At 67.2% G+C, this 55,505-nt stretch carries 51 protein-coding genes (2 of these 51 running past the window's edge); 28 read left to right on the forward strand and 23 right to left on the reverse strand.

The window, feature by feature from the left end:
• The 3 genes from ACMT1E_RS04685 to ACMT1E_RS04695 all read left to right on the forward strand — a co-directional run.
• Positions 1-689, forward strand: partial view of an ATP-binding cassette domain-containing protein gene (locus ACMT1E_RS04685; RefSeq protein ID WP_414902531.1) — the final stretch only. The gene continues 1,414 nt to the left of window position 1, outside the view; only the last 689 of its 2,103 coding nucleotides appear in the window; the start codon falls outside the window, past its left edge; its stop codon occupies positions 687-689.
• Between the two features lie 3 nt (positions 690-692).
• Positions 693-1,853: an HlyD family efflux transporter periplasmic adaptor subunit gene (locus tag ACMT1E_RS04690; protein ID WP_414902532.1), complete on the forward strand. Its 1,161-nt coding sequence runs from the start codon at positions 693-695 to the stop codon at positions 1,851-1,853.
• A 230-nt stretch (positions 1,854-2,083) separates the two neighbouring features.
• Complete coding sequence (locus tag ACMT1E_RS04695; RefSeq protein WP_414902533.1) at positions 2,084-2,332, forward strand: hypothetical protein; 249 nt, start codon at positions 2,084-2,086, stop codon at positions 2,330-2,332.
• A gap of 230 nt (positions 2,333-2,562) precedes the next feature.
• Here ACMT1E_RS04695 and ACMT1E_RS04700 read toward each other — a convergent pair whose 3' ends face one another.
• The 3 genes from ACMT1E_RS04700 to ACMT1E_RS04710 all read right to left on the reverse strand — a co-directional run bounded on the left by ACMT1E_RS04700 (position 2,563) and on the right by ACMT1E_RS04710 (position 3,883).
• On the reverse strand, positions 2,563-3,267 hold the full coding sequence (locus ACMT1E_RS04700) for a hypothetical protein (RefSeq protein ID WP_414902534.1): 705 nt from the start codon (positions 3,265-3,267) through the stop codon (positions 2,563-2,565).
• A 62-nt stretch (positions 3,268-3,329) separates the two neighbouring features.
• The gene (locus tag ACMT1E_RS04705; protein WP_414902535.1) at positions 3,330-3,530 is read right to left on the reverse strand and encodes a hypothetical protein; all 201 of its coding nucleotides are present in this window, start codon (positions 3,528-3,530) and stop codon (positions 3,330-3,332) included.
• Between the two features lie 74 nt (positions 3,531-3,604).
• Complete coding sequence (locus ACMT1E_RS04710) at positions 3,605-3,883, reverse strand: hypothetical protein (protein ID WP_414902536.1); 279 nt, start codon at positions 3,881-3,883, stop codon at positions 3,605-3,607.
• A gap of 170 nt (positions 3,884-4,053) precedes the next feature.
• On the opposite strand from ACMT1E_RS04710, the gene ACMT1E_RS04715 reads away from it, so the two are divergent.
• The 6 genes from ACMT1E_RS04715 to ACMT1E_RS04740 all read left to right on the forward strand — a co-directional run bounded on the left by ACMT1E_RS04715 (position 4,054) and on the right by ACMT1E_RS04740 (position 12,714).
• Positions 4,054-5,007, forward strand: coding sequence for an ArsR/SmtB family transcription factor (locus ACMT1E_RS04715; protein ID WP_414903274.1), 954 nt, complete (start codon positions 4,054-4,056; stop codon positions 5,005-5,007).
• Positions 5,004-5,945 carry a methylenetetrahydrofolate reductase [NAD(P)H] gene (metF, locus tag ACMT1E_RS04720; protein WP_414902537.1) on the forward strand — a complete coding sequence of 314 codons (942 nt, stop codon included), beginning with the start codon at positions 5,004-5,006 and terminating at the stop codon, positions 5,943-5,945. Before ACMT1E_RS04715 ends, metF begins: the two co-directional genes overlap by 4 nt.
• A 34-nt stretch (positions 5,946-5,979) precedes the next feature.
• The gene (locus ACMT1E_RS04725; RefSeq protein ID WP_414902538.1) at positions 5,980-7,038 is read left to right on the forward strand and encodes a homocysteine S-methyltransferase family protein; all 1,059 of its coding nucleotides are present in this window, start codon (positions 5,980-5,982) and stop codon (positions 7,036-7,038) included.
• A 47-nt stretch (positions 7,039-7,085) separates the two neighbouring features.
• Positions 7,086-9,704: a methionine synthase gene (metH, locus tag ACMT1E_RS04730; RefSeq protein ID WP_414902539.1), complete on the forward strand. Its 2,619-nt coding sequence runs from the start codon at positions 7,086-7,088 to the stop codon at positions 9,702-9,704.
• Positions 9,705-10,033: 329 nt separating this feature from the next.
• The gene (locus ACMT1E_RS04735) at positions 10,034-12,064 is read left to right on the forward strand and encodes a protein-disulfide reductase DsbD family protein (protein WP_414902540.1); all 2,031 of its coding nucleotides are present in this window, start codon (positions 10,034-10,036) and stop codon (positions 12,062-12,064) included.
• A 35-nt stretch (positions 12,065-12,099) separates the two neighbouring features.
• Positions 12,100-12,714, forward strand: coding sequence for a redoxin domain-containing protein (locus ACMT1E_RS04740; protein WP_414902541.1), 615 nt, complete (start codon positions 12,100-12,102; stop codon positions 12,712-12,714).
• 30 nt (positions 12,715-12,744) lie between these two features.
• Here ACMT1E_RS04740 and ACMT1E_RS04745 read toward each other — a convergent pair whose 3' ends face one another.
• The 3 genes from ACMT1E_RS04745 to ACMT1E_RS04755 are packed head-to-tail and all read right to left on the reverse strand — an operon-like array spanning position 12,745 to position 16,107.
• Positions 12,745-13,599 carry a copper resistance protein NlpE N-terminal domain-containing protein gene (locus ACMT1E_RS04745; RefSeq protein WP_414902542.1) on the reverse strand — a complete coding sequence of 285 codons (855 nt, stop codon included), beginning with the start codon at positions 13,597-13,599 and terminating at the stop codon, positions 12,745-12,747.
• Entirely contained in the window at positions 13,580-15,244 is a 1,665-nt protein-coding gene (locus tag ACMT1E_RS04750; RefSeq protein WP_414902543.1) for an amidohydrolase, read from the reverse strand. Before ACMT1E_RS04750 ends, ACMT1E_RS04745 begins: the two co-directional genes overlap by 20 nt.
• The gene (locus ACMT1E_RS04755; protein WP_414902544.1) at positions 15,241-16,107 is read right to left on the reverse strand and encodes an NAD(P)-dependent oxidoreductase; all 867 of its coding nucleotides are present in this window, start codon (positions 16,105-16,107) and stop codon (positions 15,241-15,243) included. Before ACMT1E_RS04755 ends, ACMT1E_RS04750 begins: the two co-directional genes overlap by 4 nt.
• A 54-nt stretch (positions 16,108-16,161) precedes the next feature.
• Here ACMT1E_RS04755 and ACMT1E_RS04760 point away from each other — a divergent pair, with 54 nt between their 5' ends.
• The 4 genes from ACMT1E_RS04760 (at position 16,162) to ACMT1E_RS04775 (ending at position 21,936) form a co-directional block, all read left to right on the forward strand.
• Positions 16,162-17,403 (forward strand): threonine ammonia-lyase, encoded by a 1,242-nt coding sequence (locus ACMT1E_RS04760; protein ID WP_414902545.1) that lies wholly within the window; start codon positions 16,162-16,164, stop codon positions 17,401-17,403.
• Positions 17,404-17,524: 121 nt separating this feature from the next.
• Positions 17,525-18,268 carry an arginyltransferase gene (locus tag ACMT1E_RS04765; protein WP_414902546.1) on the forward strand — a complete coding sequence of 248 codons (744 nt, stop codon included), beginning with the start codon at positions 17,525-17,527 and terminating at the stop codon, positions 18,266-18,268.
• Between the two features lie 72 nt (positions 18,269-18,340).
• Positions 18,341-20,662, forward strand: coding sequence for a glycosyltransferase family 4 protein (locus ACMT1E_RS04770; protein WP_414902547.1), 2,322 nt, complete (start codon positions 18,341-18,343; stop codon positions 20,660-20,662).
• On the forward strand, positions 20,662-21,936 hold the full coding sequence (locus ACMT1E_RS04775; RefSeq protein ID WP_414902548.1) for a glycoside hydrolase family 130 protein: 1,275 nt from the start codon (positions 20,662-20,664) through the stop codon (positions 21,934-21,936). Before ACMT1E_RS04770 ends, ACMT1E_RS04775 begins: the two co-directional genes overlap by 1 nt.
• A 4-nt stretch (positions 21,937-21,940) precedes the next feature.
• Here ACMT1E_RS04775 and mltG read toward each other — a convergent pair whose 3' ends face one another.
• The 5 genes from mltG to fabD form a co-directional block, all read right to left on the reverse strand.
• Positions 21,941-22,903: an endolytic transglycosylase MltG gene (gene mltG / locus ACMT1E_RS04780; protein ID WP_414902549.1), complete on the reverse strand. Its 963-nt coding sequence runs from the start codon at positions 22,901-22,903 to the stop codon at positions 21,941-21,943.
• A 16-nt stretch (positions 22,904-22,919) separates the two neighbouring features.
• Entirely contained in the window at positions 22,920-24,179 is a 1,260-nt protein-coding gene (gene fabF / locus ACMT1E_RS04785; RefSeq protein WP_414902550.1) for a beta-ketoacyl-ACP synthase II, read from the reverse strand.
• Positions 24,180-24,303: 124 nt separating this feature from the next.
• On the reverse strand, positions 24,304-24,540 hold the full coding sequence (locus ACMT1E_RS04790) for an acyl carrier protein (RefSeq protein ID WP_136162638.1): 237 nt from the start codon (positions 24,538-24,540) through the stop codon (positions 24,304-24,306).
• A gap of 94 nt (positions 24,541-24,634) precedes the next feature.
• Positions 24,635-25,375 carry a 3-oxoacyl-[acyl-carrier-protein] reductase gene (gene fabG / locus ACMT1E_RS04795; RefSeq protein ID WP_414902551.1) on the reverse strand — a complete coding sequence of 247 codons (741 nt, stop codon included), beginning with the start codon at positions 25,373-25,375 and terminating at the stop codon, positions 24,635-24,637.
• A 24-nt stretch (positions 25,376-25,399) separates the two neighbouring features.
• Complete coding sequence (gene fabD / locus ACMT1E_RS04800) at positions 25,400-26,338, reverse strand: ACP S-malonyltransferase (protein WP_414902552.1); 939 nt, start codon at positions 26,336-26,338, stop codon at positions 25,400-25,402.
• 124 nt (positions 26,339-26,462) lie between these two features.
• Between fabD and ACMT1E_RS04805 the strand changes: the two genes are divergently transcribed.
• The 6 genes from ACMT1E_RS04805 to cysN all read left to right on the forward strand — a co-directional run bounded on the left by ACMT1E_RS04805 (position 26,463) and on the right by cysN (position 31,659).
• Positions 26,463-27,245 carry an acid phosphatase gene (locus tag ACMT1E_RS04805; protein ID WP_414902553.1) on the forward strand — a complete coding sequence of 261 codons (783 nt, stop codon included), beginning with the start codon at positions 26,463-26,465 and terminating at the stop codon, positions 27,243-27,245.
• A gap of 184 nt (positions 27,246-27,429) precedes the next feature.
• Positions 27,430-27,822 carry a 30S ribosomal protein S6 gene (gene rpsF, locus ACMT1E_RS04810; RefSeq protein ID WP_136162642.1) on the forward strand — a complete coding sequence of 131 codons (393 nt, stop codon included), beginning with the start codon at positions 27,430-27,432 and terminating at the stop codon, positions 27,820-27,822.
• A 14-nt stretch (positions 27,823-27,836) separates the two neighbouring features.
• Positions 27,837-28,061 (forward strand): 30S ribosomal protein S18, encoded by a 225-nt coding sequence (gene rpsR / locus ACMT1E_RS04815; protein ID WP_010125005.1) that lies wholly within the window; start codon positions 27,837-27,839, stop codon positions 28,059-28,061.
• A 12-nt stretch (positions 28,062-28,073) separates the two neighbouring features.
• Positions 28,074-28,694: a 50S ribosomal protein L9 gene (rplI, locus tag ACMT1E_RS04820; protein ID WP_414902554.1), complete on the forward strand. Its 621-nt coding sequence runs from the start codon at positions 28,074-28,076 to the stop codon at positions 28,692-28,694.
• Between the two features lie 149 nt (positions 28,695-28,843).
• Entirely contained in the window at positions 28,844-29,743 is a 900-nt protein-coding gene (gene cysD / locus ACMT1E_RS04825) for a sulfate adenylyltransferase subunit CysD (RefSeq protein ID WP_414902555.1), read from the forward strand.
• Positions 29,743-31,659, forward strand: a complete 1,917-nt coding sequence (cysN, locus tag ACMT1E_RS04830; RefSeq protein WP_414902556.1) for a sulfate adenylyltransferase subunit CysN — start codon at positions 29,743-29,745, stop codon at positions 31,657-31,659. The genes cysD and cysN overlap by 1 nt, the downstream gene beginning before the upstream one ends.
• Positions 31,660-31,699: 40 nt before the next feature.
• On the opposite strand, the gene ACMT1E_RS04835 is transcribed toward cysN, so the two are convergent.
• From ACMT1E_RS04835 to ACMT1E_RS04850, 4 genes are read right to left on the reverse strand one after another with little or no spacing between them, the layout of a single operon-like run.
• Complete coding sequence (locus tag ACMT1E_RS04835) at positions 31,700-32,296, reverse strand: ABC-type transport auxiliary lipoprotein family protein (protein WP_414902557.1); 597 nt, start codon at positions 32,294-32,296, stop codon at positions 31,700-31,702.
• A complete protein-coding gene (locus tag ACMT1E_RS04840) occupies positions 32,293-33,243 on the reverse strand; it encodes an MlaD family protein (RefSeq protein ID WP_414902558.1) in 951 nt (316 codons plus the stop codon). Before ACMT1E_RS04840 ends, ACMT1E_RS04835 begins: the two co-directional genes overlap by 4 nt.
• Positions 33,244-33,250: 7 nt before the next feature.
• Complete coding sequence (locus ACMT1E_RS04845) at positions 33,251-34,063, reverse strand: ABC transporter ATP-binding protein (RefSeq protein WP_414902559.1); 813 nt, start codon at positions 34,061-34,063, stop codon at positions 33,251-33,253.
• Positions 34,060-35,169: an MlaE family lipid ABC transporter permease subunit gene (locus tag ACMT1E_RS04850; RefSeq protein WP_414902560.1), complete on the reverse strand. Its 1,110-nt coding sequence runs from the start codon at positions 35,167-35,169 to the stop codon at positions 34,060-34,062. Before ACMT1E_RS04850 ends, ACMT1E_RS04845 begins: the two co-directional genes overlap by 4 nt.
• Before the next feature lie 113 nt (positions 35,170-35,282).
• Between ACMT1E_RS04850 and ACMT1E_RS04855 the strand changes: the two genes are divergently transcribed.
• The gene (locus ACMT1E_RS04855) at positions 35,283-35,954 is read left to right on the forward strand and encodes an HAD family hydrolase (protein ID WP_414902561.1); all 672 of its coding nucleotides are present in this window, start codon (positions 35,283-35,285) and stop codon (positions 35,952-35,954) included.
• Between the two features lie 110 nt (positions 35,955-36,064).
• Positions 36,065-37,339, forward strand: coding sequence for an MFS transporter (locus ACMT1E_RS04860; protein ID WP_414902562.1), 1,275 nt, complete (start codon positions 36,065-36,067; stop codon positions 37,337-37,339).
• Between the two features lies 1 nt (position 37,340).
• Here the strand turns inward: ACMT1E_RS04860 and ACMT1E_RS04865 are convergent, their stop codons facing one another.
• Positions 37,341-38,654 (reverse strand): spinster family MFS transporter, encoded by a 1,314-nt coding sequence (locus ACMT1E_RS04865; protein WP_414902563.1) that lies wholly within the window; start codon positions 38,652-38,654, stop codon positions 37,341-37,343.
• A 233-nt stretch (positions 38,655-38,887) separates the two neighbouring features.
• On the opposite strand from ACMT1E_RS04865, the gene ACMT1E_RS04870 reads away from it, so the two are divergent.
• Positions 38,888-40,561: a GMC oxidoreductase gene (locus ACMT1E_RS04870; protein ID WP_414903276.1), complete on the forward strand. Its 1,674-nt coding sequence runs from the start codon at positions 38,888-38,890 to the stop codon at positions 40,559-40,561.
• Entirely contained in the window at positions 40,561-41,184 is a 624-nt protein-coding gene (locus ACMT1E_RS04875; protein ID WP_414902564.1) for a gluconate 2-dehydrogenase subunit 3 family protein, read from the forward strand. The genes ACMT1E_RS04870 and ACMT1E_RS04875 overlap by 1 nt, the downstream gene beginning before the upstream one ends.
• 7 nt (positions 41,185-41,191) lie before the next feature.
• Here the strand turns inward: ACMT1E_RS04875 and ACMT1E_RS04880 are convergent, their stop codons facing one another.
• The 7 genes from ACMT1E_RS04880 to ACMT1E_RS04910 are packed head-to-tail and all read right to left on the reverse strand — an operon-like array spanning position 41,192 to position 49,314.
• Entirely contained in the window at positions 41,192-42,112 is a 921-nt protein-coding gene (locus ACMT1E_RS04880; RefSeq protein ID WP_414902565.1) for a sugar phosphate isomerase/epimerase family protein, read from the reverse strand.
• 37 nt (positions 42,113-42,149) lie between these two features.
• The gene (locus ACMT1E_RS04885) at positions 42,150-43,067 is read right to left on the reverse strand and encodes a sugar phosphate isomerase/epimerase family protein (RefSeq protein ID WP_414902566.1); all 918 of its coding nucleotides are present in this window, start codon (positions 43,065-43,067) and stop codon (positions 42,150-42,152) included.
• Positions 43,068-43,102: 35 nt separating this feature from the next.
• Positions 43,103-44,311: a Gfo/Idh/MocA family protein gene (locus ACMT1E_RS04890; protein ID WP_414902567.1), complete on the reverse strand. Its 1,209-nt coding sequence runs from the start codon at positions 44,309-44,311 to the stop codon at positions 43,103-43,105.
• 29 nt (positions 44,312-44,340) lie between these two features.
• Positions 44,341-45,729: an MFS transporter gene (locus tag ACMT1E_RS04895; protein WP_414902568.1), complete on the reverse strand. Its 1,389-nt coding sequence runs from the start codon at positions 45,727-45,729 to the stop codon at positions 44,341-44,343.
• A 28-nt stretch (positions 45,730-45,757) separates the two neighbouring features.
• Complete coding sequence (locus ACMT1E_RS04900) at positions 45,758-47,215, reverse strand: mannitol dehydrogenase family protein (protein WP_414902569.1); 1,458 nt, start codon at positions 47,213-47,215, stop codon at positions 45,758-45,760.
• Entirely contained in the window at positions 47,212-48,615 is a 1,404-nt protein-coding gene (gene uxaC / locus ACMT1E_RS04905; RefSeq protein ID WP_414902570.1) for a glucuronate isomerase, read from the reverse strand. The genes ACMT1E_RS04900 and uxaC overlap by 4 nt, the downstream gene beginning before the upstream one ends.
• The gene (locus ACMT1E_RS04910; RefSeq protein ID WP_414903278.1) at positions 48,616-49,314 is read right to left on the reverse strand and encodes a FadR/GntR family transcriptional regulator; all 699 of its coding nucleotides are present in this window, start codon (positions 49,312-49,314) and stop codon (positions 48,616-48,618) included.
• Between the two features lie 195 nt (positions 49,315-49,509).
• Here ACMT1E_RS04910 and manD point away from each other — a divergent pair, with 195 nt between their 5' ends.
• From manD to ACMT1E_RS04935, 5 genes are all read left to right on the forward strand, one after another.
• A complete protein-coding gene (gene manD, locus ACMT1E_RS04915) occupies positions 49,510-50,718 on the forward strand; it encodes a D-mannonate dehydratase ManD (protein WP_414902571.1) in 1,209 nt (402 codons plus the stop codon).
• Between the two features lie 182 nt (positions 50,719-50,900).
• On the forward strand, positions 50,901-53,093 hold the full coding sequence (locus tag ACMT1E_RS04920; protein ID WP_414902572.1) for a TonB-dependent receptor: 2,193 nt from the start codon (positions 50,901-50,903) through the stop codon (positions 53,091-53,093).
• Positions 53,093-53,995, forward strand: coding sequence for a sugar phosphate isomerase/epimerase family protein (locus tag ACMT1E_RS04925; RefSeq protein ID WP_414902573.1), 903 nt, complete (start codon positions 53,093-53,095; stop codon positions 53,993-53,995). Before ACMT1E_RS04920 ends, ACMT1E_RS04925 begins: the two co-directional genes overlap by 1 nt.
• 3 nt (positions 53,996-53,998) lie before the next feature.
• The gene (locus ACMT1E_RS04930; RefSeq protein WP_414902574.1) at positions 53,999-54,496 is read left to right on the forward strand and encodes an ASCH domain-containing protein; all 498 of its coding nucleotides are present in this window, start codon (positions 53,999-54,001) and stop codon (positions 54,494-54,496) included.
• Between the two features lie 37 nt (positions 54,497-54,533).
• Positions 54,534-55,505, forward strand: the 5' portion of a protein-coding gene (locus tag ACMT1E_RS04935; protein WP_414902575.1) for a sugar phosphate isomerase/epimerase family protein. Its footprint extends 81 nt past the window's final position; only the first 972 of its 1,053 coding nucleotides appear in the window; its start codon is at positions 54,534-54,536; its stop codon lies off the right edge, out of view.

Consider the following 55,505-nt stretch of genomic DNA (forward strand, 5'->3'; position numbering starts at 1 on the left):
TGCCGCGGCTGGAAATCCGCGACGGCGAGAAGCTGGCGATCATCGGCGGCGTGGGGTCCGGCAAGTCGACGCTGCTGCGGCTAATCGCCGGCCTGTATGCGCCGCAGGACGGGCGCGTGCTGATCGGCGGGCTGGACATGGGCCAGATCGCCACCGACGTCGTCCGCCGCCACATCGGCTACCTGCCGCAGGACTTCCGGCTGGTGAACGGCACGCTGCGCGACAACCTGCTGCTCGGCCTGTCCAACCCCGGCGACGACCGGGTGATGGAGGTGGCGCGGCAGAGCGGCTTCGCCCGGATGGTCGCCGCCCACCCGCGCGGGCTGGACCTGCCGATATCGGAAGGAGGCAGGGGGCTTTCCGGCGGCCAGCGGGCGCTGACCGGGCTGACCCGCATGTTGCTCGCCGGACCGCCGATGATGCTGCTCGACGAGCCGAGCGCCAATCTGGACCAGGCGACGGAAAGCGCGGTGTTCGAGGCGATCAAGGAGCAACTGGGCGAGCGCGGCACGATGGTGCTGGTCACCCACAAGCTGCAATTGCTGGCGCTGGTCGACCGGGTGGTGGTGATGGCCGGAGGGCGCATCGTCCTTGACGGCACGACCAGCGACGTCATCGCCCGGCTGGCCCCGCAGGCGCCGGCGCAGGTTGAAGGCGACGGCGCGCCTCAGCTGACGGAGCAGGGCTGAGCCATGGATTACGCGCAGAGCCGCCGGGCTTCCACCTGGATCATCATCCTCGCTGCGCTGGCGGTTGGCGGGTTCATCCTGTGGTCGCTGTGGGCGGAACTGGACCAGATCGCCCGCGCCCGTGGCACCGTGATCCCGACCGGGCGGGTGCAGGTGATCCAGAGCGCCGACGGCGGTGTCATCACCCGCATCCGCGTGCGCGAGGGCGATACCGTTCGCAAGGGGCAGTTGCTCGTCTCGCTCGACAAGGTGAAGCTGGGGGCGTCGGTCGACGAGGCGCGGGCGCGGGTGGCGGCGCTGAAAAGCGCGATGGCGCGCATTCAGGCGGAGCTGTTCGGCCGGCCGCTGGCCTTTCCGGAGGACGTGCAGGCCTATCCCGAATTCGTCGCCAACCAACGCCAGCTTTACGCCCAGCGGCGGGCGTCGCTGGGCGCCGACATCGCCGCGCTGCAATCGCAGGGGCGGCTGATCCGCGAGGAACTGAACCTCAACATGCCGCTGGTGCGCAGCGGCGACGTCGCCCGGTCCGAGATCATCCGCATGCAGCGCAACGCCGCCGACGTCGACGGGCAGGTCGCCAGCCGCCGCGCCCGTTACCTGCAGGACCTGCAGGCCGAATATGCGAGGACGCAGGAAGACCTGGTCACCGCCGAGCAACTGCTGACCCAGCGCGCCGACGCGCTGGGCAACGCCGACCTGCTGTCGCCGGTCGACGGCGTGGTCAAGAATGTGCGGGTGACGACGGTCGGCGGGGTGCTGCGCCCCGGTGACGAGATGCTGACGATCGTGCCGACCGGCGACGCGCTGATCGTCGAGGCGAAGGTGGCGCCGGCCGATATCGCCTTCGTCCGCGTCGGCCAGACGGCGTCGGTCAAGTTCGATGCCTATGACAGTTCGGTCTATGGCACGGGCAGGGGGCGGGTGACCTTCATTTCGCCCGACACGCTGGTCGAAGAGCGACCGGGCGCGCCGGCCGACACCTATTACCGCGTCCACCTGGCCGTCGACACGGCGATGATGCGGGCGCGGCGTGCCGGTGAGACGATCGCGATCCAGCCGGGCATGACCGCTATTGTCGAGATAAAGACTGGTGAGAGCACGGTTTTCCGTTACCTGACCAAGCCGATCACCAAGACGACGGCGGAGGCGTTGGGCGAACGCTGAGTCGCCGGCGGCGCGGGCGGCGGGGCGTCAATCATTCGTTCATGATTTTCGGTGCATGGAAAGGCACCGCATTTTCCAAGTGTCGCATCGGGGATACAGTTCGTCCCTAAACAGCGGCGCGGATACCATGCCGGTGGCAGAATGGGCTCTTAAGGGGGTTGAATCGACGAGGATTCAATGCCAGAGGCGGCCCGAAGTATTTTGGATCGGGCCAAAAAGGGAGTTGTGTGATGATCAAGAAGACTGTGATGGCCACCGCGGCCATTCTGTCGATGGCGGTGATGCCGGCGTCGGCGATCGCCCAGTCGGCCTCGGCCGCTCGGCTTTCGGTTTCCAACGCGCGCGTCGCGGCGGCCACCGAGAACAAGAGCGATCTGGCTGGCGGCGGCATTCTGATCGCTGCCATCGCGGCTGCTGCCGTGATCGCCGCGATCGTGATCGCTGCGGACGACAAGGACGACAAGCCCGCGAGCGCCTGAGCGCCCGGCTTCTCGTTTCAAACGAGATCAGGGAGTCGCCCATGCGGGCGGCTCCCTTTTCTTTTGGCTCTCGCAGATAACGGATGCGCCCAACAGGGTGCCATCCTTCGCAATCGGTACCCGCGTCAGATCACCCAGCCGCAATGTGAAGCATTGGGCATGACACGGCCACGATTGCGGCTCGAAAACCTGATCGTCCAGCTTCTCGGCCTATGGATTGTTCGCTCTTTCTAGGCGCCGGGGCGACGGTGGAACCACGTGACTATCAATCCCGCAACCCAAACGGCAAAGACGAGAGGGGTTCCTGTAAAGAACGGCAAGAAGCCTACAGACAGGGCCGCGGCGGTCCATCTCTGCTGAAGCAACGCGTGCTGAGCGGCTTGGAACCCGTTAAAATATGAATAGATGAGGACTGCGAGGGCGATACAGAAAATCAAGATCGCGCTTAGTGCCCCTGCGCGTTTGTTGACGCTCGCGCAAATGAGGGCGCTGGCTGCAAACGGACAAAAAAGGACCAGCAGGCCTATATTTCCTATCCATTCAACTCGCAAATGTTCTGAAAAGGCGACGCCAAATGGCTGCCCTGCTATCGTCATTCTCGCGAAGAGGTCGGAGCCCGTAACCGCGACCAAAAATGCCAGAAACGCAATGAATAGATAAATCTTCCAAGATATCCCCTTGTGGCCCGCTTCATCGACGGCCGCCGTCGCGTAGCGGATCTTTCGAGATTCATCCAAAAGCGCTTGAAGCTGCGCGCGGCCTTCATCGTCCAACGGAAGTTCGACGGCCAGCGCCCGTCGCCGGATGCCATCAAGCCTAGAATCAGGAAGCGAACAGGACGTGAAGTCGTCCCAATCATGGTCGTTACCCGAGCCGTTCAGAAATGAGCTGATCGTCTCAGTCACATACTCGGCGTTCTGATGGCGGTTCATCACCAGCCTATCATTGTCCGATGCGTAAACCTTAGCAATCAAAAGATAATCGTGGCCATCCCTATTCAGCGTGCTTCCGCTGCGGTGCTTGCATTGCTCTGGTTTGTGGGCGCGGCCTGTGCGTCCGGGGTGGCGGCGGCTTCGTCGATGGCGGGGGCTTTGCCGACGGTGACGCCGCCGGGGCCGGGGGCGTTGTCCGGCTGTCCTCCGCAGGCGGCGAGGCAGAGGGGCACGAAGATGGCGAGCGGCAGTGTGTGTTGGATCATCGCCGGTATTCTGCAAAGAAAAGGGCCGCGATCCCGGTGGATCGCGGCCCTTCCTGAAATAAGGCGTCTGGCGCTTACTTCTTCAGCGCTTCGCCGGCATTGACCAGCGCGTTGCCGGCCGCATCGGCGGTCGCGTCGGCGGCGGCGCCGGCGTTCTCGGCCGCGTTGTCGATCGCCGAAAGGGCGTTGTCGGTCGCGTTGTCGATGCTGCCCAGCGCGGCGTCGGTGGTGTTGGCGACATCGCTCGCGATGGCGTTGGCGGCTTCGGCGCTTTCGTTCTGCGCGCTGTTGGTGCAGGCGGCGAGGCCGAAGGTGGCGGCGGCGATCAGCGACGCGATAGCAATCTTCTTCATGGGTGAGTTCCCTCCCTGTTCAAAATCCTGCCCCTCGGAAGGCTCCCCGAGATAGCCCCATTTCTCTAGCGTCGTGGTTGTGCATTCGCAATCCCCCAGATTCATTGCCTCCCTGACCGAAAATCAGCTTCGTTGACGACATATAAAGATTTCTTTATATGATGGGCGCAATGGTTCCGCTGCTCGACATATTCCGCGCGATCGCCGATCCGACCCGCCTGCGTATCTTCGCGCTGTTGCGGGCGATGGACCTTTCGGTCGGCGAGCTGGCGCAGGTGCTGGACCAGAGCCAGCCACGCGTGTCGCGCCACGTCCGCATCCTGGCGGATGCTGGGCTGATCGTGCGGCGCAAGGAAGGCAGCTGGGTGTTTCTGAGCCTGGGCGAAGGCGCGGTGATGGCGCCGCTTTCCGTTCTGCTCGACATCGACGGCGGGCGCGCGGGTGACGCGGTTGCGGCGCGGGACGCCGAGCGGCTGGCGGCGGTCAAGGCCGACCGGGCGGCTGCGGCGGAGCGGTATTTCGCCGCCCATGCCGACGACTGGGATGCGATTCGATCGTTGCATGTCGCCGAAAGCGCGGTCGAGGCGGCGATGGTCGCGCTGATCGGCCACCGGCCGATCGGCCGGCTGGTCGACGTCGGCACCGGCACCGGACGGATGCTGGAGCTGTTCGCCGGGCAGGCGAGTCGGGCGCTGGGCGTCGACCGCAGCCCGGAGATGTTGCGGCTGGCGCGCGCCAAGCTGAGCGAACGCGCGATCGCCGGCGCCGAATTGCGACAGGGCGACATGTACGCGCTGCCGCTGGACGACGGCAGCGCCGATACCGTCATTTTGCATCAGGTCCTGCATTATGCCCATCAGCCGGGGGTAGCGATTGCCGAGGCGGCGCGGCTGCTGGCGGCGGGTGGGCGCGTGCTGATCGTCGATTTCGCCAGCCATGACCGCGAGGAGTTGCGCGCCCGCGACGCCCATGTCCGGCTGGGTTTTGACGATGCGCAGGTCGGCGGCTGGTTTGCCGCCGCCGGGCTGGAGCCGGTGCGGACGGAAACGCTGGAGGGCGGCGAGTTGACGGTGAAATTGTGGCTGGGCGAGCGCCCCGGCCGGGTAAAGGAGAAGGCGGCGTGACCCTGTCGATCGAGCAGCTTGCGGAGGCCCGGCGCGCGCTGGACGGCCCGCTCTTCGCCGATCTTTCCGGCGACGCGCAGGTGTCGTTCGAGTTCTTTCCGCCCAAGAGCGAGAAGATGGAAGCGCAGCTGTGGGACGCGATCGAGACGCTGGCGCCGCTGGAGCCGCGCTTCGTCTCCGTCACCTATGGCGCGGGCGGGTCGACGCGCGAGCGCACCCACGCGACGGTCGCGCGGATCGCGCGGGAGACCGGGCTGTCGGCGGCCGCGCACCTGACCTGCGTCGAGGCGTCGAAGGCAGAGATCGCCGAGGTGGCGGAGGCGTATTGGGCGGCGGGCGTGCGCCATATCGTCGCGCTGCGCGGCGACCCGCCGGTGATGGGCAGCCGCTTTGTCCCGCACCCGGAAGGCTATGAAAGCGCGGCGGCGCTGGTTGCGGGGCTGCGCCGGATTCATCCGTTCGAGATTTCGGTCGCCGCCTATCCGGAATGCCACCCGGAAGCAGTGAATGCGGCGAGCGATATCGATAATCTGAAGCGTAAGCTGGACGCCGGCGCCGTTCGCGCGATCAGCCAGTTCTTCTTTTCCGCTGACGCCTTTTTCCGTTTCCGCGACGCGGCGGCGGCGGCGGGGATCGACGCTGAGATCGTGCCGGGCATCCTGCCGGTGTCCAACGTCGCCCAGACCCGCAAGTTTGCGGCGATGTGCGGCGCCAGCATCCCGCCGTGGATGGACCGGTTGTTCGAGGGGCTGGACGATCGCCCGGCCGCGCGCCAGCTGGTCGCGGCGACGCTGGCGGCGGAACTGGCGCGGAGGCTTTATGCCGGCGGGGTCAGGCATTTCCATTTCTACACGCTCAATCGCGCCGAACTCGGCTATGCGATCTGCCACCTGCTCGGGTTGCGGCCGAAACCGGCGGCGCGGGTCAAGGCGGCGTGAGGCCGCGATACAGTCAGTTACCGGAGAATAAAGCATGACCGAGACATCCGCCGCAGCCGCCCGGCTGCGCGCCGAAGCCGCCAAGCGCGTGCTGGTCACCGATGGCGCATTCGGGACGATGATTCAGGGCTATCGCCTGACCGAGGCCGATTATCGCGGCGGGCTTGATCTGAGCCGCGACCAGAAGGGCAATAACGACCTGCTGGCGATCAGCCGGCCGCATGTGATTACCGAGATCACCGAAGGCTATCTGGCGGCGGGGGCCGACATCGTGTCGACCAACACCTTCAACGCCAACACGGTCAGCCAGGCGGATTACGGCGCCGAGCATCTGGTGCGTGACATCAATCTGGCGGCGGCGCAGATCGCCCGCAACGCGGCGCGCAATGCCGAGGCGGCGGACGGCCGGCCGCGCTTCGTCGCCGGGGCGATCGGCCCGACCAACAAGACGCTGTCGCTGTCGCCCGACGTCAACGACCCCGGCTATCGCGCGATAAGCTTCGACGAGCTGCGCGATGTCTATCGCGACCAGATGGACGCGCTGCTCGACGGCGGTGTCGACTTCATCCTGATCGAGACGATCTTCGACACGCTCAACTGCAAGGCCGGGATCATGGCGGCGATCGAGGCGGGAGAGGCGCGCGGGGTCGAAGTGCCGCTGATGATCAGCTTCACCGTCACCGACATGTCCGGGCGCAACCTGTCCGGCCATACCGTCGACAGTTTCTGGGCGAGCATCCGCCATGCCAAGCCGCTGACCGTCGGGCTGAACTGTTCGTTCGGCGCGCCGCAGCTTCGCCCGCATGTCGTGTCGCTCGCGGCGATCGCCGACACGCTGATCATGGTCTACCCCAATGCCGGCCTGCCCAACGAGCTGGGCCAGTATGACGAGGCGCCGGAGACGACCGGCGGTTTCCTTGGCCAGTGGGCTGACCAGGGACTGGTCAATGTCGTCGGCGGCTGCTGCGGCACGACACCGGATCATATCCGCGAGATCGCCCGGGCGGTGGGCGGCAAGCCGCCGCGCGCGGTGCCGAAACCGCCGGTCCGCACCCTGCTGTCCGGGCTGGACCCGATGATCATCGCCGCCTGACCCGTAACGTCACCACTTCACAATGCGTCGCCCATAAGAAAGCCCAAATGACCCAGTCGACCGCCTCCTTCGTCAATATCGGTGAACGCACCAACGTGACCGGTTCCGCCGCGTTCAAGAAACTGATCATGGCCGGCGATTACACCAGGGCGGTGGAGGTCGCGCGCCAGCAGGTGGAGAACGGCGCCCAGATCATCGACGTCAACATGGACGAAGGGCTGCTCGATTCCGAGCTGACGATGACCACCTTCCTGAAGCTGATCGCCGCCGAGCCGGACATCGCCCGCGTTCCGGTGATGATCGACAGTTCGAAATGGAGTGTGATCGAGGCCGGGCTGAAATGCGTGTCGGGCAAGCCGATCGTCAATTCGATCAGCATGAAGGAGGGTGAGGACGCCTTTCTGGAGCAGGCGCGCAAGGTAATGGCCTATGGCGCCGCCGTCGTCGTCATGGCATTCGACACCGTCGGCCAGGCGGACACCAAGGCGCGCAAGCTTGAGATCTGCGCGCGGGCCTACGACCTGCTGACCGGCATCGGCTTTCCGCCCGAAGACATCATCTTCGACCCCAATATCTTCGCGATCGCCACCGGTATCGACGAGCACCGCCGCTACGCGATCGACTTCATCGAGGCGGTGAGCGCGATCAAGGCGCGCTGCCCGCATTGCCACATTTCCGGTGGCGTATCGAACCTGTCCTTCTCGTTCCGCGGCAACGAGCCGGTGCGCCGGGCGATGCACAGCGTGTTCCTGTACCACGCGATTGCCGCCGGCATGGACATGGGCATCGTCAACGCCGGCCAGCTGGATGTTTACGACACGATCGACGCCGAACTGCGCGAGGCGTGCGAGGACGTGATCTGGGACAAGCGCGAGGACGCGACCGAGCGGATGATCGCGCTTGCCGAGCGGTATCGCGGCACCGACGCGGCGGCCGAGAAGCAGGCCGAGGAATGGCGCGGCTGGGAAGTGGCCAAGCGGTTGGAATATGCGCTGGTCAAGGGGCTGGACCAGCATGTCGTCGCCGATACCGAGGAGGCGCGGCAGAACTACGCCCGGCCGATCGAGGTGATCGAAGGGCCGCTGATGGACGGGATGAACGTCGTCGGCGACCTGTTCGGGTCCGGCAAGATGTTCCTGCCGCAGGTCGTCAAATCGGCGCGGGTGATGAAGAAGGCTGTCGCCCACCTGCTGCCGTTCATCGAGGCGGAGAAGGACGAGAACCAGCGCGCCAAGGGCCGGATCGTGATGGCGACGGTCAAGGGTGACGTTCACGATATCGGCAAGAACATCGTCGGCGTCGTGTTGCAGTGCAACGGTTTCGAGGTGATCGACCTGGGCGTGATGGTGCCGTGGAACGACATCCTGAAGACCGCCAACGAGAATGACGCCGACATGATCGGTCTGAGCGGCCTGATCACCCCATCGCTGGACGAGATGGTGACGGTGGCCGAGGAGATGAAGCAGGCCGGTTTCACCATGCCGTTGCTGATCGGCGGGGCGACGACATCGCGGGTCCACACCGCGCTGCGCATCGCGCCGGCCTATGACGGGCCTGTGATCCATGTGCTTGATGCCAGCCGCGCTGTCGGCGTCGCGTCGACGCTGGTTAGCACCACCAACAAGGCGAAATTCGTCGCGGACACCGCCGCCGACTATGAAGCGATCCGTATAGCGCGCGAGAATAAGGGCCAGAACGCGCTGATGCCGCTGGAGGACGCGCGCGCCAACCGCTTCCTTGCCGATTTCGCGCTGAAGCCGCCGGCGCCGAAGCAGCCGGGCACCCATGTTTTCGACGACTGGGACCTGACCGACCTGCGCGACTATATCGACTGGACGCCGTTCTTCCGCGCCTGGGAACTGGCCGGCACCTATCCGGCGATCCTCGACGACGAAATTGTCGGCGAAAGCGCGCGCAACCTGTTTGCCGACGCGCAGGCGATGCTCGACACGATCATCGCCGAGAAATGGTTGACTGCGCGCGGCATCGCGGCGCTGTGGCCGTGCCGGGCGGAAGGCGACGACGTGCTGATCCGCACCGGGCCGGATGGCGAAAGGCCGGAAGTGCGCATGCCGTTCCTGCGCCAGCAGGTCGCGAAGCGGGAAGGCCGCCCGTCGATGTGCCTGACCGACTTCATCGACCCGGCGGGCGACTGGATTGGCGGCTTCGCCGTTGCCGCCGGCCACGGGATCGAGCCGCATCTGGAACGGTTCAAGGCGGATAATGACGATTATTCGGCGATCTTGCTCAAGGCGCTGGCCGATCGTTTCGCCGAGGCGTTCGCCGAGCGGCTGCACGCCCATGTCCGCACCGAATTGTGGGGCTATGCGGCGGGCGAACAGCTGACCAACGAGGCGCTGATCCGCGAGCAGTATCGCGGCATCCGCCCGGCGCCCGGCTATCCCGCCTGCCCGGACCACAGCCAGAAGGCGCTGCTGTTCCCGATGCTGGGCGGCACCGAGCGCGGCGGCCCGGCCGGGATCACCGTGACCGACCATTTCGCGATGGTGCCGACCGCCGCCGTTTCCGGCTTCTATTTCGGGCATGAGCAATGCGCCTATTTCGGCGTCGCCCGGATCGGCCAGGACCAGCTGGAGGATTATGCCCCCCGGCGCGGCGTCAGCCTGGAGCAGGCGGAGAAATGGTTGCGGCCGAACCTGCGCTGAGCGCGCGGCGGCGTGTTAACCCCGATTGTCCGGGGCGTTAGCCATGCTGGCGCTCGACCGGTGACCGAGCCGGGCGCAGAGCGGGGCATTCACCGTCGTCGAGAGTGGGCAGGGTCTTGCGCGGCGGACCAGCTTCGTCGTCCACCGGAACCATGAGGCGCTGCGGATCGCCGACAACCGGCTGGGTGTGGGGGGTGGCTGCGCCATGGTCGGGAAGAGCGCGAAAGGGCGGATGTGCGGCCTTTCATCCGGTTTGCGGGATTGACCTGACGGCGGATTCGCGACAGGCCGGTCCAATGCGGACAGGTTGCCCCCCCGGACCGTTGGCGATGCTGCTCGCCCTGCTTTTCGCGCTTATGCCGGCGGCGCTTCCCGCGCAGGCCGACAGCCCGCACATCGCCGCGTCGCTGATCGCAGAGAGCGATACGCCCGCCGCCGGACGGACGGTGACGCTGGCGCTGGCGATGAAGCCGGAGCCGGGCTGGCACGGCTATTGGAAGAACCCCGGCGATGCGGGGGTTGAGACCAAGCTGGACTGGACGCTGCCTGCCGGGGTGACGGCGGGAGAATTGCGTTATCCCGTGCCGGGGCAACTGCTGCTCGCCGGGCTGATGCAGTATGTCTACGAGGCGGATTATGCCCAACTCGTCGACCTGACCATTCCGGCCGGGCTGGCGGCGGGGACCAGATTGCCGGTCAAGGTTGCGGTCGACTGGCTGGAATGCACCAACGAGGTGTGCGTGCCGGCCAGCGCCGAGCTGGCGCTGACCCTGACCGTTGGCGACGGGCGGGTCGATCCGGCGCGCCAGACGCAGTTCGACGGCTGGCGCGCCAGAATGCCCCGCCCGCTGGGCGCCGAGGCGTATTTTGCCCGTGCCGGCGACCGGGTGCGGATCGCCGTGCCGCTGCCGGCGGCGGCGGGGGTCGACAAGCCCTATTTTTACCCGCTGACCGCCGACGCGATCGATTACGCCGCGCCGCAGACGGTGACGCGATCGGGCGACATGCTGATCATCGAGGCGAAGGCCGCGCCGGGTGCCACCCATCCGGACCGGATCGCCGGAGTGCTGGCGATCGGCGACGGGCAGGGACTGGCGCTGGAGGCGACGCCGGGGACGGTGCCGGCGGCGGGCGAGGCAATTGGTGAGACGCAGGCGGCGCCGGGCGGGCTGGCGACGATTCTGCTCGCGCTGGGCGGCGCGCTGCTCGGCGGGTTGCTGCTCAACATCATGCCATGCGTGTTCCCGATCCTGAGCCTGAAGGCGCTGTCGCTGGCCAAGGCCGGGGTCGACGAGGGCGCGGCGAAGCGTGAGGGGCTGGCCTACACCGCCGGGGTCATCCTCGTCTGTCTGGCGCTTGGCGGGATATTGCTGGGGCTGCGCGCCGGCGGGGTTGCCGCCGGCTGGGCGTTCCAGCTGCAGGACCCCCGCGTCATCACCCTGTTGCTGCTGCTGGTCGCGGCGATCGCGTTCAACCTTGCCGGGCTGTTCGAACTGGGGACAATCGGCGTCGGCGGCGGGTTGGCCGAGAAGGGCGGGACCGCCGGGGCGTTCTGGACCGGGGCGTTGGCCGCGTTCATCGCGACGCCGTGCACCGGGCCGTTCATGGGCGCCGCGCTGGGCGCCGCGCTGGTGCTGCCTACGGCGGCGGCGCTGGCGATCTTCGCCGGACTGGGCCTTGGCCTCGCACTGCCGTTTCTGCTGCTTGGCTTCGTGCCGGCGCTGCGCCGGATGCTGCCGAAGCCGGGGGCGTGGATGGGCACGTTCCGCCACATACTGGCGGTGCCGATGTTCCTGACCGCGCTTGGCCTGGCGTGGATATTGGGGCGGCAGGCTGGGGTGAACGCGATGACCGTCGGGCTGCTCGCGGTACTGGTCGCCGGGCTGGGCCTGTGGGCGGCCGGGCGGCGGCAGGCGCGGGGCAGGGCGGTGTGGCCGGTGCTCGCGCCGGCGCTGGCGATCGGCGTCGCGATCGCGGTTTTGGTGCCGCGCGACGCGCCGGCGGCGGCGCAGACCGCCCAGGTTGAGGGCGTTGAGCCGTTCAGCGAGGCGCGGCTTGCGGCGCTGACCGGCGAGGGGAGGCCCGTGTTCGTCTATTTCACCGCCGACTGGTGCCTGACCTGCAAGGTCAACGAAAAGGCGGCGATCGAGCGGGACGAGGTGCGCCGTGCCTTCGCCGACGGCAAGGTGGCGGTGCTGGTCGGTGACTGGACCGACGGCAACCCGGCGATCAGCCGGTTCCTGGCACAGCATGGCCGATCCGGCGTGCCGCTTTATCTGTTCTACCGGCCGGGCACGGCGGCGCCGGAAGTGCTGCCGCAGGTGCTCACGCCGGAACGCCTGACCGCGTTGATCGGTTAGGCTATGGTTTCATGTCCCCAGCGGAGGAGAGGACTATGCGGATTGGTATGAGCCTGGCGGCGGTGGCCGCAATCATGATGGCGGCGCCGGTGGCGGCGCAGCAGACCACGGGCGCAACCGCGCGCGATTTCAAGCTGACCAATGCCAACGGGCAGGTCGTGCAACTGTCCAACTATCGCGGCAAGACGGTGGTGCTGGAATGGCACAACGCCGGCTGCCCGTTCGTGCAGAAGCATTATGACAGCGGCAACATGCAGAAAACGCAGGCGGCAGCCCGTCGCGACGGGGCGGTGTGGCTGACGATCAATTCGGGCGCGCCGGGCAAGCAGGGCCATATGACCGGCGCCGAGGCGAAGGCGCTGGTCGCCAAGGAGAAGGCGCAGCCGAACGAGTATCTGCTCGACGTCCACGGCGTGGTCGGCAAGACCTATGCCGCCAAAACGACGCCGCACATGTACATCATCGATCCGGACGGCAAGCTGGTCTATCAGGGCGCGATCGACGACAAGCCGACGACCGACAAGGCGGATATTGCCCCCGCCCGCAACCATGTGCTCGCGGCGCTGGCTGAAATGAAGGCCGGCAAGGCGGTCTCCGTTCCGGAAACCCGCGCCTATGGCTGCGCGGTCAAATATTCCGACGCCGACTGAGGCACCGGCCGGTGGGGGCGGGGTGGCCCTCTATGGCTGGCGGGACAGCGGGTAGCCGCGTAGCGGCTCGCTGGGCTTGTTGTCGCCGGTTCGGAATGCCCATTCGTCGGCGCCGATCTGTTCGATGTAGAGCACCTGCGCGTCGGCGGCGTCGGGTTGAAGGCGCAGAACGCGCCCGGTAGCGTCGGTCACCGTCGCCAGCCCGTCCGTCGTCGACGAGCCGCCGCCACGATAGGCCTGGGTCAGCCGGTAGCGGCCGGGGCCCGGCTCTGCCGCGAAGGTCAGGGTGACGTCGACCGCCTCGCAGTCGGGGCAAGGGGTGCTGCCGGCGAAGGTCGCGCCGGTTGGCACGGGCGCCTGCGGCCCGCGGCAGGCGTCGAGCACCCGGCGGATCGCGTGGCCGCCCGGCGCCTCGACCGCGTCGCCGCCGGCGGAGACGGTGACGCGCGCACCGGGCGCCGCGATCCGGTCGAGCAGCGGATCGCCGAGCGGGATGCGTGCTTCTGCCCGCCCGTCGGCGTTGCGCCCGGCATAGGTCTGTCCGCCGCCGCCGCTGTCGATGCGAATGGCGTTGCCCGGCCCCGGCCGCAGGATGACGAGCGTGCCGCCGCGCGCGTCGCAGCGGACGGCGAGCGCGATATCTTTGTCGGACGCGCCATAGAGCGCGGCGGCGCTGGTGCCGTCTATTCGCGTCGTCCACGCCATTGGCGCCGCTGTTGGTTCGGCCGCGTTGCCATAGTCGATCTCGACGACGGCATTGCCGCCGATCGTCTTGACCGCGCCGGCCCGCGCCTCCGGTGCGTCCCTGGGTTCGCTGTCGCAGCCGGCGAGCAGGGCGAGCGGGACGGCGGCAAGTGCCGCCAGCCTATTTGCGGACAAAGACACGCTGTCCTCCGATCCAGGTTTCGTCGACGCGCATCGCCCGCAGCTTCGCCGGCGGCAGGTCGAGCGGATTGGCGTCGAGCAGCAGGAAGTCGGCGCGCTTGCCCGGTTCCAGGCTGCCAAGGCGATCGTCGGCGAAACCGGCATAGGCGGCCTCGGTGGTGAAGCCGGCGAGCGCCGTTTCGCGGCTGACCCGTTCCAGCGGTTGCCAGCCGCCCATCGGTTCTCCGTTCGCGTCCTCGCGGGTGATCGCCACTGCCAGCGCGGGGAACGGGTTGGCCGATTCCACGGGCGTGTCCGATCCGAAGGCGAGGTGCGCCCCGGTTTTGCGGATAGACGCCCAGGCATAAGCGCCGGAGAGCCGTGCCGGGCCAAGCCGCGCTTCCGCCATCAGCCGGTCGGAAGTCTGGTGGACAGGCTGCATTGACGCGATGATGCCGTGGCGGCCGAAACGGGCGATGTCTGCGGGGTCCGCGATCTGGGCATGTTCGATCCGCCAGCGCCGGTCGCCCTTGTAGGTTTCGGACAGTTCGTCGATCGCGTCGAGCAACTGGGCGTTGGCGGCGTCACCGATCGCGTGAACGGCGACCTGGAAATGATCCATCGCCGCCCGGCTCATCAGGTTGCGCAGTCGCACATCGTCGAGGAAGCCGAGACCGCGTTCGTTGGCGGCATCGGCATAGGGCTGTTTCAGCCAGGCGCCGCGCGAACCGAGCGCGCCGTCCGAGTAGAGCTTCACCCCGACCATCCGCAGCCGGTCGTCGTAAAGCCATGGTGTCGGTTCCGGCCCGGCGATGGTCTGCATCGCGTCGATGCCGTGGGCGTAGGAGATGATCCTGATTTTCAGCCGCCCGGCGTCGCCGGCGCGGCGATAGGTCATCCAGTCGTCGAGGGTGGTGCCCATGTCGGCGATGCCGGTGACGCCGAAACCGAGCAGAATCTCCTGCGCCCGGACCAGCGCGAGATCGCGGTCGCGCGGGTTGGGCGGCGGGACCACCTTGTCGATCAGCGCGCGCGCCGCGTCGACGAATACGCCGGAGGGCGCGGCGCCGGTCTTTTCAATGCGGCCGCCGGCGGGCGACGCGGTTTTGGCGGTGATGCCGGCGGCTTTCATCGCCGCGCTGTTCGCCCAGCCGGCATGGCCGTCGACCCGCGCGAGCCAGACTGGCCTGTCGGCGACGACCGCGTCGATGTCGGCAGCGGTCGGGAAGCGGCCGAGACCCCATTTCTCCTGATTCCAGCCGGTGCCGAGAATCCATGGCCGGGCGGGGTTGGCGGCGGCATAGGCGGCGATCCGGGCCTGCGCCTCGTCGAGCGAGCGGGTATCGGACAGGTCGAGCGTCAGCGCGCTGAACCCCAGCTCCATGACATGGCCGTGGGCGTCGATCAGGCCGGGGATCAGCGCCTTGCCCTTGGCGTCAAGGCGGAAATCAGGCTTTTCCGGCCGCTTATCATAACGGTTGAGCAGCTTTGCTACCTTGCCGTCGGTGGTGATGAGCAGGCCGTTGAAGCGGATCAGCTTGCCGTCGCCGGTTAACGTCATGCCGTCGACATTGTCGATCAGCCCGTCGGCCAGCGCCGGGGCGGCAAGCGTCGCCAGCGCCAGCAGCAGCGCCGCCTTCACCCCCGTTTTTGCGCTGCGCCTCACTGGTCGAGCCGCCGGACGATGGCGCTGGTATCCTGCCGCCCGCCGCCCATTTTCTGTACCTCCGCATAGAACTGATCGACCAGCGCGGCGACGGGGAGGGCGGCGCCGTTGGCCCGTGCCTCTTCCAACGCGAGGCCCAGGTCCTTGCGCATCCAGTCGATCGCGAAACCGAAGTCGAAGCGGTCTTCGGCCATGGTTCCCCAGCGGTTGACCATCTGCCAGCTTGACGCGGCGCCCCCGGAAACCGCCTCGAACACCTTGTCGAGCGCGAGGTTGGACGCTTGCGCAAAGCGCAGGGCCTCTGCCAGCCCCTGGATTGTCCCTGCGATGGCGATCTGGTTGACCATCTTCGTGGTCTGGCCGGCGCCGGCGGGGCCGACATGGACGAACCGGGCGGCGTAGGCGGCGATCAGCGGGCGGGCGGCGGCGAGCGCGGCGTCGCTGCCGCCGCACATCACCGACAGTGCGCCCTTTTCGGCGCCGGCCTGCCCGCCGGACACCGGCGCGTCGACGCAGAGCAGGCCCCGTGCCGCGCCTTCCGTCGCCAGCCGCCGGGCGATGGCGGCGGAAACGGTGGTATGATCGACGAACAGCGCGCCGGCCCGCATCGCGCCGAATGCGCCGTCCGGCCCAAGCGTCACCGCGGCTAGATCGTCGTCATTGCCGACGCAGGTGAAGACTGCCGCCGCCCCTTCCGCCGCCGTCGCCGGGGTCGGCGCCATACGGCCGCCATAGCGGGCGATCCATGCCGCCGCTTTTTCGGTCGTGCGGTTGTAGACGGTGACGGAATGGCCGGCGGCGGCCAGATGCCCGGCCATGGGCGCGCCCATGACGCCAAGGCCGATGAATGCGATGTCGGTCATGAAAGGCGATTAACCCGTGTTTCCCCGGAGCGCCAGATGCGCTACGCGCGCGCCATGGCTACTGCATTAGAAACCCGCGAAACCCTTCCCGTGACCATCGACGACGTGCGTGGTGCGGCGGAGCGGATTATGGGCGCGGTGGTCCGTACCCCGACATTGCGCAGCCAGACCCTGTCGCAGCTGACCGGCGCCGAAGTGTGGGTCAAGTTCGAAAACCACCAGTTTACCGCCGCCTACAAGGAACGCGGCGCACTCAACACACTGTTGCAGATGCCGGTGGAGCGGCGCGCGCAGGGCGTCATTGCCGCATCGGCCGGCAACCACGCGCAGGGTCTTGCCTATCATGGCAGCCGGCTGGGCATTCCGGTGACCATCGTCATGCCGCGGCCGACTCCGACGGTGAAGGTCACCCAGACCGAGGGGCATGGCGCGACCGTCATCCTTCACGGCGAGACATTCGACGCGGCCAACGCCCATGCCAGCGAGCTGGAGGTGGAGCGCGGCCTGACTTTCGTGCCGCCGTTCGACCACCCGCATATCATTGCCGGGCAGGGGACCGTGGCGCTGGAGATGATGGCGGATGCGCCGGACCTCGACACGCTGATCATCCCGATCGGCGGCGGCGGCCTGTTTTCCGGCATGGGCACGGCGGCGCGCGGGCTGAACCCCGCGATCAGCCTGATCGGTGTGCAGGCGGAGCTTTATCCGTCGATGTACGCGCGGGTGAAGCAGGTCGACCTGCCGTGCGAGGGCGATACGCTGGCCGAGGGGATTGCCGTCAAGCAGCCGGGGGCGCTGACATCGCGCTTTGTCGAGCAACTGGCCGACGACATCGTGCTGGTCGGCGAGCGCCATCTGGAAAAGGCGGTGGCGTTGCTGCTCCAGATCGAGAAGACGGTGGTGGAGGGGGCCGGGGCCGCCGGGCTGGCGGCGCTGCTCGCCTATCCCGACCGCTTTGCCGGTCGCAAGATCGGCATCGTGCTGTGCGGCGGCAATATCGATACCCGGCTGCTGGCCAACGTGCTGTTGCGTGACCTTGCCCGGTCCGGCCGGCTGGCGCGGCTGCGGGTGCGGTTGCAGGACCGGCCCGGCGCGCTGTTCCACGTCGCCCGCATCTTCGACGAACAGCAGGTCAACATCATCGAAATCTATCACCAGCGGGTGTTCACCACCCTGCCGGCGAAGGGGCTGATCACCGACATCGAATGCGAGACGCGCGACCGGGCGCATCTGGGGCGGTTGATGGCGGCGCTGGGCGCCGCCGGTTACGAGGTGAGCCAGGTCGAGCTGGCGTGAGCGGCGGACGCCGGTTCTTAACCGTCTTTGATGGTAAACCGGCTTTTCAACTTTACGGGTGATAAGGCATAGCGCAGCCAGATAGAGCGCGCAGCACATTGCCCAGGGGTCGATACGTCCGGTGACCGCACCGTTCCGCTTTCCACGGTTCTTCGTAACCAGTCCGGCGCCGTGCCCGTATCTGCCGGGGCGTAACGAGCGCAAGGTGTTCACCGAACTGAGCGGCCCGCACGCGGCCGAGATGAACGACGCACTGAGCCGCATCGGTTTCCGTCGCAGCCAGGGTGTCGCCTATCGACCGAGCTGCGTCGACTGCCAGGCCTGCGTGTCGGTAAGGGTCGTCGTCGAAGAATTCCGGCCGAATGCGTCCCAGCGCAAACTGCTGCGCCGCGACGCCGACCTTGAGGTGACCGCCTGCCGCCCCTGGTCGACCGAGGAGCAGTTCGCCCTGCTTCGCCGTTACCTGACCGCGCGCCACCCCGGTGGCGGCATGGCGGGGATGGACGAGGCGGATTACGCCGACATGGTCGAGCAGACGCCGGTCGATTCCTATGTGATGGAGTATCGCGCGCCGGGGGCGGACGGGAAGCCGGGCCGGCTGGTCGGCGCCTGCCTGACCGACTACCAGGCTGACGGGCTGTCGATGGTCTACAGCTTCTTCGAGCCGGATGACGCCGATTACCCCGGCCTCGGCAACCTGATCATCATGGACCATATCTTTCGCGCCCGCCGCGCCGGGCTACCCTATGTCTACCTTGGCTACTGGGTCGCCGGGGCGCGGCAGATGCGGTACAAGACGCGGTTCCAGCCGATCGAGCGGCTTGGCCCGGCCGGCTGGGAGCGTTTCACCCCGCCGCAGGACTGAGCGGGCGGCGGAACTTTCCGCCTGATCCGGCACTTACCCCTGCGGGGGGTCTGTGATCTGGGATCGGACCCTATGAAGATGGATTGGACCCACGACCAGCCGGTTGTGGTCGTGCAGCGCGCGATTGCGCGTGTCGCGCTCATCGGCAATTTCCCGCCGCGCCAGTGCGGGATCGCGACGTTTACCGAAGGGGTATACGCCGCGCTGACCACGGCATTCCCGGATTGTGCGGTGGATGTGGTGGCGATGGTCGATCCGGGTGCGGCCCATGCCTTTCCTGCCGCCGTTGGCATGACGATCGCCCAGGACGACCCCGATGCCTATCGCCGCGCCGCGACGTTGCTGAACGCGCGCGGGCCGGACGTCGTCTGCGTCCAGCATGAATTCGGCATCTATGGCGGTCCGGCCGGCGCCTGGCTGATCGACCTGCTCGACCGGCTGGACGCGCCGGTCGTCACCACCCTTCATACCGTGCTGACCGATCCGAACCCGGACCAGCGGCGGGTGATGATGGCGCTGGCCCGCCGATCCGCCCGGCTGGTGGTGATGGCGGAGCGCGGGCTGGCGATCCTGCGCGACGTCTACGACATTCCGATCCACAAGATCATGGTCGTGCCGCACGGCGTGCCCGACATGCCGCTGAGCCCGCCCGATGCGTTCAAGGCCGAGTTCGGGCTGGAGGGCAGGGAGGTGCTGTTTACCTTCGGCCTGCTGTCGCCCAACAAGGGCATCGAGCAGATGATCGAGGCGATGCCGCGCATCGCCGCCGCGCGCCCGGCCGTCACCTATGTCGTGCTGGGCGCGACCCACCCGCACCTCGTTGCCCGCGAGGGCGAGGCGTATCGTGAGCGGCTGGCCGCGCTGGCCGCGGCGCGGGGCGTCGGCGACCGGGTGGTGCTGATCAACCGCTATGCCGACGACGCGGCGCTGTTGCGCCACCTGGCGGCCGCCGACATCTATGTGACGCCGTACCTGAACATCGCGCAGATCACGTCCGGCACGCTCAGCTACGCCGTGGCGCTGGGCAAGCCGGTGGTATCGACGCCCTACTGGCACGCGGAGGAGCTGCTCGGCGACGGTTGCGGCGTGCTGGTGCCGGTGGGCGATGCCGACGCGCTGGCCGACGCGGCGATCACGCTGCTGTCCGACGACGCGCGGCGCGCCGCGATCGGCCGCCGCGCCTATGCCGCCGGGCGGACGATGCTGTGGAGCCGCTTTGCCCAGCGCTACATGCGGATTTTCCGGATGGTCGCGCGCAAGCGGGACGCGCTGGTCAAGCTGCGGCACGTGCCCGCGCCGGAACTGCCCCGCCCGGCGCTGGGCGGGCTGCTGCGGCTGACCGACGATTGCGGCATCGCCCAGCATGGCATCTTCGCGCTGCCCGACCGCAACCACGGCTATTGCCTGGATGACAATGCCCGCGCGCTGATGGCGGTTGCCGACCTGTGCGCGCTGCCGGGGCCGGACGAGCGGCTGCCGACGCTGGCGCGCACCTACGCGGCCTTCGTCCATCATGCGTGGGATGACGGTGCCGGCACCTACCGCAATTTCATGGGCTACGACCGGCGCTGGCTGGAGGCGGAAGGGTCTGAGGATTCGATCTGCCGCGGCTTCTGGGCGGTAGCGACGGCGGCGGAGGCGCGGTTGCCGTCCGACATAAAGCTGTGGGCGAAATGGCAGGCGCAGCGCGCGCTGCCGCGCGTCGCCCGGCTTACGCCGCTGCGGTCGCGGGCCTTTGCCCTGCTTGGCCTGAGCGCGATGATCGCCGGCGGCTGCGCCGATCCGGCCGTGCTTTCGCTGGCCCGCGCGCAAGCCGACGCGCTGGCGGGCCTGCTGCCGGGCGAAGGCGCGCAATGGCGGTGGTTCGAGGACTGCCTGAGCTATGACAACGCCCGGCTGCCCGAGGCGCTGATCCGCGCCGGGCTGGCGCTGGGGACGCCTGGCCATGTCGAGGCGGGGCTGGGCGCGCTCCGCTGGCTGTGCGGGGTCCAGACCGGGCGCGACGGCGTGTTCCGCCCGGTCGGGTCGGAGGGTTTCGGCCGCAAGCGGGCGATGCCGTTGCCGTTCGACCAGCAGCCGATCGAGGCTTCGGCGACGATCGACGCCTGCACCGCGGCGTTCGCGGCCAGCGGCGCCTGGCATTGGGTGATGGAGGCGCGGCGGGCTTATGCCTGGTTCCTGGGCGCCAACGACCACGGCGCGGCGGTGGCGATCCCGCCGGACGGCGATTGCCACGACGGGCTGACCCCGGATGGCGTCAACCTGAACCAGGGCGCGGAATCGGTGATCGCCTTTGTCCGCGCGACCTGCGCGATGCACGGCCTCCGCCACGTCGAGCGGCCGGCGGAGCCAGCCAACGCCAATGAGGAAAGAGAGCGGCTGGGGGTCGCCTGATGCCAAGACTGCGGCACCTGCCGCTGCGTTTGCAGCCGGACGCGGCCCGCGTCGTCATCCGCCCGTTTCACGTCGCGGTCGAGCCGCGCGGCCTGAACCCGTCGCAGCGCGGCCGGGCGCGGCGGATCGTCGACAGCGTGCTGGCGATGGATGCGCGGAGTTGCCTGGCCGAACTGGGGCTGGTCTACCAGGATTTCGGCGACCGGCACCGCGACATTACCGAGATATTCGAGCGGCGATACCGCCAGATGGCGGCGGAACTGGACATGCCGATGGCATTGCATGCGCCGTGCCGGGCGCTGATCGGTGCCTATTTCTGTCACGAATATTCCTATGCCGCCGCCGCGCTGATGAACCCGAGCATCGTGCCCCACCCCAACCAGTCCGGGCTGGCGGAGGGGACGATGCGATTCGTGCTGTCGCTGCGCGCGGTGGGGGAGGGGCATATATCCTCTGTCGAGTTCCGCGAGGGCGTTGTCGACGCCGACGGCAATTTCGAACTGCTGCCGCTGCCGCTGGTTGCGATGGCGGTGGAGGGGCAGGTGGAGCAGGATGTGGCGATGCTGATGCGGGAACGCCGGACCGCCTTGTCGGGCACGGTGCTGTTCCCGGTGACCGCCGCCCAGCGCAACGGGCTGGAGGATCTGCGGCTGGTCCGCTTTGTCGAGGATGACGGGCAGGTGATCTATTACGGCACCTATACCGCCTATTCCGGCACGGCGATCGCTTCTGAACTGTTGACCACGGCCGATTTCAACATGTTGTCGTTGCGTCCGCTGGACGGCGACGCGGCGCGCAACAAGGGCATGGCGCTGTTCCCGCGCCGGATTGACGGGCGCTATGCGATGATCGGCCGGCAGGACGGCGAAAGCCTGTACTTCCTCCAGTCCGACGACCTGCTGCGCTGGGACGGTGGCGACTGGTTCGCCGGGCCGCTGCACCCGTGGGAACTGGTCCAGATCGGCAATTGCGGGTCGCCGATCGAGCTGGACGAAGGCTGGCTGCTGCTGACCCACGGCGTCGGCCCGGTCCGCAAATATGCGATCGGCGCGATGCTGCTGGCCAAGGACGACCCGCGCAAGGTGCTGGGGCGCAGCGCGGTGCCGATCCTGTCACCCGCCGACGACGACCGCGAGGGGTATGTGCCCAATGTCGTCTATACCTGCGGGGCGATGGCGCTGGGGCGGCGGTTGTTCCTGCCCTACGGCATCGCCGATTCGATGGTCGGCTTTTGCTGGCTCGACATCGACGACCTGCTCGCCGAGCTGGTCTGAGCGGTTACATCTCGCCGCGGGCGCGGCGCAGTGCGTACCATTTGCGGACATTCGCCTCGTGCTGGGCAAGGGTGTCGGCGAAGACATGGCCGCCGCTGCCGTCGGCGACGAAGAAGAGCGCCGAGGTCGGTTCCGGGTCGAGCACCGCCGCGATCGAGGCGCGGCCGGGGTTGGCGATCGGCCCTTTCGGCAAGCCTGGTTCGGCGTATGTGTTGTAACCGTTCTTCGCCGCCAGTTCCGAGCGCAGGATGCGCCGACCGAGCGGGCGGCCGAGGGTCACCGGGTAGATGACCGTCGGGTCGGCCTGCAGCGGCATGCCGCGTTTCAGCCGGTTGGTGTAGACGCCGGCGACCATCCGCCGTTCCGACGGCTTGCCGGTTTCCTTTTCGACGATCGAGGCGAGGATGACGGCTTCTTCCGGCGTTGCCACGGCGATGCCGGGTTTGCGTGTGGCCCATAATTCCTTCAGCGACCGGTCCATCGCCGCCTGCATCCGCTTCATGACCGCAGCGCGGGGCTCACCGCGCTGGAAGGCGTAGCTGTCGGGCAGGATCGAGCCTTCCGCCGGAATTTCGACCGCGCCGGTCAGCAGTGTCTGGTCGCGCAACCGTTCAGCGACAAGGATCGACGGCATGCCTTCGGGGATGGTGATCAACCGCAGCACCGGCTTGCCGTGCTGAAGGATGTCGAGCGCGCCGGCGCCGCTGACCCCGGCGGGGAAGGCGAAATCGCCGGCCTGAATCGGGTCATTGGAGCCGAGCAGCCGTGCCATCCGGTAGAAGCCGTCGGCGGAGCGGATGACGCCGGCCTTTTCCAGCGCGGCGGCGGCGGTGCGAAGCCGCGCGCCCTCGACAACTGTCACCTCCGCCGGTGTGACGGACGGACCGGGGCCGAGCCAGCCGCGCCAGACGATGCCGCCGCCCGCCAGCAACGCCAGCAGGCCGGCGATCAGGATCAGGCGGCGCATGGCACCCGGATGATCGCTAGAGCGCCTTCAGCACCAGGCTGGCATTGGTGCCGCCGAAGCCGAAGCTGTTGTTGAGGATTGCCTTGACCGGCCGCTGCTTGGCGACGTGCGGCACCAGATCGACGCCGGCGACGCCCTCGCTTGGATTGTCGAGGTTCAGCGTCGGCGGGACGATCTGATCGCGCATCGCCAGGATGCAGAAGATCGTTTCGACCGCGCCGGCGCCGCCGAGCAGATGGCCGATCGCCGATTTGGTCGACGACATCGACAGGCCGCCGATCGCATCGCCGAACAGGCGGCGGACCGCGCCCAGTTCCAGCTCGTCGCCGAGCGGGGTCGAGGTGCCGTGGGCGTTGATATAGTCGATGTCGGACAGGGCGAGGCCGGACTTGCGCATCGCCATTTCCATCGACCGGTAGGCGCCGGAACCCTCCGGGTGCGGAGCGGTGACGTGATAGGCGTCGCCCGACAGACCGTAGCCGATCACCTCCGCATAGATCTTCGCGCCGCGCGCCTTGGCCCGCTCATATTCCTCAAGCACGACGACGCCGGCGCCTTCGCCCATGACGAAGCCGTCGCGGTCGCGGTCATAAGGGCGGCTGCCCTTTTCGGGCGTGTCGTTGAAGGCGGTGGACAGGGCGCGCGCCTGGGCGAAGCCGGCGATGCCGATCGGGCAGATCGCCCCTTCCGCGCCGCCGGCGAGCATGACGTCGGCATCGTCGAGCGCGATCATCCGCGCTGCGTCGCCGATCGAGTGGGCGCCGGTCGAGCAGGCGGTGACGACCGCGTGATTCGGCCCCATCAGCCCGTATTTGATGCTGACCTGACCGGAGATCAGGTTGATCAGCCGGCCGTGGACGAAGTGGGGCGAGACACGGCGCGGCCCTTTTTCGGCGAGGACGAGCGATTCGCTCTCTATCCCTGGCAGGCCGCCGATACCGGCACCGATCGAGCAGCCGGCGCGCAGGCGGTCCGCCTCCGCCATGTCGGTCAGCCCGGCATCTTCGATCGCCTGCCCGGCGGCGTCGATGCCATAGATGATGAACGGATCAACCTGCCGCTGGACCTTGTGGTCGACTCGCAGATTCGGGTCGAATCCATAAGGGTGGTCGGCGGGCTTCACCTCGCAGGCGATGCGGCAGGCATAGTCGCTGGCATCGAAACGAGTGATGGTGCCCGCGCCTGATTTCGACGCGAGGATGTTCTTCCACGCGGTCTCGACATCGGCGCCGAGCGGCGTGACGAGACCAAGTCCAGTGACGACGACACGACGCATGGCTGGCACTCTCTCCAGTTTGACCTAAAGCGAAACGGCTCCCCGGCCCTGTGTTGTCCCGGGTCGGGGAGCCGTTTCTCGCGGGTTTCAGCGCGATCCGCGCGGTCGGCGGATGCCGCCGCGCTTAGCCCTTGTTGCTGTCGATATAGTTGATCGCGTCCTTGACGGTCGCGATCTTTTCGGCGGCGTCATCGGGAATCTCGACCCCGAATTCCTCCTCGAACGCCATCACCAGTTCGACGATGTCGAGGCTGTCCGCACCCAGATCGTCGATGAAGCTTGCGTCCTCGGTGACCTTGTCCGCTTCGACGCCGAGATGCTCGACGACGATCTTCTTCACCCGGTCGGCGGTCTCGCTCATGGGAAGTCCTTCTGCTTGAAATGTCGTTGTCGACCTAGTGCCGGGTCAGGACGCTGGCAAGCCCCGCTGCGTTCATCCGGCATTCACCGGCGGGTCAAAGCATTGCCATGCCGCCATTAACATGGATGGTTTGGCCTGTCACATAGGCCGCTTCGCGGCTGGAAAGATAGGTGACGGCGGCGGCGACATCCTGTCCTTCGCCGAGTCTCCCCGCCGGAATCCGGCCGAGCAGCGCCTGTTTCTGCGCGTCCGGCAGCACGTCGGTCATCGCCGAATGGATGAAGCCGGGCGCCACGCAGTTCACGGTGATTCCCCGGCTCGCCAGTTCCTGTGCCAGCGCCTTGGTCATCGCGGTCAACCCGCCCTTGGAGGCGGCATAGTTGGCCTGACCGGGGTTGCCGGTCGCGCCGACGACGGAGGTGATCGAGATGATTCGGCCGAAACGCGCCTTCATCATCGGGCGCGCGGCGGCGCGGGCGAGGCGAAAGGCCGCTTCGAGATTGACGCGGATCACCTGATCCCATTCCTCGTCCTTCATCCGCATGATCAGATTGTCGCGGGTGACTCCGGCGTTGTTGACCAGAATGTCGAGCGTGCCGCCCAGCGCCTCTGTCGCGCGCGGCACCAGTCCATCTACGGCGGCGCCGTCCGACAGGTTGCACGGCAAAACCACCGGATCGCCGCCAATGCCCGCGGCGACGGTGTTCAGCGCCTCCTCACGGGTGCCGGACAGGGCGACGCGGGCGCCCTGGGCAGCGAGGGCGGTGGCGATCGCCGAGCCAATGCCGCCCGATGCGCCGGTGACCAGCGCGGTCATGCCTGAAAGATCGAACATGCTTATTCCTTTCCTCCGCGTCGCTTACAGCGTCTTCGCCAGCGCTTCGATGTCGTCCATGGTGATGATGCTGGTGGTTTCGACCTCGCCTGTCGCGCTGCGCTTCACCATCGGGCCGAGCACCTTGCCGCCGAATTCGACGAAATGCTCGACCCCGGCCACTGCCATCGCCTGCACCGATTCGCGCCAGCGGACCAGCCCGGTCACCTGTTCGACCAGCAGCGCGCGGATCGCGTCGGCGTCGGCAACCGGCGCGGCGGTGACATTGGCGTAGAGCGGCACGAGCGGGGCACGCAGTGCGACATCGGCCAGCGCCGTCGCCATCGCGTCCGCCGCCGGCTGCATCAGCGGGCAATGGAACGGCGCGGAAACCGGCAGCAGGATGGCGCGTTTCGCGCCCATCTCCTTCGCCAGCGGCACCGCCCGCTCGACCGCGGCCTTATGGCCGGAAATCACCACCTGCGACGGATCGTTGTCGTTGGCGACGCAGCAGACTTCCCCTTCCGCCGCCGCATCGGCGATCGCCTGCGCCTTGTCGAGATCGGCGCCGAGCAGCGCGGCCATCCCGCCGACGCCGACCGGCACCGCCGCCTGCATCGCCTGGCCGCGCAGGCGTAGCAGGCGGGCGGTCGTCGCCAGATCAAGCGCACCGGCGGCGCACAGCGCGCTGTATTCGCCGAGCGAATGGCCGGCGACGAAATCCGTCTTGTCGGCGAGGCGGATGCCGCCTTCCTCCTCCAGCACCCGCAGGGTGGCGATGGCGTTGGCCATGATCGCCGGCTGGGCGTTTTCGGTCAGGGTCAGGGCATCCTCCGGCCCCTCCGTCATCAGCCGGAACAGATTCTGGCCGAGGGCGTCGTCGACCTCCTGGAACACGGCGCGGGCGGCGGCGCTGGCATCGGCAAGGGCCTTGCCCATGCCGACCGCCTGGCTGCCCTGACCCGGAAAGATGAAAGCACGCATTGAAATTCCTCTGGCTTGGAGTCACTCCGGGTAGAAAGCGGCGCCCGGACTGACAAGGCCGGACTGATGGGGCTGACCGGGAAGCGGGGGCGGCGAGGCGCGGCAAACAGGCAGGGAGGCAGCGATGAAACGACCGGTTGCGACGATTCTGGTGCTTGGCGCGATGGTGCTGCCCGGTGCGGCGGTGGTCGGGCAGGTGGCGCGGGCCGGTTATCTGCCGTCCGGCGCTTTCGACATATTGGCGGTGCTGCCGCCGGCGCCGACAGAGGGCGATGCGCGCTACGATGCCGATCGCCGCATCTTCAAACAGACCCGTGCCCTGCTCGATACGCCGCGCGGGGCGCTTGCCACCAACGACGTCGATTACACGCCACCGGCGATGCTGCGCGATTTCAGTTGCGCGGTCGGCGTTACGCTGACCCCGGACAACGCGCCCAAAACGCTGGCGCTGATTGGCAAGGCCGGGGTCGATACTTCCACCCAGGCCGGTATCGCCAAGAACCACAACAAGCGGCAGCGGCCTTATCTGATCGATGAAGGGCGGACCTGCCAGAACCCGGAGGAGTTGAAACACAGTTTCGACTACCCGTCCGGCCACACGACCTGGGGCTGGACCTGGGCGACGATCCTCGCACAACTGGCGCCCGACCGGGCGACGCCGATCATGGCGCGCGGTCGCGCCTACGGCGAAAGCCGGATCATTTGCGGCGTCCACAATGCGAGCGCGGTCGAGGCGGGGCGGGTGACGTCCGCCGCGACGCTGACCGCGGTGGCGACGCAGCCGGCCTTTCAGGCGGATCTGGCCGCCGCGCGAGCAGAAATGGACGCGCTGCGTGCCGACCCGGCGACACCGCGCCCTACCGGGTGTGAGGAAGAGGCAAAGCTGGTCGCGCAATTCGTGCGGTAACACAGGGCGCCAACGATGGCTGGCGCCCGATCTTTCCCTTGCATTCGCGAGCGGTTTCGGCCATTGGCGCCGGGTCCGGGCGGGAGGCGCTGCTTTCCCGCCCCGATTGTTTTGAACGACAGCCGGAGGGGCGCCCGTGATGGTCACGGCGTCAGCGATCGGCCAAGATAGGGAATATGCGAGCATGGCTCTTTACGAGCATGTGTTTCTCGCGCGGCAGGACCTGGCCCAGGCCCAGGTCGACGCGCTGGCGGAAGCCGCCACCAAGATCGTCGAGGATAATGCCGGCAAGGTGCTGAAGGTCGAGACGTGGGGCCTGCGCGGCCTTGCCTATCGCATCGCCCGCAACCGCAAGGCGCATTACGTGATGCTCGACATCGACGCCCCCGCCGGCGTTGTCGCCGAGCTGGAGCGGCAGACCGCGATCAACGAGGACGTCATCCGTTACATGACGATCCGCGTCGACGCGCATGAGGCAGGCCCGTCGGTGATGATGCGCAAGAGCGACCGCGACAGCCGCCGCGGCGACCGTGGCGACCGGGGCGATCGCCCCCGCCGTGACCGCGACGACGCCTGAGGGAGTAGAGACACATGGCACGCCCGTTTTTCCGCCGTCGCAAGAGCTGCCCCTTCTCCGCGAAGGACGCGCCCAGAATCGACTATAAGGATGTCCGTCTGCTTCAGGGCTTCGTGTCCGAGCGCGGCAAGATCGTTCCGTCCCGCATCACCGCGGTGTCGGCCAAGAAGCAGCGCGAGCTCGCCAAGGCGATCAAGCGCGCCCGGCATATCGGGCTTCTCCCCTACATCGTGAAATAAGGAGGGCCGGAGATGGAAGTCATTCTGCTCGAGCGCGTCGACAAGCTTGGCGCGATTGGCGATGTCGTCAACGTCAAGGCCGGTTTCGCGCGCAACTATCTGTTGCCGCGCAAGAAGGCGCTGCGCGCCAACGAAGCCAACCGCAAGGTTTTTGAAGCCAATCGTACCCAGATCGAGGCCGATAACGCCGCGCGGCGGACCACCGCCGAGGCCGATTCGAAGCATGTGGACGGCGCGTCGGTGACGCTGATCCGTCAGGCGTCGAACACCGGCCAGCTCTACGGTTCGGTTTCGGTGCGCGACATTGCCGAGGCGCTGGTCGCCGACGGCAAGAAGATCGCCAAGAACCAGATCGTCCTCGACCGCCCGATCAAGGCGATCGGCGTGACCACGGTCCGCGTCGTCCTCCACCCGGAAGTGGCGGTGTCGGTTCAGGTCAACGTCGCCCGCTCGCCGGAAGAGGCGGACCTGCAGGCGCAGGGCGTCGACGTGATGGCCGAGATGTTCGAAAAGGATCAGAGCGGTTTCACCGAAGCCTTTGATCCGAATGCCGAACCGGGCACGATCGCCGGCGAACCGGAGGCCGCGGCCGAAGGCGCCGAACCGGAAGGCGAGGCGGCAACCGACGCCTGATCGACCGATCGTTCCGGATGAAAATGGCCGCGCGGTCCCCAGTGGACCGCGCGGCTTTTTCATGGCGGCGTGCCTCGGCGCTTGCCTGTTTGTCACGGGTTCAGAAAAACTTGCTCTCCAGCCGGCGCCGGGGCGTGTAGCGGGGGGATATGAGCCTGACCCATCTTGAGCGGCTGGAAGCCGAATCGATCCATATCCTGCGCGAGGTGGCGGCGGAGGCCGAACGCCCGGTGATGCTCTACAGCATCGGCAAGGATTCGGCGGTGATGCTGCATCTGGCGCGCAAGGCGTTTTTCCCCGGCCCGCCGCCGTTCCCGCTGCTGCACGTCGACACGACCTGGAAATTCCGGGCGATGTACGCGCTGCGCGACAAGGCAGCGGCCGAGGCGGGGATGGAGTTGATCGTCCACCGCAACCCGGAGGCGGAGGCGCGGGGCATCAACCCATTTGACCACGGACCGCTTCATACGGACATGTGGAAAACGGAAGGGCTGAAGCAGGCGCTGGACAAGCACGGTTTCGACATCGCCTTCGGCGGCGCGCGGCGTGACGAGGAGAAAAGCCGGGCGAAGGAGCGGATCTTCTCGTTCCGCACGGCAAACCACCGCTGGGATCCGAAAGCGCAGCGACCGGAGCTATGGAACCTCTACAACGCGCGCAAGGCCAAGGGCGAGAGCATCCGGGTATTCCCGATCTCCAACTGGACCGAGCTGGACATCTGGCAATATATCCACCGCGAAGGGATCGAGATCGTCCCCCTCTATTTCGCCGCGCCGCGCCCGACGGTGGTACGCGACGGGTTGATCCTGATGGTCGACGATGACCGGTTCCGCTTCGAACCGGGGGAGGCGCCGGTTGAGCGATCGATCCGCTTCCGCACCCTCGGTTGCTATCCGCTGACCGGCGCGGTCGAGAGCGAGGCGGCGACGCTGCCCGCCGTCATCCAGGAAATGCTGCTGGCGACGACCAGCGAACGACAGGGGCGGGCGATCGACCGCGACGCCGGCGACGCGAGCATGGAGAAAAAGAAGCAGGAGGGCTATTTCTGATGGCCGCGCAGCAGGACAGCCCCTACGCGCCCGACGCGCTGATTGCCGCGGACATCGACGCCTATCTGGAGGCGCACCGCAACAAGACGCTGCTGCGCTTCATCACCTGCGGCAGCGTGGACGATGGCAAGTCGACGCTGATCGGCCGGCTGCTCTACGACAGCAAGCAGATCTTCGAGGATCAGCTTTCGGCGCTGGAGGCGGACAGCAAGCGGGTCGGCACGCAGGGGCAGGCAATCGATTTCGCGCTGCTCGTCGACGGGCTGGCGGCGGAGCGCGAGCAGGGCATCACCATCGACGTCGCCTACCGCTTCTTCGCGACGCCGAAGCGCAAATTCATCGTCGCTGATACGCCGGGGCACGAACAATATACGCGTAATATGGTGACGGGCGCCTCCACCGCCGACCTGGCGGTGATCCTGATCGATGCGCGCAAGGGCGTGCTGACCCAGACGCGGCGGCACAGCTATCTGGCCCAGTTGATCGGTATCCGGTCCGTCGTGCTGGCGGTCAACAAGATGGATCTGGTCGGTTATGACCGGGCGGTGTTCGACGCGATCGTCGCCGATTACCGCGCCTTTGCCGCCGGGATCGGTATCGCCGATTTTGTCGCGATCCCGATTTCGGGGCTGGCCGGCGACAATATCGCGGCCCGTTCAGCGGCGACGCCCTGGTATGACGGGCCAACGCTGGTCGACCATCTGGAGACTGTGCCGGTCGATGCCGAGGCTGACCGCGCCGGGCCGCTCCGACTGCCGGTGCAATGGGTCAGCCGGCCGAACCTGGACTTTCGCGGCTTCGCCGGGCTGATCGCCGGCGGCACCGTCAAGCCCGGCGACGCGGTGCGGGTGTTGCCGTCCGGCCGGACATCGACGGTGGCGCGGATCGTCACGCTGGATGGTGACCTGCCGGAAGCGGGCGCAGGCCAGTCCGTGACACTGACGCTGGCTGACGAGATCGACTGTTCACGCGGCGACGTGATCGCTGCCGCCGCCGCGCCGCCGGAGGTGGCCGACCAGTTCGAGGCGACGATCGTCTGGATGGCCGACGATGCGCTGCTGCCCGGCCGGCCTTACTGGCTGAAGCTGGGGACTCAGACGGTGACCGCCACCGTCCAGCCGCCCAAATACCAGATCAACGTCAACACGCTGGAGCATCTGGCGGCAAAGACGCTGGAGCTGAACGCGATCGGTGTCGCCAATCTGTCGACCGACCGGCCGATCGTATTCGCGCCCTACAGGGACAGCCGGGCGCTGGGCGGTTTCATCCTGATCGACAAGCTGACCAACGCCACGGTCGCGGCCGGCATGCTGCATTTCGCGCTGAGGCGTAGTCAGAACGTCCATTGGCAGGCGATCGACGTCACCCGCGAACGGCGCGCCGCGCTGAAGAACCAGAAGGCAAGCGTGCTGTGGCTGACGGGGCTGAGCGGCGCCGGCAAGTCGACGATCGCCAATCTTGTCGATCGCAAGCTGACGCGGATGAACCGCCATGCCTTTTTGCTGGACGGCGACAATGTCCGCCACGGGCTCAACCGCGATCTGGGCTTCACCGATGCCGACCGGATCGAGAATATCCGCCGGGTCGGCGAGGTCGCCAAGCTGATGACCGACGCCGGGCTGATCGTCATCACCGCGTTCATCAGCCCGTTCCGTGCTGAGCGGCAGATGGTGCGCGACATGATGGCGCCGGGCAGCTTCATTGAAGTGCACGTCGATACGCCGCTGGCCGAAGCGGAAAAGCGCGACGTGAAGGGCCTCTACGCCAAGGCGCGCAGCGGCCAGCTTAAGAACTTCACCGGCATCGATTCGCCCTATGAGCCGCCGGAGGCGCCGGACATCCGCATCGACACGACCGGGATGAGCGCCGAAGCGGCGGCCGACCTGATTGTCGATTATCTGCTGGCCCACGAATAGGGCGCACGCGGCGCTACGCGTCGCGCAATGACGAAGCGGTCTATTGTGCCGGGGTGGCGCCGGTGATCCAGTCAGACGCCTCGGCGGCGACCTGGTTCGCCGCCTGATTGAGAGCGGCGCTGACCGAGCGCGCCTCGATCGCGGCAACCGGCGCGCGCGCTTCGAAGCGGCGGGTTTCGACGCTGTCGTCGCGGGCGATGCTGGCTTCGTAGCGGACAATTACGGTTCGGCTGCCCTCGTCGACGTCGAAACGGCTGAGCTCGCCCGAAACGCGGATGCCGGGATCGAGCGCGAACTGGCGCGGGCTGAGCACGCTGCGGCCACTACGCGCCTCGATCGTGTCGGACAGCAGGCGCTGGAACAGCCGGTTCGGTGCCTCCACCCATTGCGCGTCCTTGACGAAGGCGATGGCGGTGGCGCCGGACTGGACCGGGATGCGCCCGGTCGCCAGCGCCTGCGGCAGGGCCGGGGTGAGGATGGTGATCGTCTCGCCCGATTTCGCGGTCAGGGTGCGGCCGGCCTCCGGGCTGGCGCTGGCGGTCAGCGTCAGCAATTCCTTTGGCGGCTCGCTGCCCAGGCTGATGCAGCCGGCGAGCGGAAGGCTGAGGAGCAGCAGGGCGGGGAGCGAAGGTTTCATTTCTTTGGTCCCTTGTAATCGGGGAGCTTGCGGCTGCCGACCAGCGAACCGGCACCGCCGTGATTGACCCGTTCGGCGACCGCGTTCAGCGATTCCGCCATTTCGCGCAGGTCGCGGATCAGCAGCCCCGCCTCCGGGATCGTCTGGTTGGAGAAGGCGCGAACGCCGGGCTGCGCCTGCTTGATCGTCGTGTCGAGCGTTTCCATGCTTTGCCCGGCGGCCTTTACCGTGCGGCGCAGTTCGGCGAGCAGCGGCTTCGCATCGTTGGCGATCAGCGCGTTGGAGGTGCCAGCCAGCTTGCCGATCTCCTCTGCCGCGTCACCCGCCTGCTGGATGGCGATGCGGGTCTGGGCGAGGGTGGCGGCGATTTCCGGCCCGCGATCGGCCAGCGCGTCGGACAGCCGCTCGACATTGGCGAGGATGCCGGCGATCGACGCCTGATTCTTGTCGCCGAGCAGTTCGGTCAGCCGCTCGGTCAGCGTCGTCAGCCGTTCCAGCAGCTTCGGCGCGCTGTTTAGCAATTCGCCGAGTGCGCCCGGCTTGGTCGGGATGACCGGGACGCCGCCGGGGCCGAGGTCGGTGATCGGCGGCGCGCCCTTGATCGCGCCGTCGAGCTGGATCTGCGAGACACCGGTGAAGCCGACCCCTTCGATCGTCGCGGTCGTGCCCTGCAGGATCGGCGTTTCCTCCTTCACCGATATGCGGACGCGGACGAATTGCGGGTCATTGCGCCATAGCGCGATTTCCTTGACCTGGCCGGACGGCACCCCGGAAAACGTGACCGATGAACCCTTGGCGATGCCGTCGACCGCCTGCTTGAAGAACACGTCATATTCCTTTTCCGACCCGCCGGAGACGCGGGCAAGCCAGACGGTGAAGACGAGCAGCGCGGCAAGCAATGCCAGCACCGCGACGCCGACGAGAACATGGTTCGAACGGGTTTCCATCAGCGCCTCATGTCCTGTCCGTCGTCGCCGGCCGGGCGGACTTCATCGCCGTCCGCCCGCGCGGGCCGTTGAAATATTCCTGTATCCACGGATGGTCCAATGCGAGCAGCTCGTCGATCGTTCCAACCGCGATCACCTTGCGGTCGGCAAGCACCGCCACACGGTCACACAGCGCGTAGAGCGTATCGAGGTCGTGGGTGATGAGAAAGACGGTCAGCCCCATCGTCTGCTGCAATTCGCGGGTCAACGTGTCGAAATTGGCGGCGCTGATCGGGTCCAGCCCGGCGGTCGGCTCGTCGAGGAACACCAGGTCCGGGTCGAGCGCCAGCGCCCGCGCCAGCGCGGCCCGCTTGGTCATGCCGCCGGACAGTTCCGCCGGGTATTTCGGGCCGGCATCGGCGGGCAGGCCGGCCATCACCACCTTGTAGGCGGCGATCTCGTCGAGCAGCGGCGGGCGGATATCCGGATAATATTCGCGCAACGGCACCTGGATGTTTTCGGCCACGGTCAGGGTGGAAAACAGCGCGCCGCCCTGAAACAGAATGCCCCAGCGTTTGCGGATGTCGAGCGCATCGGTCACGTCACGGCCGACCATCGATTCGCCGAACACTTCCACCGATCCCTCGACCGGGGTTTGCAGGCCGATGATCGCGCGCATCAGTACCGACTTGCCGGTACCGGAGCCGCCGACGACGCCGAGAACCTCGCCACGGCGGACGTCGAGGTCGAGCGCCTCGTGGACGACCTGTTCGCCGAACGCCGTCTTCAGGCCGCGGACGCGGATGACGACGTCCGCGTCGTCGGGAAGAACCGGGCTCATGTCCAGCCGACCCAGGTGAAGAACACGGCGAAGAAGGCGTCGAGGACGATGACGAGGAAGATCGCCTGAACGACGGCGGCGGTGGTGCGGAGACCGACCTCCTCCGCGTCCGCTTTGACCTGCATGCCCTGGTAGCAGCCGGACAGCGCGATGATGAAGCCGAACACCGGCGCCTTGATCAGCCCGACATAGAGGTCGGTAATCGGCGTCACCTCGCGGATGCGCTGGATGAAGGTGACGGGCGGAATGTCGAGCGCCGCCCAGCATAATATGCCGCCGCCGATCATCGCGACGATAGACGCGTAGAAACCGAGCAGCGGCATCATCACCACCGAAGCAAGGGTGCGCGGCAGAACCAGCGCCTCCATCGGCGACACGCCGATCGTCCGCATCGCGTCGATTTCCTCGGTCAGCTTCATCGTGCCGAGCTGGGCGGCGAAGGCGGAGCCGGAACGGCCGGCGATCATGATCGCGGTCATCAGCACGCCCAGTTCGCGCAGCGTCAGCCGCCCGACCAGATTGATCGTGTAGATCTCCGCCCCGAACTGGCGGAGCTGGACGGCGCCCTGCTGGGCGATGACGATACCGATCAGAAAGCTCATCAGTCCGATGATGCCGAGGGCGGAGACGCCGACGACCTCGAAGCGCTGGATCACCGCGTTGATGCGGAAGCGGGACGGATGCGCCATGACATGGCCGATCGAGACGACCAGCGCCCCGAAGAAGCCGAGCAGGCCCAGCATCGTCCGCCCGGCGGTGGCGGTGGCGGCGCCGATCTCGTTCAAAACCTTGAACAGCGTCGGCGTCCGGTCCGGGCGCATGCGAACCGGCTGGTCCGCGCGGTCGACCTGCCCGATCAGCTTGCTCGCCTGATCGTTCGCGCCGGTGATCGTCGCGGCATGGTCGGCGGCCAGCCGGTGGATGACCCAGGCGCCGATCGTGTCCATGCGTTCGACCTGCGACAGGTCCAGCCGGGCCAGCGGGCCGGGCACCTGGCGGATGCGTTCGGGCAGGTCGCCGAGCGCCGCCACGGTCAGCGAGCCGGTGAAACGCAGTGTGCGCTCCCCGTTCTGCTGGTCCTCCGTGAAGTCGGCGGTGGCAGCCATAAGGTTGCTCCTGCGGCATATTCGCTGGATCGGCAAGCGAACAAAAGGTTAGAAACGGCTTGACCCCGCCGGGCCGTGGACGCGCCCCGCACATAAACCACCGAGAGCCGTTGATGATCCGCCTCGCCATTTACGACATGGACAAGACACTGACGCGGCGGGCGACGTTCAACCCGTTCCTGTCCCATGCGGTGCGACGGCTGGCGCCGTGGCGGGTGGTGTTCCTGCCCGTCGTCGGCGCGGCGCTCGCCGCCTATGCGCTGAAGCGGATCGACCGGGGGCGGCTGAAGGAACTGAGCCAGCGCTGGCTGCTTGGACCGCATATCGCGCCGACGAAACTGGCGCCGCTCGCCGACGGTTTCGCCGAACAGACGCTGGCGACCAACATCTACCCGCAGGCGCTGGAACGGCTCGCCGCCGACCGGGCCGACGGCTATCGCCTTGTCCTCGCCACCGCGTCCAACCGCCATTACGTCGAGGCGATCGCCCGTCGGCTCGGCTTCGACGCGGTGATCGCCACCGACAGCATGATCGGCCTCGATTCCAGGGTCAGCGCAATGATCGACGGCGAAAATTGCTACGGACCGGCCAAGCTGCGGATGATCCAGGCGTGGATGGCCGGGCAGGGCATCGCCCGCGACGAAGCGACGATCCGGTTCTATTCCGACCATGCGTCGGATGAGCCGGCGCTGGCCTGGGCCGACGAGGCATTCGCGGTCAACGCCCATGACCGGCTGCGCCGCCTGGCCGCCGCGCGCGGCTGGCGGCGGATCGACTGGCGCTGAGCGATGGAAGACGATATTGGTCTTGCCAAAGAGGTAAGGCCACGCCCGGCTCTGCGCGGGCGATAAGTTGAAAACTAAAACAAATTGATGATGCCGGTAAAGGGGAGGTGATGGCGGTCGCGATCGATTCGAAAGTGCAGTTGCGCCGGGCTGTTCTGGCCTCTGTTGTCGGCAACACGCTGGAATGGTATGATTTCTTTCTGTATGGTACCGCTGCAGCGCTGATTTTCGGTCAGTTGTTCTTTCCGGTGGGTGATTCGCTGGCCAGCACGCTGGCGGCGTTCGCCAGTTTCGCCGTCGGTTTCGCGGCGCGGCCGCTCGGCGGGTTCATCTTCGGCCATGTCGGCGACCGGCACGGGCGCAAGGCATCACTGATCTGGACCCTGTCGATCATGGGGATCGCGACTTTCCTGATCGGGCTGCTGCCGACCTATGAACAGATCGGGCTGTTCGCGCCGGCGGCGCTGCTGATCCTGCGTGTCCTGCAGGGGATCGCGGCCGGCGGCGAATGGGGCGGCGGCGTGCTGATGATTACGGAGAACGCGCCCGCGCACCGCCGCGGCTTTTTCGGCGCATGGAGCCAGGTCGGCGTCGGTATGGGATTCGTGCTGTCTTCCCTGGCGTTTTTCGCCGCGCAGCAATTGCCGCACGAAGCCTTCATTTCCTGGGGCTGGCGCGTGCCGTTCCTGATCAGCATCGTCATCTTTTCCGTCGGCGTGTTCATTCGCTACCGGGTCAACGAGAGCGCCGAGTTCGGCGAAGTCGCGCGCACCGAACAGACGGCGGCGATGCCGTTCGTGACGTTGCTGCGCCGGCACCCTCGCGAGATGCTGGTCGGCATCGGCGCGCGGCTGGCGGAGAATTGCGGGTCGCACCTGCTGATCACTTTCTCGCTATTCTATGCCAAGGCGAGGGGGGCGCCGACCGACGTAATGTTGCTGGGCGTGGCGTTGGCGATGCTGGCTGACAGCGTGATGATGCCGGTGTTCGGTGCGCTGTCCGACCGGCTGGGACGGCGGCCGGTCTACATGTTCGGCGCAATTTCCATGGCGCTGTTCGGCTACCCGTTCTTCCTGATGATCGGTTCCGGCGACCCGGTGCTGATGATCACGGCGCTGGTCGTCGGCAATGGCATCTGCCACGCGGCGATGGTCGGGGTGCAGCCGGCGCTGTTCAGCGAGATGTTCAGCACCGAGGTGCGCTATTCGGGGTTGGCGATGGCGCACGAGGTATCGTCGCTGATCGTCGGCGTTGCGCCGATGATCGCGACGGCGCTGTTCGCCTACTACCAGTCGGCGGTGCCGGTCGCGCTCTACCTGGCGGCGGTATGCCTCGTCACCTTCGTCGCCATGTGCTTCGCCCGGCCGCCGGCGCCGGCGGCCTGAATCAGGCGGCCTCGCGCGCCATGAACCGCCGCATCGGCGCCATGCCCAGGCTGAGCAGCAACAGCCCGAAGATGCCGGCACCGGCCGTAACCAGCGCGATCGACGATCCGATCGCCGCCTGAGAGCCGAATACCTTGTCGTTGAGCAGGCCGACCAGCGCCGAGCCGACCGCAAGGCCGAGCAGGGAGTTGACGCACAGGAACAGCGCCGAGACGCGCGACCGCATCAGCGGCGGCGGCACGATCTGCATCACTGCGGCCGACGGCGGCATCGGGAAGGACGCGAAGAACTGCGCGACGAGCAACAGGCCGAGAGCGACCGGAAGTGACGGCGCGAACGGCAGCAGTGCGGTGGGGATGATGACGCCGCCGATGCCGACCATGCCCGCCCGGAACGGGGCGTCGCTATGCCCGGCGCGGTTCAACCGGTCGTTCAGCCAGCCGCTGGTCAGCACGCCACCGCCGCCGCCGATGATCGCGATGATGCCGAGGTAGAGGCCGCAGCTGGCCGGGCTTAGCCCGAAACTGCGCATCAGATAGGCCGGCGACCAGCCGAGCAGGGTGAACAACGCCATCGCCGCCAGGGTAAAGCCCGCGAAATGCGGCAGGAAGATACCACGTTCCGCCGACAGGAAGCGCAACACGGCGGAAAAGGGTGGGGAGGGTTCCACCGTCCGCCGCCCGCCGGCCGGTTCGCGCACGGTCAAACCGATTACCAGCGCGAGCAACAGGCCGGGCAGGCCGACAATCAGGAAAACGAGCTGCCACGGCTTGAATTCCATGCCCGCGATCATCCTCGGCCCGTCGCCGCTGACCATCGCGATCACCGATCCGCCGACGAGGAAGGCGATGCCGGCGCCAAGGAACGAGCCAAGGGAATAGAGCGCGACGGCGCGGCCCAGCTTTTCGCGCGGCATCAGGTCACTGATCAGCGAATAGGTCGCCGGCGACAGCGCCGCTTCCCCCGCGCCGACGCAGATGCGGGCGATGAACATCTGGGTGAAGCTGCGCGCCAGTCCGCAGGCCGCCGTCGCCAGACTCCAGAAGGCGACGCCGGCGGCGATGATCAGCGGCCGCGACGTCCGGTCCGACAAGGTGGCGATCGGGATGCCCATCGTTGCGTAGAAGATCGAGAAGGCGAGGCCGTGGAGCAGGCCAAACTGGGTGTCGGTAATGCCGAGGTCTGCCTGGATCGGCCCGATCAGCAGCGCCAGGATCTGCCGGTCGATGAACGAGAAGATATAGGCGACCATGCACAGCCAGACGACATACCAGGCGTGGCGTTCCGAGACCGGGCTGCCGGTGGCTGTGTTCATACTTGTTCTCCCCGAATGACGGCGATCGACGCCGGTCGCAGCAGATGTTTTCCGATCGTGCGCCGAACGCAAGATGCGAGATGAAAGAGTCAGGCCAAATTTGCAAAATCGGCATGACATTGTAGACTGACCAATATTGACAAGGCCGCGTGTGATACACAAGGTTCCATCTGGCGCCAGCGCAATATCGCGGCGGATAGGCGCAGCGGGAGGTAGGCTTGAGCGACGCAACCATGTTCGACGCGATCGTCGTCGGATCGGGCATCTCCGGCGGCTGGGCGGCCAAGGAGCTGACAGAGGGCGGCGCCAGGGTGCTGATGATCGAACGCGGCCGCAACGTCCGCCACGGCGAGGACTATACCTACGAACATGTGCCGCCGTGGGAAATGCCGTTCCGCGGCCTGGGCGACCGCCGGCGAATAGAGCGCGACTACCCGGTCCAGAGCCGCAGCCGCTCGTTCGACGAGGCGAGCGCCCAATTCTATGCGAACGACCGCGACCACCCTTATCAGGTCGAGCCGGGATCGGCCTTTTCCTGGCTGCGCGGCCAGCAGACCGGCGGCCGCTCGCTGATCTGGGGGCGGGTGGCGATGCGGCTGAGCGAGCTGAATTTCAGTGAGAACCGCCTGGACGGCCATGGGGTCGACTGGCCGATCCGCTATGCCGACATCGCCCGATGGTACGATTATGTCGAACGGTTCATCGGCGTCAGCGGCAACAGGGACGGGATCGACAGTCTGCCCGATGGTGTGTTTCTGCCGCCATTCGCGATGAACTGTATCGAGGAGCATGCCAGCAAGGCGATCAAGGCCAATTTCCCCGACCGCCGGCTGATCCATGCGCGTACCGCGGTGTTGAGCGAGGACCATGGCGGGCGCGCCAAATGCCATTTCTGCGGGCCGTGCCACCATGGCTGCTCGACCGGTTCTTTCTTCAGCACCCAGAGTTCGACGCTGCCGGCGGCCGAGGCGACCGGCCGGCTGACCCTGCTCAACGACACGATCGTCGCCGGCATCGACTATGACCCGAAGAGCAAGCGGGCCACCGGCGTGCGGACGATCGACAGCAAGACCGGCGAGCGGCGGACGTTCACAGCCCGGCTGATCTTCGTCAATGCATCGACGCTGGGCACGCTGCACGTGCTGCTCAATTCGGTGAGCGAGGCGTTTCCGCGCGGACTGGCGAACAGCAGCGGCGTGCTGGGCCACGGCATCATGGACACGATGAAGGGGCCGGTGGTGACCGGAACTTTCGACGGGTATGACGGCTTTCAGCCAGTCGGCAACCGGCCGGCGGGTATCTATATCCCGCGCTTCCGCAACGTCGGTGCAAAAGATGCCGATTTCCTGCGCGGCTACGGCTTCCAGGGCGGTGCCTCACGCGCGTTGTGGACGCGCGGGGTCGACCTGCCGCTATTCGGTGCCGAATTGAAGCGGGCGCTGCGCAAGCCGGGGCCGTGGCAATTGATGTTGGCCGGAATGGCGGAGCCGCTGCCCAATCCCCGCAATCAGGTTTCGCTCGACCCGAAACAAACGGACAAATGGGGCCTGCCGCAATTGCGCGTGCGCCATACCTGGTCAGATAATGAGCGACGGATGGTCGACGACATTCTGGCCGAGGGCGAAGCGATGCTCCGTTCCGCCGGCGCCGTCCGCATCGACAAGATCAACGAGATCAAGCCGGGCGGCGAGACCAATCACGAGATGGGTGGCGCGCCGATGGGCCATGACCCGGCGGGATCGGTGCTCAACCGGTTCAACCAGACGCATGACGTGCCGAACCTGTTCGTCACCGACGGCGCCTGCATGTCGTCCTCGCCCTGCCAGAACCCGTCGCTGACCTATATGGCGCTGACCGCGCGCGCGGCCGACTATGCGCTGACCCGGATGAAGCAGGGGGCGTTGTGATGACGGATTCGATAGCAGCGGGCGAAGGCGTCACGCTCACCCGTCGCGACATGGTGACGGCTTTCACCGCGCTCGGGCTGGGCGGCATTGCGTCGGTGCTGGTTGGCGGCTGCACGCCGCGCGACGGGGATGAGGGGATCGGCGCGGCGCAGAAGGTGCTGCTCGGCGCGGTGGCGGAAACCATCATCCCGGCGACCGACACCGCCGGGGCCGAAGCCGCCGGCGTCGTCGCGTTCATCGAGAAGATGGTCGACACCTGGCTTCACCCGGAAGAGCGGACCCGCTTCCTGGCGGGCATGAAGCGGTTCGATGCGGATGTGCGGCGGATCGCCGGCAAGGGTTATGTGGAATTGCCGGCGCCGGAAAAGCTGCGCGTGTTGACGATGATCGCCGAGAAGGAAGCGAAGCCCGCGCCGAAGGAGCTGGTGGTGCCGGCGGACGGGCCGTTCGTCGCGCAGATGAAGGCGCTGACGATCTTCGGCTATTACACGTCGGAAGCCGGCGCGTCGGAAGAGCTGGCGCTGGACCTGGTGCCCGGCGCCTACGACGCCTGCCACGCGATCGCGCCCGGCGACCATGCGCCGGCGTTGGGCGGCAGCAGCCCGTCGCTGCGCTTCCCCTGAGCCGGCGTCAGCCGATGGTGCGGTGGAGATAATCGATCGATGTGCGGATCGCCGCCATCGGATCGTCCGCACGATCGATCTCGACCAGGATATGGTCGATGCCGGCGTCGTCGCAGGTCTTGATCAGCGCCGGGACGTCGAGCGTGCCCTGGCCTACGGGAGCGAAATCACCATCGGCGGTGATGTCCTTCAGGTGGCACAGCTTGGTGCGGCCGGCGTAACGCTCCAGATAGGCGATCGGATCGGCGCCGGCCTTGGTCGTCCAGTAGAAATCGAGCTCGAACTTGACCTTGTCGGGGTCGGTGTTCTGCAGGAACAGGTCGAGGATAACGTCGTTGCCGACCTTGGCGAATTCCCGGTCGTGGTTGTGGAAGGCGAAGACCTTGCCCTCCTTGGCGCACATGTCGCCAAGCTCGTTGAACAGCTTGATATAGGCGTCGATCGTCGGCCTGTCGGCCAGCTGACCGTCGAGCAGGATCGCCCACATCACATAGGTCTGGCCGAGGATCTTCGACGTTTCGATCCCATCCTCGAACGCGGCGCGGGCGTTTTTCAGCGAGAAGGTGTCGGCGTAGACCTGCCGGTTGACGGCGGTGTCGACCTCTCGCTTCACCCAGCCGGCAAACGACTTATAGGTGGGGTTGGTGGGCGAGACGTGGTTGTTCGGTGAGGTCAGGCCGTAGCGGTCGAGGACAGACCGGACATAGGCCGGGTCGCGGCCGAAGCTGCCGGTGGTGCCGATTTCCTTGTAGCCCATCGCCGCGACTTCACGCAGCGTGCCTTCGAAGTCCGTCTCCAGCGCCTTGATGATCGTCCCGCCCTGGAGGCCCCAGCGGCGGGGTTTCTTGTTGGCGGCGATCAGCGGGCTGAGGCCGGTGGCGGCGAGGGGGGCGAGGGCCGAGTATTTCAGCAGGTCGCGGCGGTTCATGGGGACGGCCTTTCAGGCAGGAAGGAACGGCGGCGGATCAGCCGATGGTGCGGTGGAGATAATCGATCGAGGTACGGATCGCCGCCATCGGATCGTCCGCACGATCGATCTCGACCAGGATATGGTCGATGCCGGCGTCGTCGCAGGTCTTGATCAGCGCCGGGACGTCGAGTGTGCCCTGGCCTACGGGAGCGAAATCACCATCGGCGGTGATGTCCTTCAGGTGGCAGAGCTTGGTGCGGCCGGCGTAACGCTCCAGATAGGCGATCGGGTCGGCGCCGGCCTTGGTCGTCCAGTAGAAGTCCAGCTCGAACTTGACCTTGTCCGGGTCGGTGTTCTGCAGGAACAGGTCGAGGATCACGTCGTTGCCGACCTTGGCGAATTCGCGAGCATGGTTGTGGAAGGCGAAGATCTTGCCTTCCTTCGCGCACATGTCGCCGATCTCGTTGAACAGCTTGATATAGGCGTCGATGGTCGGGCGGTCGGCGATCTGGCCGTCGAGCAGGATCGCCCACATCACGTAGGTCTGGCCGAGGATCTTCGACGTCTCGATCCCGTCCTCGAACGCGGCGCGGGCGTTCTTCAGCGAGAAGGTGTTGGCGTAGAAGGTCATCACGTCATTGTCGGGCGCGGCCCGCGTCACCCAGTTGGCGAAGGCCTTGTAGGTGGGGTTGGGCGCGACGTGGTTGTTCGGTGAGGTCAGGCCGTAGCGGTCGAGGACCGAACGGACATAGGCCGGGTCGCGGCCGAAGCTGCCGGTGGTGCCGATTTCCTTGTAGCCCATCGCCGCGACTTCGCGCAGCGTGCCTTCGAAATCCGCTTCCAGCGCCTTGATGATCGTCCCGCCCTGGAGACCCCAGCGGCGGGGTTTCTTGTTGGCGGCGATCAGCGGGCTGAGGCCGGTGGCGGCGAGGGGGGCGAGGGCGGAATATTTGAGCAGGTCGCGACGGTTCATGGGGACGGCCTTTCAGATAGGTTATCGGGTGAATGTCAGCGTTGCAGATAGGGAAGCACGTCGACGACGCGGCGTTCGGCGGCGCTGAGATAGCCGGCGTAGATGACCAGCATGACGTCCATCGCCAGCAGCAGGTCGCTGCGCGGGGCGCGGTTGTTGGCGACGGCGCCGATGAAGTCGCGCAGTTCGTCCGGGTATCCGGTTACCATGTCCTCGTCCGGCGCGGGGAAGGACCAGCCTTCCTTCGTCTCGGTCTTTTCGACCAGATACTCGCTGTCGAAATAGGCGCCGTCGGGGGTGTAGGCCTGGCAGGTGGTGTTGGGATTGATGTTCGCCGTCACCACCGCCTTCGAGCCGTGGGCGGCGATATAGTTGCGGATGCCGCCCATCCGGGTGTCGGTGGAGGTGAGCTGGGCGACCGAGCCGTCCTCGAAGGCGAGGGTGATCGTCGCCCAGTCCTCCACATCTTCCCAGCCGGTGACGATGTGCTTGCGCGCCTCCGCCTCGAACGACGGGATCGCGGTCAGCTTCGCCACCTGGGCGCTGACCGAGACCGGGCGGATCGGCTTGCCGTCGCGGCGGCGGCCTTCCTCGTGCTTCAGGTGGAGGGCGGCGCCGATCGGGTGGGCGCAGAGCCGGAGCAGCGAGCCGCCGCCCGCCGTCCGCCAGCGCCGCGAATAGGCGGCGTGCGAGCCGGAGTGCGATTCCTCGCCCTGGATGCGCAGCAGCGTCGATCCGCTGGCCGCCATCAGCCGGTTCAGCTTGACGATCGGCGGGGCGTAGACCCAGTTTTCCGCGTAGCAGAAGGTGATGCCGGCGCGAGCGACCGCCTCCTCGACCGCGCGGGTCTGTTCCGTCACCGCGTCGAGCATCGCCGCGCGCGAATAGCCGTCCGCCGTCCAGTCCGCGCCGGCGCCGTCCGGGCCGAAGAAGCCGCCGAGCGGCTTTTCGCAGATCACGTGCTTGCCGCGCTCCGCCGCCTGCAGGACCAGCGGCACGTGCAGGTTGTTGGGCACGCACAGGTCGACGATGTCGATCGCCGGGTCGGCGAGCAGTTCGTCCGCGCTGGCATATTGGCGGGGGATGCCGAACTGGGCAGCGAGCGCCGCCGCCTTCGCCGGATCGCGCCCGGCGATCGCCGCCACCTCGAACGCCTCGCCATAGACCTTGCGGTAGCTGGCAAGGTGGAAGTGCGCCGAAAAACCGGCTCCGATGATACCGATACGCACCGGCCTGGTCGTCATGTCATTCCTTTCCCGCGCGCGAGGCGCCGTTAGTCCCGCAGGGCGCGGCCGCGCGTTTCGGGCGCGAACAGCGCCGTCACGATGCCGATCAGGAACACCGCGCACATCGTCATCGCCGAGAAGCGCAGCGGGTCCGGCGCCGGCAGGCCGCCATAGAGGTGGGTGGTCAGATAAGCCGAACCGAAGCTGCCGATGGCGGCGGCGAAGCGGCCGAGATTATAGGCGAAGGACACGCCGGTGCCCCGCGTCCGCGCGCCGAACAGTTCCGGCAGATAGATCGAGAAGCCGGCGAAGACGCTGAACTGGGCGGCGCCCATCAGCGGCATCATCCAATAGGCGTCGGCCGGGCTTTCCAGCCGCCAGTAGACGAACAGGGTGACGATGAGCGCGGCGCTGAACCCGGCGACGAAGGCCGGGCGGCGGCCGAAGCGCGCGGCGATCCACGAGAAGATCCACATGCCGATCGCGCCGCCGGCCATTTGCAGCATGAACGACCAGTTCTTGGCGCTGGCGACTGCCGCGGCGACCTGATCCGCCGGCAGCCGGGCAGAGAACCAGCCGGTGAACACCGCATGTTGCAGGTCGACGGCATATTCGCCGATCGCCCACAGGCCGACGACACCGGCAACGGCGAGCAGCGTGCCGATCAGCAGATTGTGCCGTTCGTCCTTCTGGCGCAGCAATTCACCATAGGAGCCGAAAACCCCCTTGGGCAGTTGCCCGTCCGCTTTCAGTTTCAGCCAGGCATCGGATTCGCGCAGGCGCAGCGCCGACAGGATGGCGAGCAGGGCCGGGAGGGCGCCGATCGCGAACAGCCAGCGCCAGCCATGGGCGGCGTCTATCCAGCCGTGCGCGCCGAGGGTGTCGACCCCCATCTTGACGAAGGCGGCGCCGACATTGCCGAAGGTCGACAGCACCTGCAGCCCGGCGAGCATCGCCAGCCGCGCCGCGCCCGACATGGTTTCGGCGATGATCGCGACGGCAAGGCCGAAGATGCCGCCGATGCCGAGGCCGGTAACGAAGCGCAGGATCGCGAATTCTTCCGGCGTGCGGCACAGCGCGGTCAGCCCGGTACAGACCGAGTAGAGCAGGATCGAAATGGTCAGCAGGCGGACCCGGCCGAAACGGTCGCCGAGCGCGCCGAAGGTCAGCCCGCCGATGCCCCAGCCGACCAGGAACAGCGCGGTCGAAGTCTTGGCGAAGGCCTGCACTTCAAGGCTGCCCGCCGGCAGGCCCATCAGGTCGGCAAGAGCGGGAATCCGCGCCAGCGAGAACAACCGCTGGTCCATCGTATCGAACAGCCAGGCGCCGGAGACGACGGCGAAGACGAACCATTGGTAGCGGGTGACCGTTCTCCACCAGGGCAGGTCGGAATCAGGCTGTGCGATGGTCTCTCTCCGCCCCGTGTGGTTAGCCACACATGTATGACCAAAATTTCCTACTTGTTCAAAATTGGTCAGTCAATAGTGCTGGTGCGGTTATCGCCGCGATCAGCGCTCGCGGATCGCCGGCGACCAGCCGGGCAAGCATGGCGGCAAGCGCCGAAGGCAGCGCCGCGCTGTCGCGGAACGCGGCGGGGAAGACGCCGGACTGATCGACCATCGCGGCGGCGGCGGCGTGCGCGTCCCCCGCCGCCCCCTGCCAGAGCGCGGCGAGTCGGTCGGCGAGCGGATCGTCGACCGGGCGGCCGGTGGTGCCGCCGACATGGACGATCCACGCCGAGAGGCTGAGCAGATAGGCGGGGCTGGCAAGGCCGCGCGCGTCGCGCTCGACCATCGCCGCCAGCCAGCGTTGCGGGATCTTCTGCGATCCGTCGATCGCGATCTGGTCGAGCCGGTGGGGCAGGGCGGGGTTGTCGAACCGGCGGAGCAGCGCGTCGGCATAGGCGGGGTAGTCCAGCCCGGCGGCCGGCGCCAGCGTCGGTATCGCCTCGCCGTCGATCTGGCGACGGAGCAGCGCGGCGAGGGCGGGATCGGCGACCGCCTGATGCACATAGGTGTGGCCAAGAAGCAGGCCGACATAGGCGAGGGTCGAATGGCTGCCGTTCAGCAGGCGCAGCTTTGCCAGTTCGAACGGGTGGACGTCCGCGACGATCTGAGCGCCGCCGACTTCCCAGCGCGGACGCGGACCGGCGAAGCGGTCCTCGATCACCCACTGGCGGAACGGTTCGGTGACGACCAGGCCGCGATCGTCGACCGGTGCGCCGTCCATGTCGGCGGCGGTGGTGCGCGGGACGATGCGGTCAACCATCGTGTTCGGGCAGGTCCAGCGCCGTTCCAGCGGCCGGCCGCGCCGGGCGAGGAACGCGCCGAGCAGCCGGTCGAGCAGATCGCCGTTGCCGGACAGATTGTCGCAGGACAGCAGGGTCAGCGGCCCGGAGCCAGCCGCCTGCCGCCGGTCGAGCGCGGCGGCGAGATAGCCGAAAATGGTGCGCGGCGCGGCGCCGGACAGGTCATGGGCGATCGCCGGATCGTCAAACAGCAGGCCGTCCCCGGCCGGATCACGGTAATAGCCCTTCTCGGTGACGGTTAGGGTTACGATGTGGACGGCGGGGTCGGCGAGCGCGGCGATCACCCGTTCGGGCGATTCCGGTGCGACCAGCACGGTGTTGATCGCGCCGATCAGCCGCCGCGCCGGGCCGGCGCCGCTGCGTTCCTCTACCATGTAAACACAGTCCTGCGGCGCCAGCGCATCGCGCGTCGACGGCGAGCGCAGCGACACGGCGGTGATCCCCCAGCCGGTGTCGCCGGCGGCGAGCGCGTCGTCGGTGTAGACCGCCTGATGGGCGCGGTGGAACGCGCCGATGCCGAGGTGGACGATGCCGCTTGTCGTCCGGTCGCGGACATAGCCGATCGGGGCGACACCGGCCGGGATGTTTCCCGGCGACAGGCGCGGGCGGCTCACAGCCGGTAGGCCGACGTGACCAGCGTGCTGGTCAGCGCGACGGCCAGCTCCGCCGCCTCGCCCTCGTCGATCTGATGCTCTGCGACCAGTTCGGCGAGGAAGCCGCAATCGATCCGCCGGGCGACGTCGTGCCGCGCCGGGATCGACAGGAAGGCGCGGGTGTCGTCATTGAAGCCGACGAGATTGTAGAAGCCCGCCGTTTCCGTCATCTGGCGGCGGAAGCGGCGCATCCCGTCCGGGCTGTCGTGGAACCACCAGGCCGGGCCGAGGCGCAGCGCCGGGTAATGGCCGGCGAGCGGCGCCAGTTCGCGCGCGTAAACGGTCTCGTCCAGCGTGAACAGGATGATCGTCTGCGCCGGATCGTTGCCGTGCCGGTCGAGCAGCGGGCGGAGCGCGCCGACGAAATCGGTGCGGGTCGGGATGTCGGCGCCCTTGTCCCGGCCGAAGCGGGCGAACAGCGCGCTGTTGTGGTTGCGGAACGAGCCGGGGTGGATCTGCACGACCAGCCGGTCGTCGCGGCTCATATCGGCCATCACCGTCAGCATATGGGCGCGGAACAGCTCGGCCCGGTCCGGGGCGGGCGGGGTGGCGGCGGTTACCTCGGTAAACAGCGCCTCCGCTTCCGGCGCGGTCAGCACGGCGGTGGCGGCGGTCGGGTGGCCATGATCGCTGGCGGTGGCGCCGGCGGCGATGAAGGCGGCCCGGCGCTGGCGCAGCGCGGCGAGGTAGCCGGGGTAGGACAGGCAATCCTCCCCCGTCATCTCCGACAGGCGGGCGAGGTTGGCGGTGAAGCCCTCATAGTCCGGGTCGACGACCGGATCGGGGCGGAAGGTGGTGATGACCCGGCCCGGCCAGCCGGAGGCGCGGATCTTCGCGTGATGCTCCAGCGGGTCGAGCGGCGACTCGGTCGTCGCCAGCGCCGCGATGTTGAACCGGTCGAACAGCGCGCGGGGGCGGTAGGCGGGCTGGGCCAGCCGCTCGGCGATCCGGTCGTAATACAGGTCGGCGGTTTCCGCCTCCAGCCGGACAGTGAGGCCGAACACCTCGCTGAACACCCAGTCCAGCCACAGCCGCGACGGGGTGCCGCGGAACAGGTGGTAGTTCCGGGCGAAGATGTGCCAGGCGGCGCGCGAATCGACCGGGCCGCCGCCGATGCCCAGATCTTCCAGCCGGACGCCCTGGCTGTAGAGCATGCGGAAGACATAGTGGTCGGGCGCGATCAGCAGCGCGGTCGGGTCGGCGAACGGCGCGTCGTCCGCGAACCAGGCCGGATCGGTGTGGCCGTGCGGGCTGACGATCGGTAGGCCGGCGACGGCTTCGTACAGCCGGCGCGCGATGGCGCGCACGCCGGGGTCGACCGGAAACAGGCGGTCCGGATGGAGGACGAGGGGGGTGGCCATCTAGATCGAGACGACGCGAACGAACCGGTCGCGGGTGCTGCGCGCCTGCTGCCGGGCGCGCTCGATTGCTTCTTCCTCGGTGGCGAACAGCAGATGCTCGATCACCGCGCCGAGATGTTCGCGCATCGCGGTGCGGGCGCGGGCGGGGTCGCGGGCCTGAAGCGCCTCGACGATACCCATATGTTCCTGGATCACCGGCTTGACCTGGGCGTTGCGCGCCTTTTCGTGGAGCAGCGCGCATTCCGGCGCGGATTGCCGCATTTCCCAGAACGCTTCGATCGTCTTGGCGATGGCGGCGTTGCGGGTGGCGCGGGCGATCAGCATGTGGAAATCGCGGTCCGCCTCCTCCGCTGCGGCGGGGTCTCCGGCCGCATCCATCCGCGCGACGAGCAGCGGCAGTTCGTCCAGTTCCTCGTCGGTGATGTTGGTGGCGGCAAGGGCGGCGGCCTCGCTTTCGAACAGCAGGCGTGCCTCGGTCAGTTCGAAGGCGGTGACGCCGAAGCCGGGTGCCTCGCGACGGCCGGTCTGGCGGCGGACATAGGCGCCGGAGCCGACCCGCACCTCGACGACGCCCTGCACTTCCAGCGCGATGATCGCTTCGCGCACCGTCGGGCGGCTGACGTTGAATTCGGCCGATATCTCCCGCTCCGCCGGCATCCGCCCGCCGACCGGGTAGGTGCCGTCGTTGATGCGGTCCATCAGCTTGTGCGCGATCTCCCGATAGAGGCGCTGCGAATCCGCCGGGGGCGCAACATCTATTTTCTCGCTCAGAACCTGGTGCACGGGGAATCCTCCGGGTGTTAGGATTATTGGTCTAACACTATGTACAAACTTGACAGACCAATATTGTCAGGTCAAGACGCATGACCATAACCGACTTCGCGGGGGAGAGCCATGAGAATTGACGCTGCGAGGGTTATCATCACCTCGCCGGGCCGCAATTTCGTTTCGGTAAAGATCGAGACGGATCAAGGCGTTTACGGCGTGGGCGATGCGACCCTCAACGGCCGGGAGCTGGCGGTGGCATCCTATCTTCAGGATCACGTGCTGCCGTGCGTCGTCGGGCGCGATCCGCGCCGGATCGAGGATATCTGGCAGTATCTGTATCGCGGCGCCTACTGGCGGCGCGGGCCGGTCACGATGTCGGCGATCGCCGCGGTCGACATGGCGCTGTGGGACATCAAGGCCAAGATGGCCGGGATGCCGCTATACGACCTGCTGGGCGGGAAGAGCCGCGACGGCGTGCTGGTCTATGGTCATGCCAATGGCGCCGACATTGCCGAGACCGTCGATGAGGTCGGCCGCTATCTGGGGTTGGGCTACAAGGCGATCCGCGCCCAGTCCGGCATCCCCGGTCTCGCCGCCGCTTACGGCGTCGGGCGCGGCAAGGATTATTACGAGCCGGCCGACGCCAGCCTGCCGTCCGAGACGGTGTGGGACACGCGCAAATACATGCAGTTCGTCCCCGGCCTGTTCGAAAAGCTGCGCGAAACCTATGGTCAGGCGCCGCAATTGCTGCACGACGTCCACCACCGGTTGACCCCGATGGAGGCGGCCCGGCTGGGCCGGGCGCTGGAGCCGTATGACCTGTTCTGGCTGGAGGACGCGACCCCGGCGGAGAATCAGGAGGCGTTCCGCCTGATCCGCGAGAACACCGTGATCCCGCTGGCGGTGGGCGAGGTGTTCAACAGCATCTGGGACTGCAAGGACCTGATCCAGAACCAGCTGATCGACTATATCCGCGTGCCGGTGGTGCGCGCCGGTGGCATCACCCACCTGCGCCGGATCGCCGACCTTGCCGGGTTGCATCAGGTGCGGACCGGCTTCCACGGCGCGACCGACCTGTCGCCGGTGACGATGGGCGCGGCGCTGCATTTCGACAGCTGGGTGCCGAATTTCGGCATCCAGGAATATATGCGCCACACGCCGGAGACCGACGCGGTGTTCCCGCACGCCTATTATTTCGAGGACGGGCTGCTGCACCCTGGCGACGCGCCCGGCCACGGCGTCGACATCGACGAGAAGGAGGCGGCGCGCTTCCCGTACAAACCGGCTTACCTGCCGGTTACCCGGCTGGAAGACGGCACGATGTGGAACTGGTGAGCCGCCGTCCCGCCGGGCGCGAATCTGCCCGGCGGTCGTCAACGGCGATGCGTGCGGCAAACAGGACTTACCACTCTATCAAATATTGACAGGCCAATTATTCCACAATAGGCAGATCAGGTCATACATGTAGGTTAGGCCGACGATCTGAGCGGCAATGTACCCAAAAGGGAGGGGCTATCATGCGGAAATTCCTATCGACCAGCGCGCTGTGTTCGGCGGCTGCCTGTCTGTTGCTGCCGGTGGCGCCCGCCCACGCGCAGGAGGGCGGCGACGAGGGGCTGGCCGATATTATCGTCACCGCTGAAAAGCGGCCGAGCGTTGCCCAGCGCACCGCGATCGCGCTGACCGTGGTCGATGCCGAGGCACTGAAGCGGCAGGGTGTCGGCAACGTTGCCGACCTGACCACGCTGACGCCCAGCGTCAATTTCGCGACTAACGGCCCTTCGTCGATCATCACCATCCGTGGTGTGTCGAGCCGCGACACCAACCAGCTGGGCGACCCGGCGGTTTCGATCAGCATCGACGGTTTCTACCTGCAGCGCGCGCTGGGCCTGAACGCCGCGCTGTTCGATCTGGAGCGGGTGGAAGCGCTGCGCGGGCCGCAGGGCACGCTGCTTGGCCGCAACGCCACCGGTGGTGCGCTCAGCATCGTCAGCGCCAAGCCGCTTGATCATTTCGCGGCGTCCGCGACGGTGGAATACGGCAATTACGACACGTTCAATACTCAGGGCTTCGTCAACATCCCGCTGGCCGAAGGCGTCAAGATGCGCGCGTCGTTCCAGACCCGCGACCGTGACGGCTACCGCGACAATGCGCCGGGCCGCGACGCCGACGACGAGCACAGCAAGGCCGCCCGCATCCACGTCCAGTTCGACCCGACGCCGGAGTGGACGCTGTTGATCACCGGCGAATATGCGCAGACCAACGGCGCCGGTCCGGGGCTCCAGGCGATTCCGTGGCGCTATATCGCCGGCACCAGCAACGTCGATTATTCCAAGCCGCCGGTCCCCAACGCCGGCAAGAAATTCCCGACTCCGCCGGGGCAGTTCCTGCGGACCCAGACCGTCAATTTCCGCTGGAACACCAGCTATGATTTCGGTCCGGCGTCGGTCACCTATCTGGGTGGATACCGCGAGTTCCAGCTCGACCGGTTGAATGGGCTGGGCGCGCCGTTTGGTTCGGCTCGGCAGAATTTCTCATTCGACCAGCAGGAGCGGCCGAATTCGTGGAATCACGAGTTCCGGATCACGTCCGCGCAGGACCAGCCGCTGCTGTGGCAGGCCGGCCTCTACCATTTCAGCGAGAAGAACAGCACCCAGTCGCTGTTCGCCGACTTCCCGGGCAGCCCGGGCCTGATGGGTCCGGCGAAATACCTGCAGATCTTCGTCAAGCCGGATCTGCTGCTGAAGTCGTCAGCGGCGTTTGGTCAGGCATCCTATGCCGTCACCGATACGCTGCGGCTGGAAGCGGGGCTGCGGTATTCCAAGGACAACAAGCATAACCTGAACGCGACCAACCTTGCGACCAACGTCAACAATTACATCGCGACCGGCGCCATTTCGTACGTTTCGAACCCGCCGACAGCGACGGAGATTTCGTCGAGCAAGGTGACGTATCATGCAGCGGCCAACCTGCAGTGGACGCCGCAGAACCTGCTCTATGTGAAATACGACACCGGCTATAAGGCGGGCGGGTTCACCGACCTTAACCCCTACGGCCCGGAAAATCTGACCGCCTATGAGATCGGTTCCAAGAACCGGTTCCTTGGCAACACGTTGCAGATCAACGCTTCCGCGTTCCTGTATGATTACAAGAACCAGCAGGTGCAGCAGCAGATCACGCTGCCGTCGGGCGGCGTCGGCACCGGCACGGTCAACGCCGGTAAATCGAAGATCTACGGCGCCGACCTGGACCTGATCTGGCAGCCCAGCTCGTCCGACCGGTTCGATTTCTACATCGGTTACCTCCATGCCCGCTTCAAGGATTTCGTCGTGTTCAGCGGCGGCAACCAGCAGCTGGCCGGAAACCGGCTGCAGCAGGCGCCGGACTGGACGATGAACATCGGTTACGAACACACGTGGGATGTCGGCGACGGCACGCTGACCGCACGCGCGCAGACCCATTTCGAGAGCAAGAGCTACTTCACCTTCTTCAACTACGAGTCCGACAAGCAATCGGGGTACCACCGGTCGGACGTGACGCTAACCTACCGGGCGCCGGACGACCGCTGGTCGCTGGAAGCCTATGTCCGCAACCTGGAGAACGAGCCGGTCCTCGCCTACGCCGACGTGACGGGTGGCACCTGGGGCACCTATCGCTACACGTATCAGGCGCCGCGGACGTTTGGTGCGCGCCTGACGGTGAATTTCTGATGGGTGGGGCGCCGCGGGCGAGCCGCCGGAGCTTCCTGTACGGGGCGGGGGCGACGGCGGCGGCCGTTGCCGCCGGCCTTCCCGCCTGGGCGGCGGTGCGGCGGCCTTTCGCCCCGCTGCTGGGGGCATGGACGTCGCTCGACAATTGCGGGTTGCTGGCGTCGGCCGGCTACGGCTTTGTCGAAGAGGAAGTCGACCGTTTCCTTGTCCCCGGCCGGGACGAGGCGGCGTTCGAGCGCAATCTGGCGGCGGCGGCGCGGCAGCCGGTTCCGGTGCTGTCCTGCGTTCGTTTCCTGCCGCCGGAATTGCAGAGCATCGGCCCGGATGCGAACCATGACGGCATCGCCGCCTTTTCCGAGATCGTGTTTCGCCGGGCGCGGCGGGCCGGGGTGCGTTACATCGTGTTCGGCAGCCCGCGTTCGCGCAAGGTGCCGGACGGCTTTTCGCGCGAGGCGGCGAAAGCGCAACTGGTCGCGCTGGGCCGGATACTGGGCCCGATCGCCCAGGCGAACGACGTCATCATGGTTCTGGAGCCGCTGAACCAGAGCGAGACCAACTTCATCAACCGGGTCAGCGAGGGTGCCGAGATCGTCCGCGCCGCCGGCCATCCGCATTTCCGCCTGATGGCGGACCTGTTCCACATGAAGACCGAGGACGAGGGGCCGCAGAGCATTCTCGCCAATGGCGACCTGCTGCACCACGCGCAGATCGCCGAGAAGCAGGGGCGGCGGGCGCCGGGCGTCAGCAACGAGGATTTCATCCCCTATTTCAAGGCGCTGTGGGATGTCGGTTATGCAGGCCCGTTGTCCGTAGAGTGCATCTGGTCCGATGTGCAGACGGAAGCGCCGTTGGCCAGCCGCACGATTTCCGGGCAGATCGCCCGCATGGTCAAGGCGGGTTAGTCGGTGCTGGCGGCCCTGCTGTTGATCGCCGCGTCTGGCCCCCCGGCGGGGTCCATCGACGCATTTCTCGCACAGGCGCGCGCCGAGGCCAGCCTTGACCGGGTCAGCCAGGCGCGGACGATGGGGCGCAACGCCGATATCTCCCGCCGGATCACCGAACAGGTGCTGGCCGGCGACAAGACGATGACCGTCGCACGGCTCGCCGAATTCGCCGAGCGCGGCTGGAAGGTGCCCGAAGCGGGCGATGTCGTCCTCGTCGTCGACTTCGACGGCAAGCCGGCGTTTCTCTATCGTGTCATCGCCGCCGAAACCGTGCCGTTCTCGGCGATCGGCGCGATGCATGTCGCCGGCGAAGGCCCCGGCCTGCGCGATGTCGAAAGCTGGCGTGCCGCGCACCGCAAGGCATGGCAGGCGGCCCTCGACGGGTTGACCCCGGCCGAGGCGGACGCGTTGCCGGTGGTCTGGCAGCAGATCGCGCCGATCTATCCGGCGCGGCGTTGAGGCGGGCGCCGGCCCGGACGGACGGGGAGGTAGGGCGATGACGATTTCACGGCGGGATTTCGGGCGCATGCTGATCGCGGCGCCGGCGGCGGGGTTGTTTGTCCACCCGCTCGCCGGGGTGGCGCGCGCGGCCGGGCGGCGGCCCAATTCGCGGTGGGCGGGCGTGCAGGTCGGCCTGAACGTGCCCTATAGTTTCGGCACCCGGACGGCGATGAACGCGGAACAAATCCTGGGGCGTTGCGTCGCGCTGGGGGTGAGCACGGTCGAACTGCGCGGGCAGGCGATCGAGATTTCGCTCGGCCTGCCGGAAGATCTGGTGCTTGGCCCGGCGCCGAGCGACTATACCGCTGTCTACGAGACCGGGTCCGGCCTGCCGGAAGCGCCGGGCAATGTGATGGCCGCCAACGCGCCGACGCGCACCCGGCTGAGTGAGGCGCAGATCGCCACCTATCGCGTGGCGGCGGCGCGGCTGCGCGCCTGGCGGGCGACGGTGGCGATGGACCGGGCGGCGGCGATCCGCGCCGCCTATGAGCGGGCCGGCGTGCAGATCGGCGTCATCAAGTTCGACGGCATCAGCGAAATGGCGCCGGAGGAGTATGATTACATCTTCCGGCTGGCGAAGGCGCTGGGCGCGCGCACCGTATCCGGCGAATTCTCGATGCGGGCGGCGGAGCAGATGGCGGCGCCGGCCGAACGGCACGGGGTCTGGGCCGGGCTGCACAATCATCTGGCGGTGACGCCGGCGATCTGGGAGGCGGCGTTCGCCAAGGGGCGTTACATCGGCGCCAATGTCGACATCGGCCACTATTTCGCCGGCAACGGGGAATCGCCGCTGCCGTTCATCGCGCGCTACCCGGAACGGATCACCCACCTGCATGTGAAGGATAAGACGCGCGACAACCGCAATGTCGCGTTCGGCACCGGCGACACGCCGGTCAAGGCGATTTTGCAGGCGATCCGCGACAACCGGTGGTCCCATATTCAGGCGACGATCGAATATGAGATTCCG

The sequence above is a fragment of the Sphingomonas flavalba genome (assembly GCF_047553045.1).
GTDB lineage: Bacteria > Pseudomonadota > Alphaproteobacteria > Sphingomonadales > Sphingomonadaceae > Sphingomonas_L > Sphingomonas_L flavalba_A.

What these genes read in the sequence shown, in the direction of transcription:
- ACMT1E_RS04770 (WP_414902547.1), top strand. Translation starts at nt 18,341, where the DNA reads ATGAAGATGGATTGGACCCACGACCAGCCGGTTGTGGTCGTGCAGCGC.
- uxaC (WP_414902570.1), bottom strand. Translation starts at nt 48,615, where the DNA reads ATGGCCACCCCCCTCGTCCTCCATCCGGACCGCCTGTTTCCGGTCGAC.
- ACMT1E_RS04690 (WP_414902532.1), top strand. Translation starts at nt 693, where the DNA reads ATGGATTACGCGCAGAGCCGCCGGGCTTCCACCTGGATCATCATCCTC.
- ACMT1E_RS04840 (WP_414902558.1), bottom strand. Translation starts at nt 33,243, where the DNA reads ATGGAAACCCGTTCGAACCATGTTCTCGTCGGCGTCGCGGTGCTGGCA.
- ACMT1E_RS04865 (WP_414902563.1), bottom strand. Translation starts at nt 38,654, where the DNA reads ATGAACACAGCCACCGGCAGCCCGGTCTCGGAACGCCACGCCTGGTAT.
- ACMT1E_RS04885 (WP_414902566.1), bottom strand. Translation starts at nt 43,067, where the DNA reads ATGAACCGTCGCGACCTGCTCAAATATTCCGCCCTCGCCCCCCTCGCC.
- rplI (WP_414902554.1), top strand. Translation starts at nt 28,074, where the DNA reads ATGGAAGTCATTCTGCTCGAGCGCGTCGACAAGCTTGGCGCGATTGGC.
- ACMT1E_RS04775 (WP_414902548.1), top strand. Translation starts at nt 20,662, where the DNA reads ATGCCAAGACTGCGGCACCTGCCGCTGCGTTTGCAGCCGGACGCGGCC.
- ACMT1E_RS04705 (WP_414902535.1), bottom strand. Translation starts at nt 3,530, where the DNA reads ATGATCCAACACACACTGCCGCTCGCCATCTTCGTGCCCCTCTGCCTC.
- ACMT1E_RS04715 (WP_414903274.1), top strand. Translation starts at nt 4,054, where the DNA reads ATGGTTCCGCTGCTCGACATATTCCGCGCGATCGCCGATCCGACCCGC.
- fabD (WP_414902552.1), bottom strand. Translation starts at nt 26,338, where the DNA reads ATGCGTGCTTTCATCTTTCCGGGTCAGGGCAGCCAGGCGGTCGGCATG.
- ACMT1E_RS04890 (WP_414902567.1), bottom strand. Translation starts at nt 44,311, where the DNA reads ATGACGACCAGGCCGGTGCGTATCGGTATCATCGGAGCCGGTTTTTCG.
- ACMT1E_RS04870 (WP_414903276.1), top strand. Translation starts at nt 38,888, where the DNA reads ATGTTCGACGCGATCGTCGTCGGATCGGGCATCTCCGGCGGCTGGGCG.
- ACMT1E_RS04695 (WP_414902533.1), top strand. Translation starts at nt 2,084, where the DNA reads ATGATCAAGAAGACTGTGATGGCCACCGCGGCCATTCTGTCGATGGCG.
- metH (WP_414902539.1), top strand. Translation starts at nt 7,086, where the DNA reads ATGACCCAGTCGACCGCCTCCTTCGTCAATATCGGTGAACGCACCAAC.
- ACMT1E_RS04790 (WP_136162638.1), bottom strand. Translation starts at nt 24,540, where the DNA reads ATGAGCGAGACCGCCGACCGGGTGAAGAAGATCGTCGTCGAGCATCTC.
- ACMT1E_RS04725 (WP_414902538.1), top strand. Translation starts at nt 5,980, where the DNA reads ATGACCGAGACATCCGCCGCAGCCGCCCGGCTGCGCGCCGAAGCCGCC.
- rpsR (WP_010125005.1), top strand. Translation starts at nt 27,837, where the DNA reads ATGGCACGCCCGTTTTTCCGCCGTCGCAAGAGCTGCCCCTTCTCCGCG.
- ACMT1E_RS04920 (WP_414902572.1), top strand. Translation starts at nt 50,901, where the DNA reads ATGCGGAAATTCCTATCGACCAGCGCGCTGTGTTCGGCGGCTGCCTGT.
- ACMT1E_RS04740 (WP_414902541.1), top strand. Translation starts at nt 12,100, where the DNA reads ATGCGGATTGGTATGAGCCTGGCGGCGGTGGCCGCAATCATGATGGCG.
- ACMT1E_RS04875 (WP_414902564.1), top strand. Translation starts at nt 40,561, where the DNA reads ATGACGGATTCGATAGCAGCGGGCGAAGGCGTCACGCTCACCCGTCGC.
- ACMT1E_RS04925 (WP_414902573.1), top strand. Translation starts at nt 53,093, where the DNA reads ATGGGTGGGGCGCCGCGGGCGAGCCGCCGGAGCTTCCTGTACGGGGCG.
- cysN (WP_414902556.1), top strand. Translation starts at nt 29,743, where the DNA reads ATGGCCGCGCAGCAGGACAGCCCCTACGCGCCCGACGCGCTGATTGCC.
- ACMT1E_RS04860 (WP_414902562.1), top strand. Translation starts at nt 36,065, where the DNA reads ATGGCGGTCGCGATCGATTCGAAAGTGCAGTTGCGCCGGGCTGTTCTG.
- ACMT1E_RS04850 (WP_414902560.1), bottom strand. Translation starts at nt 35,169, where the DNA reads ATGGCTGCCACCGCCGACTTCACGGAGGACCAGCAGAACGGGGAGCGC.
- ACMT1E_RS04880 (WP_414902565.1), bottom strand. Translation starts at nt 42,112, where the DNA reads ATGAACCGCCGCGACCTGCTGAAATACTCGGCCCTCGCCCCCCTCGCC.
- ACMT1E_RS04760 (WP_414902545.1), top strand. Translation starts at nt 16,162, where the DNA reads ATGGCTACTGCATTAGAAACCCGCGAAACCCTTCCCGTGACCATCGAC.
- ACMT1E_RS04910 (WP_414903278.1), bottom strand. Translation starts at nt 49,314, where the DNA reads ATGGACCGCATCAACGACGGCACCTACCCGGTCGGCGGGCGGATGCCG.
- rpsF (WP_136162642.1), top strand. Translation starts at nt 27,430, where the DNA reads ATGGCTCTTTACGAGCATGTGTTTCTCGCGCGGCAGGACCTGGCCCAG.
- cysD (WP_414902555.1), top strand. Translation starts at nt 28,844, where the DNA reads ATGAGCCTGACCCATCTTGAGCGGCTGGAAGCCGAATCGATCCATATC.
- ACMT1E_RS04845 (WP_414902559.1), bottom strand. Translation starts at nt 34,063, where the DNA reads ATGAGCCCGGTTCTTCCCGACGACGCGGACGTCGTCATCCGCGTCCGC.
- manD (WP_414902571.1), top strand. Translation starts at nt 49,510, where the DNA reads ATGAGAATTGACGCTGCGAGGGTTATCATCACCTCGCCGGGCCGCAAT.
- ACMT1E_RS04755 (WP_414902544.1), bottom strand. Translation starts at nt 16,107, where the DNA reads ATGACCGACATCGCATTCATCGGCCTTGGCGTCATGGGCGCGCCCATG.
- ACMT1E_RS04805 (WP_414902553.1), top strand. Translation starts at nt 26,463, where the DNA reads ATGAAACGACCGGTTGCGACGATTCTGGTGCTTGGCGCGATGGTGCTG.
- fabG (WP_414902551.1), bottom strand. Translation starts at nt 25,375, where the DNA reads ATGTTCGATCTTTCAGGCATGACCGCGCTGGTCACCGGCGCATCGGGC.
- mltG (WP_414902549.1), bottom strand. Translation starts at nt 22,903, where the DNA reads ATGCGCCGCCTGATCCTGATCGCCGGCCTGCTGGCGTTGCTGGCGGGC.
- ACMT1E_RS04855 (WP_414902561.1), top strand. Translation starts at nt 35,283, where the DNA reads ATGATCCGCCTCGCCATTTACGACATGGACAAGACACTGACGCGGCGG.
- ACMT1E_RS04710 (WP_414902536.1), bottom strand. Translation starts at nt 3,883, where the DNA reads ATGAAGAAGATTGCTATCGCGTCGCTGATCGCCGCCGCCACCTTCGGC.
- ACMT1E_RS04835 (WP_414902557.1), bottom strand. Translation starts at nt 32,296, where the DNA reads ATGAAACCTTCGCTCCCCGCCCTGCTGCTCCTCAGCCTTCCGCTCGCC.
- fabF (WP_414902550.1), bottom strand. Translation starts at nt 24,179, where the DNA reads ATGCGTCGTGTCGTCGTCACTGGACTTGGTCTCGTCACGCCGCTCGGC.
- ACMT1E_RS04735 (WP_414902540.1), top strand. Translation starts at nt 10,034, where the DNA reads ATGCTGCTCGCCCTGCTTTTCGCGCTTATGCCGGCGGCGCTTCCCGCG.